61 protein-coding genes and 2 pseudogenes (1 of these 63 cut by a window edge) are annotated in these 56,473 nt (G+C 46.6%); 47 read left to right on the plus strand and 16 right to left on the minus strand.

Annotated features, from left to right (window positions below):
- The 35 genes from KIV40_RS15330 to KIV40_RS15500 form a co-directional block, all read left to right on the plus strand.
- Positions 1-514 (plus strand): hypothetical protein (locus KIV40_RS15330; protein ID WP_285350050.1); only part of this gene is annotated, 514 nt, incomplete at its 5' end.
- 270 nt (positions 515-784) lie between these two features.
- Positions 785-1,486, plus strand: coding sequence for a YafY family protein (locus KIV40_RS15335; protein ID WP_285350052.1), 702 nt, complete (start codon positions 785-787; stop codon positions 1,484-1,486).
- 63 nt (positions 1,487-1,549) lie between these two features.
- Positions 1,550-1,909, plus strand: coding sequence for a VOC family protein (locus KIV40_RS15340; RefSeq protein ID WP_285350054.1), 360 nt, complete (start codon positions 1,550-1,552; stop codon positions 1,907-1,909).
- A 287-nt stretch (positions 1,910-2,196) separates the two neighbouring features.
- Positions 2,197-3,450 carry a hypothetical protein gene (locus KIV40_RS15345; protein ID WP_285350056.1) on the plus strand — a complete coding sequence of 418 codons (1,254 nt, stop codon included), beginning with the start codon at positions 2,197-2,199 and terminating at the stop codon, positions 3,448-3,450.
- The gene (locus KIV40_RS15350) at positions 3,451-3,843 is read left to right on the plus strand and encodes a hypothetical protein (protein WP_285350057.1); all 393 of its coding nucleotides are present in this window, start codon (positions 3,451-3,453) and stop codon (positions 3,841-3,843) included.
- A 245-nt stretch (positions 3,844-4,088) separates the two neighbouring features.
- Positions 4,089-4,301, plus strand: a complete 213-nt coding sequence (locus KIV40_RS15355) for an HP1 family phage holin (RefSeq protein ID WP_009841297.1) — start codon at positions 4,089-4,091, stop codon at positions 4,299-4,301.
- Entirely contained in the window at positions 4,282-4,809 is a 528-nt protein-coding gene (locus KIV40_RS15360; protein WP_285350060.1) for a lysozyme, read from the plus strand. The genes KIV40_RS15355 and KIV40_RS15360 overlap by 20 nt, the downstream gene beginning before the upstream one ends.
- Before the next feature lie 9 nt (positions 4,810-4,818).
- Positions 4,819-5,175 (plus strand): hypothetical protein, encoded by a 357-nt coding sequence (locus KIV40_RS15365; protein WP_285350061.1) that lies wholly within the window; start codon positions 4,819-4,821, stop codon positions 5,173-5,175.
- Positions 5,117-5,389, plus strand: a complete 273-nt coding sequence (locus KIV40_RS15370; protein WP_285350062.1) for a hypothetical protein — start codon at positions 5,117-5,119, stop codon at positions 5,387-5,389. The genes KIV40_RS15365 and KIV40_RS15370 overlap by 59 nt, the downstream gene beginning before the upstream one ends.
- Before the next feature lie 269 nt (positions 5,390-5,658).
- Entirely contained in the window at positions 5,659-6,129 is a 471-nt protein-coding gene (locus KIV40_RS15375; RefSeq protein WP_009841301.1) for a hypothetical protein, read from the plus strand.
- Positions 6,110-8,206 (plus strand): terminase gpA endonuclease subunit, encoded by a 2,097-nt coding sequence (locus tag KIV40_RS15380; RefSeq protein ID WP_285350064.1) that lies wholly within the window; start codon positions 6,110-6,112, stop codon positions 8,204-8,206. The genes KIV40_RS15375 and KIV40_RS15380 overlap by 20 nt, the downstream gene beginning before the upstream one ends.
- The gene (locus KIV40_RS15385; RefSeq protein WP_285350065.1) at positions 8,203-8,424 is read left to right on the plus strand and encodes a hypothetical protein; all 222 of its coding nucleotides are present in this window, start codon (positions 8,203-8,205) and stop codon (positions 8,422-8,424) included. Before KIV40_RS15380 ends, KIV40_RS15385 begins: the two co-directional genes overlap by 4 nt.
- Positions 8,417-9,907 carry a phage portal protein gene (locus tag KIV40_RS15390; RefSeq protein WP_285350067.1) on the plus strand — a complete coding sequence of 497 codons (1,491 nt, stop codon included), beginning with the start codon at positions 8,417-8,419 and terminating at the stop codon, positions 9,905-9,907. The genes KIV40_RS15385 and KIV40_RS15390 overlap by 8 nt, the downstream gene beginning before the upstream one ends.
- Positions 9,891-11,864 (plus strand): ClpP-like prohead protease/major capsid protein fusion protein, encoded by a 1,974-nt coding sequence (locus tag KIV40_RS15395; RefSeq protein WP_285350069.1) that lies wholly within the window; start codon positions 9,891-9,893, stop codon positions 11,862-11,864. Before KIV40_RS15390 ends, KIV40_RS15395 begins: the two co-directional genes overlap by 17 nt.
- A 57-nt stretch (positions 11,865-11,921) precedes the next feature.
- Entirely contained in the window at positions 11,922-12,257 is a 336-nt protein-coding gene (locus KIV40_RS15400; protein WP_285350071.1) for a hypothetical protein, read from the plus strand.
- Positions 12,250-12,585 carry a hypothetical protein gene (locus KIV40_RS15405; protein WP_285350073.1) on the plus strand — a complete coding sequence of 112 codons (336 nt, stop codon included), beginning with the start codon at positions 12,250-12,252 and terminating at the stop codon, positions 12,583-12,585. The genes KIV40_RS15400 and KIV40_RS15405 overlap by 8 nt, the downstream gene beginning before the upstream one ends.
- The gene (locus KIV40_RS15410; protein ID WP_285350075.1) at positions 12,557-13,081 is read left to right on the plus strand and encodes a phage tail protein; all 525 of its coding nucleotides are present in this window, start codon (positions 12,557-12,559) and stop codon (positions 13,079-13,081) included. Before KIV40_RS15405 ends, KIV40_RS15410 begins: the two co-directional genes overlap by 29 nt.
- A 10-nt stretch (positions 13,082-13,091) precedes the next feature.
- A complete protein-coding gene (locus tag KIV40_RS15415; protein ID WP_285350134.1) occupies positions 13,092-13,544 on the plus strand; it encodes a hypothetical protein in 453 nt (150 codons plus the stop codon).
- Entirely contained in the window at positions 13,516-14,109 is a 594-nt protein-coding gene (locus KIV40_RS15420) for a baseplate assembly protein (RefSeq protein WP_285350076.1), read from the plus strand. The genes KIV40_RS15415 and KIV40_RS15420 overlap by 29 nt, the downstream gene beginning before the upstream one ends.
- Entirely contained in the window at positions 14,106-14,438 is a 333-nt protein-coding gene (locus KIV40_RS15425) for a phage baseplate protein (RefSeq protein WP_285350077.1), read from the plus strand. Before KIV40_RS15420 ends, KIV40_RS15425 begins: the two co-directional genes overlap by 4 nt.
- A gap of 10 nt (positions 14,439-14,448) precedes the next feature.
- The gene (locus tag KIV40_RS15430; RefSeq protein WP_285350079.1) at positions 14,449-15,429 is read left to right on the plus strand and encodes a baseplate J/gp47 family protein; all 981 of its coding nucleotides are present in this window, start codon (positions 14,449-14,451) and stop codon (positions 15,427-15,429) included.
- Entirely contained in the window at positions 15,413-16,063 is a 651-nt protein-coding gene (locus KIV40_RS15435; protein WP_285350080.1) for a phage tail protein I, read from the plus strand. The genes KIV40_RS15430 and KIV40_RS15435 overlap by 17 nt, the downstream gene beginning before the upstream one ends.
- Positions 16,060-16,596, plus strand: coding sequence for a phage tail protein (locus KIV40_RS15440; RefSeq protein ID WP_285350082.1), 537 nt, complete (start codon positions 16,060-16,062; stop codon positions 16,594-16,596). Before KIV40_RS15435 ends, KIV40_RS15440 begins: the two co-directional genes overlap by 4 nt.
- Entirely contained in the window at positions 16,596-17,393 is a 798-nt protein-coding gene (locus tag KIV40_RS15445) for a hypothetical protein (protein WP_285350083.1), read from the plus strand. Before KIV40_RS15440 ends, KIV40_RS15445 begins: the two co-directional genes overlap by 1 nt.
- A gap of 7 nt (positions 17,394-17,400) precedes the next feature.
- Entirely contained in the window at positions 17,401-17,727 is a 327-nt protein-coding gene (locus KIV40_RS15450; protein WP_285350084.1) for a phage tail assembly chaperone, read from the plus strand.
- A 55-nt stretch (positions 17,728-17,782) separates the two neighbouring features.
- On the plus strand, positions 17,783-17,974 hold the full coding sequence (locus KIV40_RS15455; protein ID WP_285350085.1) for a hypothetical protein: 192 nt from the start codon (positions 17,783-17,785) through the stop codon (positions 17,972-17,974).
- A complete protein-coding gene (locus KIV40_RS15460) occupies positions 17,974-19,143 on the plus strand; it encodes a phage tail protein (RefSeq protein ID WP_285350087.1) in 1,170 nt (389 codons plus the stop codon). The genes KIV40_RS15455 and KIV40_RS15460 overlap by 1 nt, the downstream gene beginning before the upstream one ends.
- Entirely contained in the window at positions 19,136-19,624 is a 489-nt protein-coding gene (locus KIV40_RS15465; RefSeq protein WP_285350088.1) for a phage major tail tube protein, read from the plus strand. The genes KIV40_RS15460 and KIV40_RS15465 overlap by 8 nt, the downstream gene beginning before the upstream one ends.
- A 58-nt stretch (positions 19,625-19,682) precedes the next feature.
- Positions 19,683-20,246: a phage tail assembly protein gene (locus KIV40_RS15470; protein ID WP_285350089.1), complete on the plus strand. Its 564-nt coding sequence runs from the start codon at positions 19,683-19,685 to the stop codon at positions 20,244-20,246.
- 111 nt (positions 20,247-20,357) lie between these two features.
- Complete coding sequence (locus tag KIV40_RS15475) at positions 20,358-23,084, plus strand: phage tail tape measure protein (protein ID WP_285350091.1); 2,727 nt, start codon at positions 20,358-20,360, stop codon at positions 23,082-23,084.
- Between the two features lie 2 nt (positions 23,085-23,086).
- Positions 23,087-23,455 (plus strand): phage tail protein, encoded by a 369-nt coding sequence (locus tag KIV40_RS15480; protein ID WP_285350092.1) that lies wholly within the window; start codon positions 23,087-23,089, stop codon positions 23,453-23,455.
- Complete coding sequence (locus KIV40_RS15485; RefSeq protein ID WP_009841323.1) at positions 23,452-23,655, plus strand: hypothetical protein; 204 nt, start codon at positions 23,452-23,454, stop codon at positions 23,653-23,655. The genes KIV40_RS15480 and KIV40_RS15485 overlap by 4 nt, the downstream gene beginning before the upstream one ends.
- Entirely contained in the window at positions 23,655-24,629 is a 975-nt protein-coding gene (locus KIV40_RS15490; protein ID WP_285350094.1) for a hypothetical protein, read from the plus strand. Before KIV40_RS15485 ends, KIV40_RS15490 begins: the two co-directional genes overlap by 1 nt.
- Position 24,630: 1 nt before the next feature.
- Positions 24,631-25,863, plus strand: a complete 1,233-nt coding sequence (locus tag KIV40_RS15495; protein WP_285350096.1) for a tyrosine-type recombinase/integrase — start codon at positions 24,631-24,633, stop codon at positions 25,861-25,863.
- A gap of 80 nt (positions 25,864-25,943) precedes the next feature.
- Positions 25,944-26,267 (plus strand): MarR family transcriptional regulator, encoded by a 324-nt coding sequence (locus KIV40_RS15500; protein ID WP_285350098.1) that lies wholly within the window; start codon positions 25,944-25,946, stop codon positions 26,265-26,267.
- A 283-nt stretch (positions 26,268-26,550) separates the two neighbouring features.
- On the opposite strand, the gene KIV40_RS15505 is transcribed toward KIV40_RS15500, so the two are convergent.
- From KIV40_RS15505 to KIV40_RS15535, 7 genes and pseudogenes are all read right to left on the minus strand, one after another.
- Positions 26,551-26,892 carry a hypothetical protein gene (locus KIV40_RS15505; protein WP_285350099.1) on the minus strand — a complete coding sequence of 114 codons (342 nt, stop codon included), beginning with the start codon at positions 26,890-26,892 and terminating at the stop codon, positions 26,551-26,553.
- A gap of 158 nt (positions 26,893-27,050) precedes the next feature.
- On the minus strand, positions 27,051-27,338 hold the full coding sequence (locus tag KIV40_RS15510) for a hypothetical protein (protein WP_285350100.1): 288 nt from the start codon (positions 27,336-27,338) through the stop codon (positions 27,051-27,053).
- A gap of 138 nt (positions 27,339-27,476) precedes the next feature.
- Positions 27,477-28,016 (minus strand): hypothetical protein, encoded by a 540-nt coding sequence (locus KIV40_RS15515; RefSeq protein ID WP_285350102.1) that lies wholly within the window; start codon positions 28,014-28,016, stop codon positions 27,477-27,479.
- Positions 28,017-28,532: 516 nt separating this feature from the next.
- Positions 28,533-29,090, minus strand: coding sequence for an alkylphosphonate utilization protein (locus tag KIV40_RS15520; protein ID WP_285350103.1), 558 nt, complete (start codon positions 29,088-29,090; stop codon positions 28,533-28,535).
- Positions 29,091-29,370: 280 nt separating this feature from the next.
- Positions 29,371-29,580: pseudogene (locus KIV40_RS15525) on the minus strand (YgdI/YgdR family lipoprotein).
- Between the two features lie 134 nt (positions 29,581-29,714).
- Positions 29,715-32,195: a VolA/Pla-1 family phospholipase gene (locus KIV40_RS15530; RefSeq protein ID WP_285350106.1), complete on the minus strand. Its 2,481-nt coding sequence runs from the start codon at positions 32,193-32,195 to the stop codon at positions 29,715-29,717.
- A 22-nt stretch (positions 32,196-32,217) separates the two neighbouring features.
- Positions 32,218-33,462: an outer membrane protein transport protein gene (locus KIV40_RS15535; RefSeq protein WP_012129400.1), complete on the minus strand. Its 1,245-nt coding sequence runs from the start codon at positions 33,460-33,462 to the stop codon at positions 32,218-32,220.
- A gap of 411 nt (positions 33,463-33,873) precedes the next feature.
- On the opposite strand from KIV40_RS15535, the gene KIV40_RS15540 reads away from it, so the two are divergent.
- Positions 33,874-34,902: a site-2 protease family protein gene (locus tag KIV40_RS15540; protein ID WP_285350136.1), complete on the plus strand. Its 1,029-nt coding sequence runs from the start codon at positions 33,874-33,876 to the stop codon at positions 34,900-34,902.
- Between the two features lie 77 nt (positions 34,903-34,979).
- Here the strand turns inward: KIV40_RS15540 and KIV40_RS15545 are convergent.
- Positions 34,980-35,765 (minus strand): annotated as a pseudogene (locus KIV40_RS15545) (M48 family metallopeptidase).
- A 192-nt stretch (positions 35,766-35,957) separates the two neighbouring features.
- Here KIV40_RS15545 and KIV40_RS15550 point away from each other — a divergent pair.
- From KIV40_RS15550 to cutA, 5 genes are all read left to right on the plus strand, one after another.
- On the plus strand, positions 35,958-36,395 hold the full coding sequence (locus KIV40_RS15550; RefSeq protein WP_012129397.1) for a hotdog fold thioesterase: 438 nt from the start codon (positions 35,958-35,960) through the stop codon (positions 36,393-36,395).
- Between the two features lie 12 nt (positions 36,396-36,407).
- Positions 36,408-36,641: a DUF3389 domain-containing protein gene (locus KIV40_RS15555; RefSeq protein WP_005531297.1), complete on the plus strand. Its 234-nt coding sequence runs from the start codon at positions 36,408-36,410 to the stop codon at positions 36,639-36,641.
- 79 nt (positions 36,642-36,720) lie between these two features.
- On the plus strand, positions 36,721-38,427 hold the full coding sequence (locus tag KIV40_RS15560) for an SgrR family transcriptional regulator (RefSeq protein ID WP_285350109.1): 1,707 nt from the start codon (positions 36,721-36,723) through the stop codon (positions 38,425-38,427).
- Positions 38,411-38,662: a hypothetical protein gene (locus tag KIV40_RS15565; protein WP_005531301.1), complete on the plus strand. Its 252-nt coding sequence runs from the start codon at positions 38,411-38,413 to the stop codon at positions 38,660-38,662. Before KIV40_RS15560 ends, KIV40_RS15565 begins: the two co-directional genes overlap by 17 nt.
- A 9-nt stretch (positions 38,663-38,671) precedes the next feature.
- On the plus strand, positions 38,672-39,004 hold the full coding sequence (gene cutA / locus KIV40_RS15570) for a divalent-cation tolerance protein CutA (protein WP_021018225.1): 333 nt from the start codon (positions 38,672-38,674) through the stop codon (positions 39,002-39,004).
- Here cutA and KIV40_RS15575 read toward each other — a convergent pair.
- Positions 38,966-39,562 (minus strand): DUF2238 domain-containing protein, encoded by a 597-nt coding sequence (locus KIV40_RS15575; RefSeq protein ID WP_012129393.1) that lies wholly within the window; start codon positions 39,560-39,562, stop codon positions 38,966-38,968. The two genes, cutA and KIV40_RS15575, sit on opposite strands and share 39 nt — an antisense overlap.
- A gap of 222 nt (positions 39,563-39,784) precedes the next feature.
- Here KIV40_RS15575 and KIV40_RS15580 point away from each other — a divergent pair, with 222 nt between their 5' ends.
- Positions 39,785-40,624, plus strand: coding sequence for an isopenicillin N synthase family oxygenase (locus KIV40_RS15580; protein ID WP_012129391.1), 840 nt, complete (start codon positions 39,785-39,787; stop codon positions 40,622-40,624).
- A 113-nt stretch (positions 40,625-40,737) separates the two neighbouring features.
- Positions 40,738-41,358 carry a DNA-J related domain-containing protein gene (locus tag KIV40_RS15585; RefSeq protein ID WP_285350111.1) on the plus strand — a complete coding sequence of 207 codons (621 nt, stop codon included), beginning with the start codon at positions 40,738-40,740 and terminating at the stop codon, positions 41,356-41,358.
- Between the two features lie 115 nt (positions 41,359-41,473).
- On the opposite strand, the gene KIV40_RS15590 is transcribed toward KIV40_RS15585, so the two are convergent.
- From KIV40_RS15590 to tesA, 4 genes are all read right to left on the minus strand, one after another.
- A complete protein-coding gene (locus KIV40_RS15590; RefSeq protein WP_285350113.1) occupies positions 41,474-43,129 on the minus strand; it encodes an ABC-ATPase domain-containing protein in 1,656 nt (551 codons plus the stop codon).
- 72 nt (positions 43,130-43,201) lie between these two features.
- Positions 43,202-45,112 (minus strand): sensor domain-containing phosphodiesterase, encoded by a 1,911-nt coding sequence (locus KIV40_RS15595; protein ID WP_228175368.1) that lies wholly within the window; start codon positions 45,110-45,112, stop codon positions 43,202-43,204.
- 206 nt (positions 45,113-45,318) lie between these two features.
- Positions 45,319-46,518: an enoyl-ACP reductase FabV gene (gene fabV / locus KIV40_RS15600; protein WP_285350116.1), complete on the minus strand. Its 1,200-nt coding sequence runs from the start codon at positions 46,516-46,518 to the stop codon at positions 45,319-45,321.
- An 83-nt stretch (positions 46,519-46,601) separates the two neighbouring features.
- Positions 46,602-47,204, minus strand: a complete 603-nt coding sequence (gene tesA, locus KIV40_RS15605; RefSeq protein ID WP_051117790.1) for a multifunctional acyl-CoA thioesterase I/protease I/lysophospholipase L1 — start codon at positions 47,202-47,204, stop codon at positions 46,602-46,604.
- Here tesA and KIV40_RS15610 point away from each other — a divergent pair.
- The 3 genes from KIV40_RS15610 to KIV40_RS15620 all read left to right on the plus strand — a co-directional run bounded on the left by KIV40_RS15610 (position 47,203) and on the right by KIV40_RS15620 (position 52,138).
- Positions 47,203-47,904 (plus strand): ABC transporter ATP-binding protein, encoded by a 702-nt coding sequence (locus KIV40_RS15610; RefSeq protein WP_103414204.1) that lies wholly within the window; start codon positions 47,203-47,205, stop codon positions 47,902-47,904. The genes tesA and KIV40_RS15610 overlap by 2 nt on opposite strands.
- Positions 47,895-50,351 carry an FtsX-like permease family protein gene (locus tag KIV40_RS15615; protein ID WP_285350120.1) on the plus strand — a complete coding sequence of 819 codons (2,457 nt, stop codon included), beginning with the start codon at positions 47,895-47,897 and terminating at the stop codon, positions 50,349-50,351. The genes KIV40_RS15610 and KIV40_RS15615 overlap by 10 nt, the downstream gene beginning before the upstream one ends.
- Before the next feature lie 353 nt (positions 50,352-50,704).
- On the plus strand, positions 50,705-52,138 hold the full coding sequence (locus tag KIV40_RS15620) for an FAD-dependent oxidoreductase (RefSeq protein WP_285350122.1): 1,434 nt from the start codon (positions 50,705-50,707) through the stop codon (positions 52,136-52,138).
- A gap of 37 nt (positions 52,139-52,175) precedes the next feature.
- Here KIV40_RS15620 and KIV40_RS15625 read toward each other — a convergent pair whose 3' ends face one another.
- Genes KIV40_RS15625 through KIV40_RS15635 form a run of 3 tightly spaced genes read right to left on the minus strand, consistent with a single transcriptional unit; the run spans position 52,176 to position 54,549 of the window.
- Complete coding sequence (locus KIV40_RS15625) at positions 52,176-53,114, minus strand: biotin-dependent carboxyltransferase family protein (RefSeq protein ID WP_134977118.1); 939 nt, start codon at positions 53,112-53,114, stop codon at positions 52,176-52,178.
- Entirely contained in the window at positions 53,102-53,794 is a 693-nt protein-coding gene (locus tag KIV40_RS15630) for a carboxyltransferase domain-containing protein (protein WP_285350123.1), read from the minus strand. Before KIV40_RS15630 ends, KIV40_RS15625 begins: the two co-directional genes overlap by 13 nt.
- Positions 53,794-54,549, minus strand: a complete 756-nt coding sequence (locus KIV40_RS15635) for a 5-oxoprolinase subunit PxpA (protein ID WP_012129379.1) — start codon at positions 54,547-54,549, stop codon at positions 53,794-53,796. Before KIV40_RS15635 ends, KIV40_RS15630 begins: the two co-directional genes overlap by 1 nt.
- A 286-nt stretch (positions 54,550-54,835) precedes the next feature.
- Here KIV40_RS15635 and KIV40_RS15640 point away from each other — a divergent pair, with 286 nt between their 5' ends.
- Positions 54,836-56,473: the 5' portion of a diguanylate cyclase domain-containing protein gene (locus tag KIV40_RS15640; protein ID WP_285350125.1), read on the plus strand. 321 nt of this gene lie beyond the right edge of the window; only the first 1,638 of its 1,959 coding nucleotides appear in the window; it begins with the start codon at positions 54,836-54,838; its stop codon lies off the right edge, out of view.

Consider the following 56,473-nt stretch of genomic DNA (forward strand, 5'->3'; position numbering starts at 1 on the left):
GAATCCATGTCATTCGTTAGGCTTTCGGAGTCACATGAAGAAAATACTGTTTATTTTGTGTACGTTGATGTCAGGGGTAGTAATGTCTGAGGGTTTGTTTTTAAGCTCATACAACGAAGTGTCCGAACGTTATGCAATTCTCGATGAGTTTGAGGAGTCTGGGATGCTTTACTTAACTAAGCCTCAAACTCAAAAGCCAGAGAGAGATGCTGTGGCGTACATACAATACGCACCTGTTGCCAAGGAAACTTGGAAGCAGAAAATGAGAGCAGGGGAACCGCCACAATTACACGAAGGGCTGGTTTCCAAAACATCAGTTATTGAGAAGACAGTAGAGCAAGATTTTAGCTTTCAATGGTCGGCCGATGGTAATTCAGTAGCCTTACTATATAGAACCGCTCCAATAGCTTTCGTTACTAAAAGCGAAAAGTATGGTTTTAGTAAAGCGGTTGTATCAGATTCGCCAGTTGTTTCAGTCTGGAGTTCAGAGAAGTTTAGTGAACTATTTGAGTAAAAACCTAACAAGCGTTTAGGACTCAAGATACTTTTTCTAATGTTCAAGGAACAAGTTAGAGCTTCAACCGTAACTTACTTTTGTCCAAGAACTTCTCAGGTTGAATTTTTACACGTGGCACTTTCTAGCTCGAAAGTGCCCCATTATGAGTTTCGAGAGTCAAGACGGCAGACAATTTTATTGCTAAGTCTCGCACGCATATTTTTATAACATGAACTGTTGATCCTCTTTTAGTACATTATACCTATTGTATATTTTATGGGTTCTACAATGTCTCGAAGTCAACGCCTTTTAGATCTTCTCCAGCTACTACGACGCTATAAATACCCAATATCCGCTGAGAAATTGGCTAGTCAGCTTAATGTAAGTGTGCGCACTATCTATCGTGATATTGCTACTTTACAAGCTCAAGGTGCCGATATCGAAGGAGAAGCTGGTCTTGGTTATATCTTAAAACCTAGCTTTGATTTACCACCAATGATGTTTAGCTTAGAAGAGCTTGAAGCCCTCAGGTTAGGAGCGGAATGGGTAGCAAAGCAAGCTAACGGAGAGTTTAGCGAGGCAGCCATTAACGCACTTGCTAAAATCTCAGCAGTGTTACCCACCGATCACGAAGCTAAACATATTGAGAGCGTCATTAGAGTTGCTTCAACTCTCAACGCTCCGAAGTTTATGATCTCTCTAAATGAGTTGAAATCAACGATTCAGAAAGAACATAAAGTTGAAATTGTCTACGAAGATGCCAAAGGCTCTATCAGCAAAAGGATTGTGTGGCCAATTCTCATAGGTATGTTTGAGCAACACTCTATTTTGGTTGCATGGTGTGAAGCACGAGACGACTTCCGTAATTTCCGACTTGATAGAATCCACTCGACTTCTCAACTTGATTCGAAATACAAGCGCTCTCGTCACGCTCTACTCACTGAATGGGAAGCCTTGGAGGGCATCAAACATAAGCGTATTCTTTACTGACAAAAACTGTCAGCACTTTTGGATATACTTGATTCCGTAATTTATGAAACGAGGGTAATTACTATGTTAGCAATTGATTCTATTGTTCTTTATGTAGAAGACGTCCAACTTAGCATGGCTTTTTATGAGAGTGTATTCGAGTGCCAACCAAAGCTTTTGTCACCAACTTTCGCAGTTGTAGAGTTTGCTGAAAACGTGAAGATTACTCTTAAACAAGCTGATGCTTTAACACCAAGTAGCCAAGTTCGAGGCGGCGGCATAGAGCTTTCTATCCCAGCAACGAGTCGCGTCGAGCTAGACAACCTGTTCGAGCAATGGAAAAAGCAGAGTGTAGTATTTGCTCAAGAACGTGAAGAATCTGTATATGGCGTTAACTTTGTTGCATTAGACCCAGATGGTCACCGCTTACGAGTATTTGCTTAACATTGCTTTTTGGTTTAAAAGCTAGCATCTTTGCTAGCTCATTTCTGTCCAAAGCCGTGCTGGCGGTGCATGTAACACGAATTTGCCCAAAAAAATTTTAAACCAAATACCCTACAAAAAGTTATCGAACACAGTGAAAGCCAATATCATTTGGGCCTTCACTGTGTTTGTTTGACTTGTTAAATTGCCTATTTCATTAGTTAAATAGGTAATACACCTTTCTGAGGATGATAAATAACTGAAAATGTTGTTATTATCCCTCTTATTTATCTGTAAAGCCGACATACATGAGATATGAATCCGCTCCTGTAGCTCCAGAAGAAAGACAAGAAACAACAACAGAACGCGCAGCGCGTCAACGTCGAGAACGCTCGGAAGAATTGAAATACACTGCAAACGATGAAGAGCGATGGGCAGAAAACCGAGAAAGAGTCATTGCTGAACGTGAAAAAGCAGCACAGGTTTTTGAACTTGGTTGGATGCAATCGCCTGTGACGCAGTCACAAGAGGCGCTGTGGGCGAGTTTGTTTACGGATGAAACCGAAGAAGACCAAAAGCAATATATTAAGCAGTGCAATATTCATCTTAATGAGCCTGTTCGTCAGGGTGAAATTATTCTGTTACCAACAACCAAACCAGAAACCCCTGAAGATCAAAGTTTGCTCGATGAGTGGACAGAAGAAGCCAAGATAGCAAGTGTAGAGCTGGGCAAACTTCTAGATGAAGAGGTCTCAACGCTTAACCGTCATTTTGAACTCTTTGCTCATCAACTGGATGAAAGGATCCGTAATGATGGTTTACCAACGGATTATTATGCTCAAGTGGCTACTGGCGTCGGTGCGACTTCTGCACTTGTCGAACAGAACTTGAAGAATATTCAAAATGTTCTGTTAGAGATTAATCATCTCTATGTTTCTCAAGTCGCTATGGCTAGTAGAACAGGTGGTATTAATTACGGTTCATTCGTTGCTGACCGTTCTGAGTTATTTAAAAAACTCGATGGATCATTTGCAATACTGTCCAAGCGTAGCGTTCAACTTCCTGTCTACACTCAAATTAAGCGCAATCTAAAGCTTTCTACTAAGTCCGTCGTACACAATGCTGATGAAATTTTAAAAACTGGTTTTGTTAAAAATATTGGCAAACGCATCGGTAATATTGCGATAGGTATCTCTGCTTCGAGAGGCTTAGGATATGTCAGCTTAATGGTCGGCGCTGCTAGCGGTATGAGTAATATTTATGAGGCATGTAAAGTAGATAGTACCGGAGATTGTGGTAAGACGACGACTCGAGAGATAGGTGGATTTATTGGTGGAGTGTACGGAGGAGTTAAAGGAGGAGGAGCTGGAGTTGGAATTGCTACGGCAGCCGTATCTGGTTTTGCTTTAATTATTGGTGTGACTGTGTCAGCTCCTGTACTAGCGATTGCAGCAATAGGGGGGGCTGTTGTTGGAGGTGCTATTGGTGGTGTTAGCGGGTCAACGGTCGGTAAAGCTGGCGGTGATCTTGTTTATGATATCTATGAATGGGTGGTTGAATAAATGTCAAATGCTGCTTGGTGGGAACTTTTTATTATGATTCCTGCGTCTATTTGTGGCGGGTATGCCGTTGTTTGGTCTGTGCCTGGTGTAATAATGGTTTCAGTGGTCTCTCTAGGTAGTTTTAAGCATATTATTTCTATGGATCGACATTTAGCAAAAGATCTTAGTAAGTACTATGACGATAAAGGGCATATGCGGCCTAAGTATCAACTATCTTGGGAGATAGGTAGTCGTTGTTTTGATTATTGGGTCAAATTTCCATTCATTCGTAAAAGAGTAACGACTGAATCAAAGAAATTTACAGTATTCATGTGGGTTAATGCGCTGGGTATGTGGAGCTGGATCGGTGTTTTTTGTTTTGGTTTGCTCGGTAAACTTTTCAATGTGATTTAACTTGAATTCTTTAGTGCTTACCAAGATAAACCAATCTTTTTGCTAATTTTCGATTTTCCGAAGCTAATAATTGTGCGAAATTACGACAGAAAAACCTCATCTTTATTGAACTCTCCGCCCAAGTGTGCATAATTACCACATTAGAAAACCTCGCCAACTCGGCGGGGTTTTTTCGTTTCTAGCGTTTATAACTGACGAGCACCCATTTTCATTGTGAAAGTCGGGTGCTTTTTTGTGGGCCTCATATGCAAGATAAACTCAGTTCATTCTTATCATATCTCACTAGCGCCTTACTGGCCCTGACTGGGGCATTCAGTATCCAAGATTGGGCAGCGGTGATTGGTGTGGTGATGGTGTTCGTCACTTACTTCACCAATCGCAGCATTAAACTCAAATTGCTTGAAGAAGTTCGCAAGCAACGAATTTCGGAAGAGCTCTGTGAAAAAATTAATCAATAAAGCCGTCTGCTCTGTTGCGGTTGTCCTGTCCGTCGTCTTTAGCCTGTCACCCAACATGCAAACCAGCCAACAAGGCCTTGCGCATATCGCCAACCTAGAAGGGTGCCGAACGCAGGCCTATCAATGCAGCGCCAATGTTTGGACCAATGGCCTTGGCCATACAAAAGGCGTAAAGCAGGGCGATGTGGTTGATGAAGCGCAGATTGCCCACAACTTTATCGCCGATGTCCAAAGCGCAGAAAAGGCGGTAAACCGTTACCTAACCACGGATGTGACGCAAGCTCAGTTCGATGTCCTGGTGAGCTTTGTGTTTAACCTTGGCGCTGGCAACTTAAAACGCTCCACCATGCTTAAGCTGTTCAACCAAAACCAACCGTTGAAAGCCTGCCGCGAGCTTTCACGTTGGGTCTATGTTAACGGTAAAAACTGCAATGACCCTGATAGCCAATGTTCAGGGGTAGTGAAACGCCGTGAAATAGAACGGCAAGTTTGCTTGAACGGCTGGTAGGGGGAGCTTATGAACGTCTCTTTCAAAACGGTTTTTTTGGTGGGGTTGGTTGTCTTGCTGCTTGGCAGCTTAGCGGCCTCGGCTTACTTGTTTGAGCTCACCAAGCTTCAAGCCAAGCGATATGGCGAACTGCAAGGCCAGTTCAAAGACTCACTGAGCAAAAATAAATCCCTGTCTATTGCGGTTAAAAGCCTAACGGATGAAGTTAGGCAGGCGCAGCGAGCCGCTGATGAGCTGTTGCAAGCCAAGGCAGAGCGAAAAAGGGTAACGATTCGCACCGTGACCCAAATCAAAGAGGTACTGAACCATGAAAAATGCGCAGATGTGCCTATCCCTGATTCTGCTCGGTGGCTGTACTACCACTGAGGTGGTGACTGAGTACCACGATCGCTTGGTGCTGCCACCTGCCGTTTATCTCACTTCTTGCCAACCACCTTTTACAGCGCCGCCGTACACCTATGGTGAGGCCGTCGAGCGTGACCCAATATGGCTAGAGGCTTGGCGTAATTGCGCCGATCAAATTGAGCACTTGCGTGACTTTTACGGTTACGACAGTGCGCTCCCCAATACGGGCAAATAACTCTTACTTCTTGGGTGGTCGTCCACCGTTATCCGTTGTTGCCCGTAACCCTTTCCTTAGTAGGGGTGCAAGCGTGGGTTCCTCGCTGTCTGACTTGTTAGCCATGATCATATTCAGCTCGCTGCTGATACTCCTTCTATGCTAGCGCAAGTTCAGAGCCAAAAAGGAACAAGCAGAGTTTGAGAGAACTCCATTAACCAGCAACGTCAGCTTGATGCGAAAAAGGGCGTGACACTCGGAGAGACGAGACTTATTGATGAGGGCTTTCAATGAACAATGAAAAACGACTTTGGAATTTAACCGAGTTGGAAGCGTTCGACTATCACCGTTCCACGATCCGCAAAAAGCTTAAATCCGCCGGCATTGAGCCTGTCGCGTTTAAAGGGCAAACCCCACTTTATGACGTGGTTCAGGTCACGCCGTACTTATGCAAAGCGCCATTAAAAGAGAGCGATGCCCCTGATTTGATGGGGTTTAAAACCGCTGCAGAGCTCAGAGCTTACGTGCAATCAGAACGGGAAAAGCTCGCGCTGCAAAAAGACTCAAGCGAGTGCATCTCTAAAGAGGACTATGAGAATGAAATTGCCATTTGTATTTCTGGTGTGAAGGGGTTTAAAGACAAGGTGATCACGCGGATTGAATCAGCAATCCCGACGGCGACAACGCAGCAACTCGAAGCACTAGAAAGTTTACTTAATTATGATTTAAAGGCGGTGTCGGATGGGCTTGAACAACTTTGATTCACGCCTTGGGGTTCAGTACGCGGATGCGGCCAAGATACGGCGAGAGCTGGCTTACCTGTGCGCGCCAACCGATAAGACGCCCATTGAAGCTGCGGATGAGGATTTGTGGATATCAGACGGGACCGATGTCACCAAGTTTTTATCTTCGTTAGTGCCTTACATGAAAGAGCCAATGAACTGTTTGGCGAGGCGCATTTATGAAGCCGTGATTGTGGTTGGCCCTGCACGTTCGGGAAAGACCAAGGCATTAGTCGAAGGATGGATTAATTACACTGTCACGCAAGCCCCAGGCGATATGCTGCTGATTTACAGCACCAAGACCAAAGCAACCGATATGTCTAAGGCGGATCTCGACCGCTGCTTTTCATCAACGCCAGGCATTGCGCGTTTAAGAACGGGGCGAAAGTCCGACGATAACATCACCTCTAAGAAGTTTAAGAATGGCATGAATCTTAAGTTAGATTCAGCCACAGAGACCAGTTTATCAGCCTCGACGTATCGTTATGCTGGCGCAACGGATTACGACAGGGCCGATGATGGCGTGGGGCAAGAGGGCTCCAAGTTTGAGCTGATGTTGATGCGGGTTCAAAACGCCAAGTCTTCGGGCATGGTGATGGCTGAGAGTTCGCCTGGTCGTATTGTTCGCCACCCTAAGCCGGTAGAAGAGTTGCTCCCTCATGAGGCGCAACCTTGTGGGGGCATTGCCTCGCTGTATAACCAAGGTGATAGACGCCGTTTTTATTGGTCGTGCGACGATTGCCATGCCTACTTTAGGCCAGAATTCGAAACGCTAAAGTGGGAGGAGAAAGACGATCCTTTGCTTGCTTCTCAAACGGCGTATGTAGCTTGCCCAAGGTGTGGCCACCGCATTGAAGAGGTGGATAAACACGCCAAAAACTCAAGCGGACAATGGTTTCGTGAAGGGGCGGTGGACCAATATGGCGAGTTAGTCGAAGACGAGGCCGAGATACGCACCACCAAATGGGCCACATTTTGGTTTGAGGGGGTGATAGCGGCTTACAGCAGTTGGCAAAACTTGGTGTATCGCTACCTCAATGCCGAGGCCATTTATCAAGACAGTGGTGATGAAGACGCGTTGATCTCCTTCATCAACACTCGAATGGGGCGCTCTTATATCCTGCAATCTCAAGGGCAAGATATTGGCGCTCATGAGCTGATGGAAAAAGCCAAAGGCAACCCGTATTTGCGCAGTGTCGTGCCTGTTGGTGGCCGCTTCTTGATCATGAACATCGATGTTCAAGGCGGTAAATCTAACGCTCGCTTTGTGGTGCAAGCACAGGTATTTGGTGAAGGGCTGCAACGTTGGGTCATTGACCGCTTTGAAATTCTCACCACGCCACACCGCAATGGCGACCGTATTAACCCCGCCATTTACGCCGAAGATTGGGATCTGCTTATCGAGCAGGTGATCAAAAAAACGTACCCCGTTGCCGATGGCAGTGGGCGTGTGATGAAGCCGGTATTAACGCTGTGTGACTCGGGCGGCTCGGCAGGGGAAAAAGATGGTAAGAAAACCTCAGTCACCGATTTCGCTTACCAGTTTTATAACCGACTTAAATCGAAAGGCCTGTCCCATCTGTTTCGCCTGGTGAAAGGGGCCAGCAACAAAGACATGGATTCCCTAATCAAAGAATCGTACCCCGATAAGCGCAGTAAACTGGCGCACGGTGAAATTCCCTTACTGCTGCTGCACACCAACCGACTTAAAAACCGTGTGGTGGCCAGCTATTCCCGTGAAGAGTTTGGTTCTCGGTATTTTCATTTGCCTTCGTGGGCGCAAAGAGAGTGGTTCGATGAACTGACGGCGGAATTCATTGATGAAAAAGGCCAGTGGATTTGCCCTGAGAAGACGCGCAACGAGAGCTTTGATTTGTGCGCCTATGCCGAAGCGGGCATGCACTTTCTTGGTGGTGACGATATCCATTGGGAAAGCCCGCCACCTTGGGCGTCGGAATGGCAAATCAACCCGAATGTGGTTGATGCCGATTTGCAGCCGGTCTTCGAGCGTAAGCCTAAAAAACGTTACAACCACTCAAGAGGTATTTTCGGATGAGTTTAGTCATAACCACCAATCAAGACCGTTTGCAGTGGTACCTAGCAGCCGAGCAGAAGATCTTACAGCAACAGACGGTGAGAACGGCGCAAGGGGAAGAGTTGACCTTGGCCAGCTTAGCGACAGTGCGCAGAGAGATAGAGCGCTTGCAGCGACTTATCGTGTCAGAGGCACAAGGTGGGCGGCGTTCCATGATACGGAGAAATTATCTTGAGTAGCCCAAACTTGTTAGACAAGCTCATCGCCGTATTTAATCCCCGCAAAGGGCTGGAACGCGCCTATGACCGACGGCTTTTGAACAAATACAACGCCGCACTGCCACGAAACCCACACACCAAAAAGACCAACAAGCAATCCAAAGGCGATGCCAATGCGTTGAACAAGGGCGCGAAAGCCGTGTATCAGCGAGCTAGACACATGGATGAGAACAACCCGTTTGTCACCGCCATTTTGGATGAACTCTGCGCCAATGTGATTGGCCCGAACGGCATCATGGTCGAGCCTCAACCTTTGAATCATAAAGGCGAGGTCCATGTTGAATGTGCTCAGGCGATCATGACGTGGTGGGAGAACTTCTCGTTAAAGCAGAACATCGATGCGGAGCACTCTCGAGCAGAAACCGAGTGGCTTGCGGGTCGAACCTGGTTTCGTGATGGCGAGGTGTTTTGCCGCATGTTCATGGGTAGGCACAAGGATTTGAGTTACCCAACCGACACGCCCTTTGCGGTGCAGCCGTTTGAACCTGATTTTATTCCTGCGCATATTACCGAAGCCGACGGGGGATTGTTCGAGGGCATTAAACGCAATCAATTGGGGCAGGCCATCAGCTATTTGATTCAAAGAGACGCGCGAGGCTTTGAGTTTGTCGATGTCGATGCGCAGTTTGTTTGCCATTTGAAGTTTACCCGCCGATTTCACCAAAACCGTGGCATTTCCCTGTTGCATTCGGTGTTGGATTTGGTCGATGACATTGAAGATTACGATCAATCTGAACGCATCAGCGCCCAGATAGCGAGCCGCTTTGCTTATTACATCAAACGCGACCCAACATTAAATTCCAACGCAACAGATGCGTTCGATCGCGGCGGTGACTTGTTCTTAGGCATGGGAAATTCGTTTGAGCTGGCACCTGGTGAAGATGCCGGTGTAGTGGAGAACAACCGAAAAGACACCATGAGCAGTCCTTTTCGTAATGCTCAGCTTCGATTGGCCAGCGGGGGCGCAGGGGTGAATAACTCCAGTGTGACGCGAGACTACAGCAACGGCAGCTACTCTGCGCAGCGGCAAGAACTAATCGATTCATTCAGTCGATATCGAGTACTGCAGCGCAAGTTCGTTTTGGGTTGGACCCGTCCACAGTATCGGCATGCGTTGCAAATGGCGATGCTTGCCGGCGAGGTCAAGATCCCGAAAGACGTTGACCGAGCGACCATCTTAAATGCGATTTATCAAGCGCCCGTAATGCCATGGATTGATCCAGGCAAAGAGATGGTAGGCGTGGAAAAAGGCACCCGCTTGGGGCTGTATTCACTCAGCCATGCGCAGCGTGAACGCAACATAAATCCTTTATCCACTCGGCGTGAAATTCAATCGGAGCGAGAACAAATGAACGATATGCACATCGTGAGCACGTCCGATCCTGCTCATGCGACAAAGCTCAACAATCAAAGAGAAGAGGCCAACCATGCCAAAGCCAAATAAGAGCTGGTACACACTCAAAAATGAAGCCGATGCGATCAAGATCTGGGTGCATGGCGACATCAGCGCTTACGACATTGATGCAACGGAAATCATCGCCGCGCTGCAAGTCGCCGATGGTAAAGAGGTCGAATTACGCATGTTAAGTGGCGGTGGTAGTGTCTACCAAGGCTTAGCCATGTACAACGCCTTAAAGGCCCACAAAGGAAAGGTGGTAGGCATCGTTGATGGCATGGCCGCGAGCATTGCGACTTATGTCTTGCTGGCCTGTGATTCCATCCGAATGCCTGAAAACGCCATGTTGATGATCCACAATCCATCGATTGGGGCATGGGGCGGCGAGAAGGAAATCAACTCCGCGCTGCAGCAGTTACAAGCGGCCACCAAAACCATCTCTGAAGCCTACGTGGAGAAGTCTGGCCAACCGCTTGAAGACGTGCTCACCGCAATGGAAAGCGAAACCTGGTTTACCGCGCAAGCTGCCAAAGATTGGGGGCTAGTCGATGAAGTGGTGGAGGCGGTCGACCTGAGTAACTCATTACAAAGCTTCGATGAGTCCGATTTTAAGAACTTTAAACACGCGCCAAGTGAGCTTATCAACTCGCTCAAGCGCCAACCAAATGAACCTAAAAATAACACCAAGCAGGTAAGCGACATGCCGAATCCAAATGAAGAAATACAAAATGCCGTGAAAGCAGAGAACCAACGCCAAGCGGATATTCGTGCGCTGTGCGCCCAGCATAAAATCAGTGAGACGCTCACCAATGAAATGCTTGCCGACTTATCGTGCTCGGTGGGGCAAGCGTCCACCAAGATTTTAGAAAGTATTGGTCGCCAAGCGGCGGCAGGCCAGCAAGAGCCTGAAGCAAACTTAACCGCCACGCACATGCGCGTTGGCAACGGCAACCATGTCAAAGATGAGCTGCAAAATGCCCTAAACGCACGCTGCGGCGTAGCAGATTTAGAAAAGGATAATTCGTTTGGCCATGAGTCATTGCTCAACATGGCGCGGGCTTGTCTCGATGTGAACGCCCGAAGCGCCGTCACCAAAAATGAGCTGGTAAACCGAGCGTTTAACTCGGGGGATTTTGGCGACATCATCACCGAGGGCATTCGCACTGTAATGCGTGATGAGGCGCAAGCGCGAGCACCAATGTGGCGAGAGCTGGCGAACGTGGAGAATCTAACGGACTTTCGTGAGACTGAGCTGGTGATGGTGAACGATGCGCCGGACTTAATGAAAGTCGCGGAAGATGGCGAATACAAAGCGGCGGTCTTAAAAGGCAGCGGTGAGCGTATTCAGCTTGCAACCTTTGGGCGAGAGATCCAGTTCACTCGTCACGCCATCATTAATGATGAAATTGGCTTAGTGGCCAAGGTGCCGCGTAAGTTCATGCAGTCGGGTTATCGTCTATCCGACAAGTTGATGTTCAACGCTATCCTCGCCGGAAAGATGGCCGATGGGGACGATGTGTTTAAAGCAGGCAAAGACAAAGGCTGGGGCAATCTCATCAGAAGCATTCCAAAAGGCGATTACGCGGCGATGATCATGGCGCTGCATAAGGTGTTTGCAACGGCCACCACCATTCCACTCGATGGCCAAGCGGGCAAGGGCGATGCATTAGACTTGCGCGGTGAGATTTTGATTGCCAGCCCAGACCACGCCTCGATGTTTGAAGCGGTGTTGAACACAGCAAGTAAACCGGACGTCTTTAACCCAGCTTACAAGAAGTTTGGCAAGGTGATTGAAACCGCGCGTGTTGGCGATATCGATGGCGCGTTGGCGTTAACCGGTAAAGACTTCGATACCGTCGTGATGGGCTTTTTAGATGGCCAGCAAGATCCGTGGCTAGAAACGGGCGACGGCTGGAGCAGTGATGGTGCTAAGTTCCGCATTACTTATGACTTGATGTCTAAGGTACTCGATCGCCGTGGTATTGCTCTGGCGAGTTTTGCCTAAGAGCTGTGATTTTACTAACAGGGTGAGCATAGCTTGCCCTTTTTTAATGGTGACAATATGCGTTTAAGCGATGGAAAAAAGATTGTAGCGCCTGTGCCAGCGGGTGGTTTTATTAAAGATGTGCCGTGTTTGCTTGGGTCTTTATTAGTGGTACCCAACTTTACCGCCAAAGCTGGCGACACGGCGGTGTGTTACACCCAAGGTCATTTCGATGGCCCAATCAAAGCGGGCGATAGCGTGAGCTTTGTTTCTGAGGCAGCGTATTTCAAAGACGGCGAATTTACCAAGACACAACCCACCGAACCTGGGGATGTGGCTCAACCCGTTGGGGTGTTCATCGAAGATGGTGTGCTGCTGACGGGCGGCCTCATCACCGAGTTCGTTAATGAGTAATTTTGAATCGGCTCGAGATCTTATTCGACAATCTATCCAACGCTGCTTTGGCCGTGCCATGGTGGTGTTGACGCCACAAGGGCAGCAGATTGAAGTGATCGGTTACATTCGAAGTCATGAGAAGGGCGTCAATCAAGTGCATTTGCTGGCAACGGATTCGGAGCTGCCTGAGTGCTGCACGCTGCTGTATTGCGACAAGCGCTATCGGTTGGTCTTTGATGCGGCCGTGAAAAGCCGCAGCTCGACAAGCCAGCTCATGAGAGAGTATGTGATGGTGTTAGATACTCAAGGGGCGCAACATGGGTGGTCCGAGTTTCAGTCGATCTAATACGCTGTTAGATACCAAGTTTATTCGTCGCTACGAAGCGTTTGAAAAAGAGCTCCCCAAAGTGATGCTGAGAGCCGCTGCGCTGACTTCTCGTTGGTTACGCGGCGTATCGATGACCGAGCTTGGCTACGAGTTAAGTATTGATAATAAAGCGCTGCGCTCACGGTTTCGCGTCTACAAAAATGGAAAGTCGTCGAAGCTGTGGATTGGTGTGCGCGACATCGGGGTTCACCGAATGGGTAAGCCAGTACAAAACCGCTTGGGTGTCCAAGTCGGTGAGCATTTCTTTGCCGGCGCGTTTATCTCTCCGATGAACAGCGATGAGCTTTTGGTATGGCGACGGCGCGGTAAATCGAGATCGTCGATTGAAAAAGTGGAACTCAATATTGCCGATGACGTTGATGCGATCATTGAGAACTACTTGCCAGACATTAATCGTAAATTTGAGGCGTTTTTTCATCGTGAATTCAAACAAGTTCTTTCACTCGCCGCGTGAGTGGGTGTTACTGGTACTCGATCACTTAGAGACACGGCTTTCACTCAAGATAGAGACCGTGTATCGCCGACAAGCGATTGAGTTGGCCAACACCACCATCAGTTACCACATCGGAGAAGCAGAGCCGGTGAACGAGTATGCCAACGATGGGCGTCACCTTCATGAGATTGAATTGCGCTTCTTAGTAGAGGTGCCTTTATCCATGGATGGTTTTGACTTAGAAGCACTGGACGCTTCAACCCGTCTAGAGCGTGAATTACAGAGCGAGCGCTTTGGCGTGTCGAGTGATTTGGAAGGGGCGGTGGTGGTGTCGAATTTGCCCAGTAAGTTTGATCCACAAAACGGCGTGTTTGCTCGCACCGTCACCATGAAACAGCGAATTCGATTAGGCCCAGTCGAGCAGAGCTGGCATTGCATAGAGGGGAGTCGTCACCATGCTAGTCAAAATGATGAAACACGTTAGTGCGTTGGAAAAGAAGGTTCTTGAGCTGCACGAAGAGCTCGAAGAGAACAATCGCGCTTCTGCAAACCTCATTCGTTTGGGGGTTGTGGCCAACGCAGAGCAAACCACCGTGGACATTCAAACAGGGGATAACTTGGTAAAGGGTATCCCTTTCTTTGTGCTGGCTTCAGGGCGAGTCAGCCAATATCGGCGACCTTCCATCAATGAGCAGTGTTTACTTATTAACCTCGGCAGCGGTGACAGCTTAAACAATGCCGTCGCGTTAATGGGATTGCCGTCGACTCAATTCCCTTGCCCAACCACCGAAGAGAACGAGGTGATGACGGATTATGGCAACGGTATGTCGGAGCTTTATAACCTCGATGACGGCTCGATGATTTGTCGTTATCCAGGCGGCGTAAAGATTTACGGTGACACATGGCAAGACGGCAGTTACCAAGCAACGGGTGACATCACCGACCATACCCGCTCGATGCAAGCGGATCGGGAAATATACAACAAGCACGAACACCCTGGCGTGGTACCTGGTCCGGCGACAACCAAACCAACGGAGGAGCAGCAATGATAGGCATTGATCCCCAAACAGGCAAAGCCGTCTCGGGTGCGAGCGCGATAAACTGCCGCTTTGCAAAGGTGCTGACAACGGCGATCCACTCCCGAGTAAAGCGTCGAGGTGTCGGCAATCGAGCGGTCTCACGTCTTGGCAAGCAGCAAACCCCAACCGAGGCCATGATCGTTCAAAACCTGACGCTCGAGGCCTTATCTAATCCATTAAATGGCTTAACGGGTTATCAGGGCATTCAATGCCGAGCTATCCCGCACTTGAATGGCTTTAGAGTCAAAGTCTCGGGAACCTGGCGCGGCGAACCTTTGCAGTTGAGCGGCGTGTTATGAGCGGAGTGCTATGAGCGATAGACCACAGGCTTTCAGTGAGCCTAACTTTGAAACTCTTCTCAGTGAGTACATTGAATACGCGGTGGAGTACTGCGCCCAGCGCGATGAAGACAAAGCAAAACAGTTACGCGAGGCGTTTAATAATCAGGGCGAGCTTCTTGCCCAAGTAACACAGGCGTTTGTTTTAAAGCGCACCGCTGAAATTCGAGAGCAGAATCACCAAGCGATGCAGATGTTTCGTAAGTACGTGACCGATACCGAGATGGTGGATTTACTCGCGCTGCAATACAGCCTAAAGCGCCAAGTTATCGAAGCGGGGGATGATTCGGTATTTCCCGCCAAGCAGCCTGTGATGGAGTCGAATGAAAGCTTGCTGCAGCGGTTTGATTTAGCGCCTTTTCAATTTCATACCACCGGCACTCGGCTTGGGTACCGCTTTCATGCCATGACCTTAGAAGAGCGGCCAACCATTACGGTCAGCTCCGAAAAAGACGGCTTAGTGATGCGTTATGAGTTTCCTGAAACGGCTTTACCCAATCCCATTAAAGATGCGCAGGCGCGAATGCTCGAGCCACATTCAGGCAAGGTGTGTGTCGCGCTGCTTAGCCGCGTATCGGCAGACGGCGTGCCTAGCTCGGCTTTGCTGGAAAGAGCGGAGCAGTATTTAAACCGTGATGATATTGCGCAGGAGTCAGACGAGGTCACGGTTAAAGCGGTCACGCCTCGGCCTTACCGCATTGAAGTGACGCTGTTTACAGGGGCAGACCCAAACAATGAAGTCGATAACGAGTCGGCAGTGGCGGTGGCTTGGCAGTTTGCCGAGAAAGCGCAAAGACTTGGCAGTATCGTAGACCGAGAAGAGGTGGCCCATATCTTTTATGAGCTCGGCGCGAAACGGGCCAAGGTTCAAGCGCCGGTGGCTGATGTGGTATGCGCTTGGGATGAGGCACCTTATTGCACGGAGGTGGTGGTAAATGTCCGATCCGAGTGAGGCGTTTATCTCGGTCCAACCTAATAATGCGTCTTTGATTGAAGAGGCGTTGGAGTATGGCTGGACTGAATTGATTCAATCGACCTCTTGTCCGTATCCTAATCTCAAACAACCCTTACTCACCGACCGCGCTTTTGTGGCTTTGCTTGCTGGTGAGCGCGGCGTGAGAGATTGGCAACCCAAAGACACGTTAGACAGCCAGCGTAAAACCGTCGACAGAGCATTTGAAATTCACCGAAAAGCGGGCACGCGGTTTGGTTTATCGGTTGCCCTGGACGCGATTGATTGCGATGTCGAGGTCACGCCCTGGCATCAAATGCAACCGCGCCAAGCGCCGTACCATATTGAGTGCATCGCATGGCAGCGACAGACCCCAATAGATAAATCAGCCGCGCATCGAGTCTTAAGCCGGATTGAAAATACCAAATCTGAGCGCGATACCATTGATTTGGTCATGGCGATTGGCACTGATTCTGGGTTGGCGTTTTCTGGTGCTGGCTATCAAGTGCTGTGTGTAGATGAATCGATGACAGGCACGATACGCGATGTTTCACCTGGCTTGGCTCCCTTGTATTGGGGCGCGGCTACCCGCTTAATTTTTTCTACTGATGTTGAATTTGGAGCAATCGCATGAGTTATGTCGTGCAATACACAGACGCGGGCCTTGCCGAGCTTATCAGCGCTCGTAATCAAGGGCTCAAAGGGGCAATCAAATACATTGCCGTGGGCGATCACAGCTACACGCCAACCGCAAACCAAACCGCGCTTGAAAATGAACTGCAGCGAGAGGTTATCGCTGATTGGGAAGATCTCAGCCCCACGCAATTGCGAATGGGAGCAGTATTTAGAGGCGACAAAGAGTACGAGGTTCGTGAAGTGGGGTTCTTTTTAGAGTCCGGCACTTTACTGGCGGTGTATTCCGCCCCAAACACCTTGCTGACCTACAAATCAGCGAACTCGAGCTGGTTACAAAAGTTCACGTTGGACGTGTCGCCATTGCCAAGTGGCAGCGTGACCATTGAGGTTGGTACCGAGAACGTGAATTTATTGATGTCTGAAGAGATGCTGAATGCGGCCATCGCAACGATTTCTTTAGGCACGACACAAATCAAAATTGCACATCAGCAACTGTTGCTCAGTGAGCGATTAAGAACGGAGTTGGGTTAATGAGTATTGAACAAAAAATCACGGAGTTACAAAAAACGTCGGCAGAGCAGACCGCCGCCTCACAAGCCTTGTCGCAAGAGGTGGCAGGGAAGATGGGGGAGATTGACCAAAAAGTGATTGAAGCCAAAGATGACTTTGAACGCTGGCGTGGTGAGGTTCAGGCAAAAGATATTAACGGACAAGGCATCTATAAATCAGTGATTGATTTAACGGGTTTGAGTACAGACTATTTCTTTCCGGTTTGGTGGGGCATGCCAGGTAATCAAGAGGGAGACTCTCAAATCACCATTTCCAGATGGTATTCGGAAGACCGAAGTAAAGCGCCGTTCGGAAACGGGATTGCTCACATAGCAGGACTAAATCTACAAATGGAGGGCGCTGGATACCCATGGAATGGGGATGCGAATTACCTAGAAATCAAACGGGTTTCTCAAACCTATCGAAAAACGGTGCGAGCCGTCCAGTTCGCGATGAAATCTATTGCGAGGCCAATCACTGGTGCTAAGCCACTGTACCTAGGGTATACAGACGGACAGGTTGTGAATCACTCTCGTAAAAGTGGCTGTTACCTAAGAGGCGGACTGACTTACCATGTCACAAAAAGCTTTGAAGGTAGCTTATGGTATAGCCGAGAGAAGGATGAAGTTTCATCAGAAAAATCGTCGCAGGCAACCTTTGAAATTGACTGGCACGTGAAGGCGTATCATATTGACGATCCAATCCTTGGTTCTGACTACGAAGAGAGTCGTCACGCTTACACGCTCTATAACGATACACGTTATACAAAAAAAGACTGAGGGCAACATGAAATACATCAGAGAGTTACCTTATTTTAATGGCGAGACGCTTTTCAATGTTCCTGCAGAGCTTGGGACTTTGATTGAGATGGGCTTTAGTCAAGAACGCGCGGCTGAAATTTGCCTTGAGGCTGAACACGCGGCGCTTTGGGAGCAGATCCTATCCGCTCGTAACGCAAGACTCGCGGAAACAGACTTTACTCAAGTAGGCGATGCGCCAATCACACCAGAAAAGAAGGTGGCGTTCGCAACATACCGCCAAGCATTGCGGGACTTGCCCCAAAACTTTTCTAACCCCAATGATGTCGTCTGGCCAGAAAAGCCAACCTCCTAAACCGCCACTTAATCAGGCGGTTTTTTTACATTCAAATTTATTGGAGCTAAGTACGGTGAACAAACCCAAAACACTGGAATACCCGATCATCGAGGCGTTTCGACTCAATGGTCGTTGGGTGTACCCAAGTGAAAAAACCATTCACCTTTTACCGGTGCAAACCGCTTTCCTGATCCAAAACGGGAAACTAGGGCCAGCCATTGAAGTCAAGGTGTCGTCTAAATCCACGCAGCGAGAGGGTAAATAATGCTCACGCCAATCCAAGATTTTGAGCTCAACGGGGTAGAAGTAAACACCATTGAGCCACAACCAAGCATGGGACCACTTGCGCTGCAGGTGGTGCATTTAACCGGTACCGCGCCAAACAAGAACGCCAGCTTGACTTATAACGAGCCCACACGCTTATGGAATTACAGCCATGCGATGTTATCGCTTGATAGCAATGGGACCAGGCAAGGCACCTTACCCAATGTGGTTCGCTACTTACTCGAGTACGTAAAGTGCATCGTGTACGTCACGGTTGTGGAAACATCTGGCAACGCCGCTCAAACAGAAGCCAACATTATTGGCTCAGTGAACAGCGCAACGGGGGCCATCACTGGCCTTGAAACCGTGAAAGCGTGCGCAGAGACGCCAACCATCATTGCAGCGCCTGGCTTTAACTCGAAAGCCGTCGGTCAAAAACTGGCGCTTATCGGGCGCGACGTTCGTTGTCGTCCGGTGCTCGATGGACCGAATACCAATGATATGGCGGCGGCAGAGTTTGCGGCCGAATTTGGCTCAGAGGGAACCGGGCAAGACAAGCTTGCGATCATTGACCCTTGGTTTTTGAAAACCTACGACGGCGTGCAATCGCTTATGCCTGCTTCCATTGCTTTAGTGGCGGCCATGGCCTCGGTCGAAGGGTGGGAAAGCCCGCAAAATCGCGGCGTACTTTGCGATGAAACCGCTCGCAATGTGTCGTACAAAATCAATGATAAAACAACACAAGCCAATTTTCTCAATAAGCATGGCGTGGTCACGATAGCTCGCACCCGAATGGGGGGCGTATCTATCATAGGTAACCGCTCAAACACGGGCCGCTTTCTCTCTCATGTTGGTTTGGAAGATTTGATGGCGCGTAAGCTAGAGGAAACCAGTCAACCACTGATGGGCAAACAGCTTACCGAAGAGTTTATGGGCCAAGTGGTCGATCGCCTTACAAACTGGGGCCAAAACCTCGTCGCCCAAGGCGTGATACCCGTCTTTAAAGCATTCCTGCACCCAAGTAAAAACAACTTAGAGAACTATACCTCTGGGCGTTGGTACTTGTGTGTCAATTATGGCCGCTATGCACCGAACGAGCACATGGTGTATGAAATGAGCGTGGATAACGGCCTTATCGAAACATGGTTAGAGGAGGTGATTAATGGCTGATCGTATTCGCATGCGGATCGCGGCGCAGGTTGAATCCGTGCCAATGATGAACGAGATCGTCGAGTTCACTCCGGTAGATATTAAGACCAAGACGGTGTCGAACGAGGGGGCTTTTGTTCAGTCTGAGGATGTCGTGGGGCTCGAGCCGCTTAAGTGGACGCTGAAAGTGCGTGGCGACCATAAAAAGATCCAAAACTCGCTGGGCCGTTTCTTTATGGATAACGCTCAGGTGAATGTCACGGAGAAGGGAAAAGACACGGATCAAGTTCAGTACGTGGAAGTGTATTCCATGTATGGGCCGATCACCAATATCAAGAAAGACGCGGTCAAGATGGGCGAGAAACCCACCGTTACTATCGAAGGTACCTGCAAGGCGTACAAGCTGACCGATACTGGCGCGGTCGTGCACGACATCAATGTCGATACAGGTAAAACCGTTATTGGTGGCACCGACCTTATGGGATTAGCGGGCATACGTTAACCCTTAACTCAATCCGCATTTTGCCTCCGATCTTGGGGGCATTTTTTGGAAAAAATTCATGAAAAACCTAAGTAAACTGACGTTCTTCGCCCGTGAAAGCGCGGCCCTTAATACCATCACCGTCACCGAGTTTCGCAAGCTCCCGCACATTGAAGCCGAGCAAGAACTGACGCCTAAACAGCTCTTTGTACAACGTAAAGCGGTGATCATGGCCTGCAGTGATTTGACGCCAGAAGAATTTGAGACCCTAGCGGTACCGGACTTTAATCAATTGTATGAAGACATTTGTGATTTGATCTTAAAGCCATCCGACGAGCTCCAAGGCGATGTCCTGGATGGCAAGTCAGCCGGCTTTGATTTACTGCATCCTTTTGAAAATGAAGTCGGTGAAAAAATCACGCGCATCACGTTCACTATTCCAAAGGTGGCGCACTCTGAAGCCTTAGCCGAACTGACAGAAGACAAAGAGCGCGAAAACTTTATGTTTGAGGTCATCACGGGTCTACAAACGTCCGATCTCAACTTCCTTTCCATTAACGACTACCTGGCATTAAAGCCGCAGGTGGGCGCTTTTTTTCAGCAATCGGCGGCGTACTTTCGCCCAATGACGTCGAAAACCTAATAGACCTTATTCCCATGCACCGAAATACCTCTGAATCTGAATTAAGGCGATGGCCACAAGATGTTGCGGTGCGTCGATATGAGCTCATTTTGTCCAAACTTGGGGTAAATAATGTCTGAGAAAATCAACCTCGTTCTTAATACGGCGGTGCACGGTTTAGAGCAGATTGTTTCAACCACAACCGCCACTGAGCGTCTTACCTCGGCATTAGAGCAGCAGCGCGGTGAGGTGATATCGCTCAACACCAAGCTCAAACAGATAAACGGGTTTGAGGCGGCGAAAAGAAGCGCAGGGAAACTGGCTGGGCAACTTAATACGGCGAAAGCCAATGTTGAGAAACTCGGGCGCGAACTCGAGGAAAATAAGCAGCGCACATCGGGTCTTAGGGTCGAATACAGTAAAACCCAATCTGAGATCAGGAAACTCAATTCTCAGATGAAAAAAGCCTCGGGTGAGGGCGCGGTTGAATTAAAAAACCGCCTTAATGAAGCGCAAAAGCGACTGGATTCTTTCAATGATGAGATTCATCAAGGCAAGGTTAGGACCAATGAGCTTAACGTGGCTTATAAGTCCGCGAGTAAGCGCGTTACTCAACTGACGGAAAAGCAATCTAAACAGAGCGACAAGCTCAAACGTTTAGGCTCGGCATTAAAGGCATCGGGGATACAGACCTCGCGGTTAAGTGATGAGCAACGAAAACTGGAAGCGCAGGCCGATAAAGCCACCACGGCAATAGCGAGACAGAATCTTCATTTGAAAGAGATGAAATCAATTCAGTCACGAATTGATAGCCGCGATGCCAAGTTGGGTGAGATTGGTGGGCAAGCGGCGTCGCTGACGATGGCGGCAGCGCCTATTGCGGCGACGGTATGGTCAGCGGTGAAGAACGAAAGCTCCTTCGCTGATGTAAAGAAAGTCGTGGATATGACGCCAGAAGAAGCCAGCTCGATGCGCAGCTGGGCTTTGAAAACATCAACGCAAACCCCGATGAATGCGAATGACATCAATGCGATGTTGGCCGCGGGTGGCCAAAGCGGCATAAAGGACCAAACCGAGCTTAAGCAGTTTGTGTTGGACTCGGCGAAAATGGGCGTGGCTTTTGATATGGAAGCTGACCAAGCCGGTGAGACGCTTGCGGTGTTTAAAGCAGCGTTAGGGCTAGATCAAAACGGGGCGATGGGCCTTGCTGGCCTTGCCAACCACCTATCGAACAACTCGAATGCAAAAGGCAAAGATATTGCGGGCGTAATGGCTCGCCAAGGCGCGTCAGCCAAAATGGCGGGGTTCTCCGTCCAAGAGGCCGCTGCGCTTTCGGCATCGATGCTTTCAGCAGGCATGGGCGAAGAGCGCTCGGCAACCGCACTTAAGAATATCTCCGGTCGCTTAACACTTGGCGGCGCAGCAACCAGAGCGCAGAAAACCGCGTTATCCACCATCGGCTTTGACTCCGTCAGTCTCGCTTCATCCATGCAAGACGATGCTTCGGGTACCTTACTGCAAGTGCTTGAAGCGATAAAAGATGCGCCATTGGAAGAGCAAAGCGCACTCATCACTCAAATTTTTGGTGAGGAAGCGAAAGGGGCGGTGGCGTCACTGGCAGGTAACACTGATCTATTTCGCAAAACACTCACGTTGGCCAAGCAAGGGCAAGATATCCATATTCAGTCATTACAAGACGAATATGAGGCAAGGATAAACACCAGCCAGAATGGCATCTCTCAATTCATCAATAAAGTGAACCGCTTAAGCGTGGTCATTGGCAGCGCGCTTTTACCTGCGCTCAATTGGGTGCTCGAGCCACTGGGTGATGGCATCACTCTGTTAGCGGACTTTGCTGAAGCGAACCAAGGCGTGACTGCTGCAGTGGGCATTGGTATTGCTGGCTTGATCGCATTAAAAGGCGCGATGTTAGCCGGCAAAGCCGCTTCGCTTATCTTTGGTAACACGCTGGATAAAGGGCGCTTGTTTCGAAAGGGATTAAACCGCGAAACACAACAAAGCGGTCGAGCAGCGGCGTTCGCAACCAAGCAACTGAGTCGATTGAATCAAACCATGATGAACATGGGATCAGGTAACGGGCGAGGTCGCGGTACAAGTGGCCGCAGTCGTGGTCGACGGTCAAGAATGCCTCCGGCCAGATTGCGATCACGAAATCCATTAGCACGAGCCTACAACGCAGCCGGCACCATGATGACTGCCAATAACGGGGCATTGCCCTTGGCACTAGGAGGAGGCGCGTTGGCCATGACACCTGCAATCGCCATGGCGCAAGACGGCATCGGATTGGCTGGCGATATCGCCCAAGGCGCGGGCAAGTTAGGGGTCGGTAAGTTGCTCCGGCCATTAGATATGGCAATCAGTGCCGGCAACATCGCAACTGCCGTGACTGAAGGTGACACCAAAACGGCGATGACCGAAGGCGGCGGTTTGCTCGGCAGCATGGGCGGCGCGGCACTTGGCGCAAGCATTGGCACCATGATCTTCCCTGGTGTGGGCACGGTGATTGGCGGTCTTGCGGGTTCGCTGATTGGCGATCTCGGCGGCGAAATGCTTGGGGGATGGTTTGGCGACAAGTTAGACGCGCCCGATGACAAGCTTATGGCATCAGAGACCGTCTCTGAAAAGCTGGTCGAGAAAGAGAAAAGCGACGCCCGCGTAACACCCAACGTCACGTTCAAAACGGATGTGGCTATTCAAGCCGCACCAGGCATGGACGAACAACAAATTGCCGCCCAGGTCAGTGCTCAAATTGAACAACAAATGAAGGCCCAATACGAGGTTTTCACTGGGCTTACCATCGATGATTCCATCAGTGTATCAGCCATTGATAGGGGGTAACTATGCATCATTTAGTGATCGGCGAGTTCGTATTTTCGGTTGGAGATAAAACGCCCATAACCAAGTTCGATAGGACCACGGCGGGCGCTTATTCCGAGATTGGCCTGATTGATAATGCGCGCTCTGAGCGAACCGGCAGACCACTTGAAACCATCGACATCACCGCAAAGTGGCTGCAATACCATTCGGCTAAGTCAGTGGCTGCCATTCGAGCTTTGATTGATGAGCCGCAACAGGTCAGTGATGGTCAGGGTTTTAACCTTGGCCGTTGGACCATTAAGCAGCTCAAAGAAGGGCGAAGCGAACTTATCCATGATGGCCGCGCCATGGTGACAGACGTGTCCTTACAATTATTGGAGTATCGAGGATGAAGCGATTAGCCAACAAAGGCGAGTTGATCACCGACTTACTTTTCAAACAAACAGGCCAAGACAGTGATCAATTAGAAGTCGAGTTTTATCGCCTCAATCCGCACGTTCGAGGCGAAATCTTCACTGCTGACACCTACGTTTCTATTCCAGAAATATCGACAGTAAAACCCACTCAATCCGTTACGAGGTCTTGGGACTGATGTTCAAACTTATCGGTAAAAATAGCGAGCTGTTATTGGCTCGCCTGAAATCTTGGCGCTTGTCAGATGGCAACGGCATTGAGGGGGACAGCCTCTCATTGACGATCAATTCTGATGATGTTGATGGCATTCCACCAAAGGGTGAGCAGTACTCGGTCTATTTGGGTGACGTGCTGCGTGATGAGTTTCAAATATCAAAACGCTCTATTAGCTTGCACCCGCGTGAGGTGGTGTTAGTGCTATCTGTTGCTCCGTTCAGCATCAAAGACGAAACCGGATATCGAGAGCGTAAATCGATGAGTTGGGATAACACAACCCTGGCTCAGGTCGTGGCAGACAATGTTGCCCCTCATGGCTTTCAAGCTTTTGTGCATCCGAGATTACAAAAAATTGAAATCGCGCATCTCGACCGAACCGATGAAAGCACGCCGTCATTTTTGTACCGGCTTGCTAAACAATACGATGCGGTGGCCAAGCCCATCGATGGCCGCTTTGTCTTTGCGCCCAAAGGCGAGGCGAGAAGTGCCAGTGGCAAAGATATCGAGACAGTGACGTTGTCACAGCCAAGCGGAAACAATCCTCAGCTACCGAACTTTATTAATGTCAGCATCGACCTTGATGGTCGTACCGACGTCACCGGTGTTAAGGCGTTTTATCTTTCAACGGGGGACGGTACACGCCAAGAAGTGAGAAAAGGGAAAGCGCCGTTTCGAACCATTGGCAAAGACAGAAATAGTAAGCAAGAGGCAGAACAAGCATGTTCGAGCGAACTAAGAAAACTGCAGCGAGAGGGACGAAAACTCAGCATAGAAGCGCCGCCCAATCCCGCGGTATTTGCCGAGGGCTTGCTGATCCTCGATGCCTCTTTCCCAGGTGTATTTCAAGGAACCTGCTCAATCGACAGTGTTTCGTTTTCTGGCCAAGGTCTGCAGCCAAGGCGAATGAGCATCAAAGCTACGTTAACGGGGGAATAGAATGATCACGTTGAATTCCGGCGTTCATTACACATCGACGGTCCGCTGTAAGATCTCTGATGCGCAGATCAAAAGACATTCAAAACGCCGTCATGTGAGGCAACTAAAAGACGAACGATACTCGGTGTACTTGCGTTACAAGAAAAACAGAGAGCACGGCTCTTGGGTCTTTTATGAGTACAACGGTGGTAAGCAAACCGCCCATGTTTTTGGCAAGTACCCAAACTTAAGCGCCAAGTACATTCCAGAAGTGGTCGAACACATCGTAAAAGAACTCTCCACCGGTGTTCGGGCTCGCTCTAACGAGTTTATTACCGTCGATGAGCTGTTGGTCTGGTATTTAGATATGGAAGCGAGAAGCGGGCACATATCAAAAGGCCGGCTGACTTCGCTTAAGGCCATGATTGAAAATCACCTTATCTCTTGTCTTCACGGTGTGGAGATAGCCGGGCTTTCTCACCGTGAAGTTGAAAAGCAGCTGATGAAGCCGTTGCGTGAGGGGATGTACTCAATCAGTTATATTCGCTCCATCTTCCAGGCATTAAAAGTGGCCTTTAATCGGGCAAAAAAGATGAACAAGATTGGACACAATCCACTTAACGACATGGTGTTTACCGACTTTCTAAAGGCCAAAATCCAGCCGAAAGGATGCAAATTACTCGTTGGCCACACTCCAGACTTACTGCAGCAATTTGGTGATGCCGAGCCTTTAACCCGAATGTTGTGTTTGATGATGCTTAGCCACGGAACGCGGATAGGTGAGACGCGCAAGGCGAAGTGGTGCAACGTTTGTTTCATCACCAAGCGGTGGCGAATACCGGTGCGTGACACCAAGACAAGAAAAGAGATCTTATACCCACTGACCGATGAGTGGGTCACTCTGCTGCAAGCCTACAAAGCATGGCAACTGGCCAACGGTTATAAAGGGAACAATCTCTTTCCTTCCTGCAAGCGGGATCAAAGCCCACTATCCAGTGCCACGGCAACTCAGATGGTAAAGACGGTAGCGAAGGGGAATTGGACCGCTCACGACTTAAGAAAGCTCGCACGGACTGTATGGGCCGACATTGGTATTGATTACCTGGTTGCAGAGACACTATTGAATCACGCCAAGGGAAAACTCGAGCAAGCGTACATTCACACTCACATCGAACTGCAGAAGTCAGAAGCCCTTAAAACCTATCATTTGTGGCTAAAAAATTGCTGGCGAAGCTGTTATATACCTGATTTTTAAAAAATCTTCATCTTTAAATTCATCATTAAAATCAACAACTAAACACCATTTAAAATTTAATTGCAAAGGACAGTATTAGCATGGGTAATTTTGAGCAAAAAGGTGAGCTAAATCACACTTTAGTAGCCGCTGCGCAACTTGCTCCGCACCAGGTGAAATGGGTGAAATTAAGCAAGACACAATTAAAGGTATTGGATTCGATAAAATACGGTGAAGAAGTGACAGCGCAACAAATTTCTGAACGATGTAATTTGTCACCGAGTTGGGCAAGTTCGAATTTGAGAAATTTATATCAGAGATGTTATCTGGCAAGAACAAACATTGGATTGGATTTTGGAGGAATAGAATTTAGGTATCGTCGTTTGATTTCTTGCCGCTCCACATTCAAAGAGACGAGCGTTTAAGCGTGCTGACGCCGTGATAAGAGCGAAACGGGGTGGGGGATTTATATCTACAAATCAATTACATAGGTTCTTCTGAGCGCTGCAGGAATTCAAACGCAGGTACAGCTCGCGAAATGAAAATTTTTCGGGTCACATGGCCACCACCACTGGCAAGCCGCTTAGTGGTGAAAATTGAGCTTAAGTACTGAGAGTGATGCGTAACGCTCAGGTGTAACCAACCTGTTAGTCCCAAAAAAACGCGTGGCAAAAATGCCACGCGTTGCGAATTCCTCTTGAACTGCTGTTATGTTTTTTTACCTAGTAATCCCCCCAAAAATGCAGCTGGAAGCATTAAAACTATTGACAAAATTGAGTACCAAACGGGGACAAGATTTATACCAAAAAGACAGATTAGAATACCAATTAAACCAAACAACACCAAATTAATGACTTCATACTCTTGTGAGGTCTTAGTGGTAACATACCCACCGAGTACGACACAGATCATTCCCAAGACAAACGAAATCCATAAAGGTAATGGTGTAGAGCCCGCAAGAATTTGTGCAGAGAAACTAAGAATAACTGTCATTACAAGATCTACTAGTGTGCCAAGCCCGATGGCCCGGAAATCTATTTTTCTTATCATCAAAACTTTCCAAAAACATAACGATTTTCATACGGCAACACACCGTACCTTAGGAGCGGATAATGCAGCACTTCTTAATTAATTTCAATTAATAAATCAATAAATTATAGATAAAAAGGAATATTAGATTGCATTTTTATAAGGCCCTTGCAGCATAACTAATTTTTAGCATTCATTTCTTTTGCGCGGTCGTAGCAAGCACCGCAAAGTAGTGTTACGCCAGCAAAGGCTTCAGATTCATCATTCCACTCACCACCATCGCTATTTACTTTGTCTTCGCAAGAGCTGCACCATGAATCTGGTCGTTCATTCCCAGGCTCCGGTTCTGCCGACCAGAATCCCCTCGGCTTTCCATCGCGAAGGCTTTCTATGACATGCTGACATACATACGTAGCCTGCTGCTTTCCGTGAGTACAACACTCGACATATTGTTCTTCTTCATTCATACCTTTGAAACCTTATTACGCACTGTTAAGGTGATGCAATGCAATACCGAAGCCTCCCCAGAACACCTTAAACACAAAACGCAACGCATAGTAAAAATGCTAAACGTTGCGAAACGTTCTTAAACAATTGTTATAAGCCTATTTACCTAGCCAATCGGGTTTAGAATTTTGTGAAACCCACCCCAAATCGTTCAAAGTTTCAATAAATCGACTACGGTCATATGTGTCGTAGTAAGTAGGGCTTAGTGCGCAAATGTAATATCCAACCAATTTATCTACCTCAAATGCTGACTCGTCATCATCTTTTCGAGACACTATTAGTGTACCCTTTGGGCTCCCAAACTGAGGTAGTAAACCCGTTACTTTGTGCTCTTTACCATCAGCCCCTACAAACTTAAAAGGTGATATAAACTCGATCCCGAGATCTCTAGATGCATCTAACCATGCTCGTTGAGGACGGTTAAACAGTGATTTTAGTAACTCAGCATTTTCATTGTCGGGTGCATCGATGTCTTTAAGTATCCTGAAGTCAACAAACCCATCCTCGTCAAATGATACGACCCAACGCTCTGAGAATGCATTAACCTCTACATCTATACAGCAAGACCACTCAATGTAATTGAGTTGAAATGGAAACATTTCTTCCGTCATACGTTCAAGAAATTCAAATAATTTCATTATCGTCCCCGAAGCTTTTAACGCTTCTTATACAGTAATTCTCCCCATTTCTAGGCCGAATAATGCCGCCTTTCTTCACCTTATTCAACATAATGATATGCAAGAGTTACAAAATTGTTTATGGCACATAACCTTGATGGGGCCGCATGATAGGTCGAAGGATTGTGAGAGGGTATGACAGGGTGGATCTCTGGGGCTCATGGGACAATTTGAGTTAATTTCACTAGCTGTACTGGTTCACAGGACAAGCAATCAAAACAAAGGCATGCGCGTTCAAGTTGCATCTTATAGTAATTTTTTGTCTTGATTAGTTCATACTATCAATTAGTTAGTAATGAATTTTCACGACAAAAAAGGTATCACGATTCTTTGGGACAATCGGCAAGACCAACTTTGGCCTTTGGGACAATTTTGGGACAATTTAGGGGGTAGAATGGGGCAATATATTCCACCGATACAAAAAAGGCGCTCTAAAAATGCGAGCGCCTCTCTTAAATTTTCACTGGGAAGCAGTCACTACTTTTTGCGGCAGTATTCGGCGATCACGTACATTGACTGACCACCATTTGCCTTACCAGAAACAAGCTTCGGATCGTCGCCAAGGCTTATGCCACGTATCACCGTGCCTTGTTTAATCACTTGGTTTGTACCTCTAACGGGTAGGTCTTTAATCACCGTTACGTCGTCACCTTTCTTCAATTCAGTGCCGTTACAGTCAACCGTTTTATCGTCAGCAGACATGCCTTTCATCGCCCAAGTCATTGTCTCTTCTTCCATGTACATCATGTCAAGAGCGTCTTGAGCCCAGCTTTCTGTGTTTAGGCGAGTAAGTTGGCGCCATGCAGTTACTTGTACCGCAGGAACCTGACTCCACATGCTGTCGTTCAAGCAGCGCCAGTGGTTAATGTCTTTAGGCTCTTCGATCTCACCATGACACTTATCACAAACCATGATAGCAGTATCAACCGTTACGTTACCGTGTGGTGGCACAGCGTAAGCAGTTAGTTGAGATTCAGAAGAACACAGTTCACATTTTGACTCGCAGCGAGCAAGCAGAGTAGCTTCGATAGACATAAGGACTCACCTTAGTAATGTTTTTTTGGTGGCAGTATTATCCACTTTATCCTGAGAAATAAAAGGGTGTTAGAGAATTAAAGGCGAGATTTTACAATATTCCAACCTGAAAGGAGTGAAGATGTAAAATATTGGCTAAACAAATGACATCTAGAATATAAATAAAGATGTTGATTGCTTCGAATGATGAATTAGTTGCATTGATTACTATTATTGATTGAGGCGAGAGTTATACCAGATGAATGAGAAAGGCCCACTGATTTTCAGAGGGCACAGTGTTTTATCGTTCAAAAATCTGTACGACTTTGTCTTTAGAAATGCTCATTTCTTTGCCATCTACATCTTCATATTCGTACATGCCAGTATCTTCATTTAAGTCTGGTTTACCGTAAGAAGTGATGATTTTCCCTTCGTCCGTAGACATAAGATATTAGCTGCTGCCGCAAGCAACAAGAAGTAGTGCAGTGGCAATCACGGTCAATACGCGCATAGAGTTTTCCTTTTCAAACAAGTGAGTTAGATAAAGACAACGATTTAACTATAGCAGAGAAAGTCACTGAGGGTTTGATAGCGTAGAAACGAAAAAGCCCAGTCGAAACTGGGCTTTGGTTAGTTTAGTTGTACTTATTTGCTTGCGTCCAATAAGCCAGATGTAACGGATAAACTACCATCACTATTGCCGTTCGTTAAGGTAAACTGAACAATTTGAGAGCTCATTTCTGCATGAGCAGGGCCTTCTTCAGCCGATCCAGGAGTGATGACTGTAGAGTGCTGTGCATTTGAAGACTCGTCAAAATACGAAGCTACTCGCGTACCTGATGCGTCCAGAGCGGTGTTTTCTAGTCCTAGCTTACTAAACAGCGGTTCTGTACCTGCAGTAGGTGTTGTAGATACATTATTTGGGATCGTGTTGTCCCCATTAGCTTGAATGCCTAAAACTGAGCCGGTAACTTGAGATGCCATGTTGAAAGGATCTACGTTATCAAGAACAGTTTGTGCAGCATATGTGAATGAGGTTAGCGTTGCATCAATGATATCTTTTGTAGAGGCGTCGGCGATTTCATCGTAAAACTTGTTGTAGCAAGTTCCAGGATCGATACCCTCTGCAACACACGTTGTAGCGTAGTAGCTCGTATATGCTTCTACTGAAGATGCGACGACGCTGTGTTTAATTACAGGAGCGAATGAGCCAGATTCAAGCAGAAATGGCGCAATGCCGCCACCTGGGTTTGCTAATGTTGCTGTTGTATAGCTAAACATTGGGTCAACCGGGCTGTTTAGTGAAGTATTTGCAACAGCGTATGAACTGATACCCGTAATAGCACCAATTGAATGACCAATAAGTGACACATTATCCTCATTTACAGTCGAGAACGCCGCTTCTGATGGCGCAACATAATTCATTGCATATCTTAATCCCATTCCATCTATTGCACCTTGACGAATGTTATCGCGCGCTACAGGCAGATATTCTAGGTTCATGAATACAGTAGGGTTGGATGGCGTAGTAACGATTTCTTCAGATAGACCTCGCTGACCATGCAGAGGTTGGTCAATAGCTATTAAAGCATACGGAATCTTGCCAGTTTGCACTGCAGTGCTGATATGACTTAGAGCTAAAGCATATGCGCTTTCTTTAAGGTTTGTAATCCCATGCTGGTACTGAAGTAATGGTACGTTGTCAGTACCCATGCCTTTTGGTACGAACATGATGAAAGGTACTTCTTTTACTGCTCTAATTTGAGGAACCGCACTATATTGTGTAAGGATTCGCTCTGCGTCTAGTTGATTACCATTAGCTAGCGTCAATTCCGAGCCAACCAGTAAGGCCTGATATTGAGGAATCAAAAGTTGATCCGGCAATGACGTAAAGCCTAACGCAATCAGTTGTTCAGAAATTGCAGCTTTATCAGCATCGGAGCCTGAACTTAGAGTGTTAAGGATCTTGAAAATGCTAGGCATACCACTTCGCCATGGCTGCATTTTCCACGCATCGCCATCAACTTGATCGCTTAGGAAATAAGGAAGTTTTACGGTACCACGATAGACTTCAATAGAGTCGAGAGTTGGAGCCATAGTCAGCGCGTCATATTTCGCTTTCAAAAGAGCCGCGCTATCTGTTCCAAACGCACTTGCAAATAGAGGATCGTTTGTTACGGCATCGCCGAAATTAACGCCAGTATCATCGGCATCAATGGTGTATAGGCTATTCAAGTCATCTGTTGAAATATTATTAGGGTTAGCAGTGCCTTTCCATACCCCGGCTGGTTTTATTTTCGGGTTAATCGAAGTGGCAATAGCTGCTTTAGTCCCTTGCATCACGTTACCAGCAGAAGCGGTTGTGAACCAAGATGAATAGATGATTTGGTCTTTACTTTCTACTTGTCCATTTTCTGCAAACGTGTTTTCTATGTTCCAAATTACTTGTTGAGGCGCAGCAAGCGTTCCCGTTTGAGCCGTGGCTGTTTTTAAACTCGCGTATGAAGTAGATGTACCAAGACCCGCATTGTTACTGTCTTTGATTGACTCAGTAAGCGCGTAAATGTAGTTAGAGGCAGGATCAAAACCTTTCAGAGGTATAACATTAATACTCTTTAAGTCTGTGCTAACAGCAAGGAAGTCAACGCCGGGAGTCAGAGGTTGGAAGTTGCTGATTGCCCCCGTTGACAGGTCTACATCAACTTTTGCAACACGTACCCCGCTGTTTAAGTTTTGACTAAAAGGTGAGCCGTTTACTAAGACGATGTCATTTAGTAGCGTAACACCTTCCTTTAAATTTAAATCAAACGAGAAGGGCATCATTGTGCTCCAACCGTCAGATTCACCCATTGCTACAACAGGGTTATCCAATCCAGTGGACTCGCCTCTTGGAACAGGAATATTAAGAGTATGATCTGTTGTGTCAAATAGTAGGAAAGAAGGTAAAGGTACTGCGGCATTCACACCTTGAAGTACAAAGTCTATCGAAGCGTCACGCCCGAGAAGCTCTTGAACACTATCTTCAAACACTGGGCTATCTGATGTTCCAGAGCTAGATGTATCGTCACCACAACCTGCTAGAAGAATAGCAGAACAAAGAAGTGATAGTTTAAATGTTTGTTTCATTGGTTTACTCCTTTAATTCTGATTATTTGAAGATGTAGTTCACTTGAACAGCACTGATGTAAGCAGTACCTTCTGAATCGAACGTTATCTCTTCTTTCAATGCGTTAGTTTCAGTAAATGAGCCAGACTTACTCTTAACAAAAGCAAAACCTGCATCGAAGGTTAGGTTTTCTTTCATTGCATAAGTAACGCCTGCGCTGTACCAGAAACGATCGCTATCAGGAATACTCAATGTTGCTTCGCCTGCTTGCTCGTCATAAGCAATGCCAGCTCGCAGTGTCCATTCGCTATTCAGCGTGTAAGTACCACCGAAGGAGTAACGGTTGTTGTCTTCGTATTTTTCTGGTTTGTAGAAACATTGACCAGCTGTCCCGTCATCACATTGAGGACTGGTCGCTTTTAGCTCTTTAAAGGTGCTCCAGTCTGTCTGTTGCCAACCATAGTGGATCGCCCACTTGTCGTTTAGTTGGTGGAATGCAGAAAGTTCGATGATAGACGGAAGCGAAATTTGTAGTCGACCATCGACTTTTGGAGCTGTTGCAATAGCAGACTTGTAACTACTGAACTCTCCATCATCAAAATCCAAATCGACTTTAGAGCGGTAGCCGAAACCAAAACGGTTGTTTTCGTTGAATTCGTAAAGAGCACCAATGTTCCAACCCCAGGCAAAAGTGTCGCCCTCCATACCTATCAGGTTATCGGATTTATTGCCACCGTATACTTTTACAAGGTCGCCCTTGTGACGAGTCAATTCAGCATGGGCATAAACAAGGTTAATACCACCACCAACACTAAACTGTTCATTGATACGGTAAGCAATGTTTGGGTTGATATTTACAGACAGCAAAGCAGTATCGCCTGCCATATCTCCGGCAGTAATGTCGTCTGGGTAATCAGTAGCGACACCGTAGGTCGTGAACATGCCAATACCCCAAGCCCATTGATCATTAATAGGGCTAATGTAGTAGCCAGCAGGGACGATTTGCAGCGGAGCTACGTCTTTTGCGTGTTCATTGTTAACGGTGTCGTAGACGTTAACTTCAGGGTCGACGATTGACAGTGCGCCTGAAAATTGAGCTTCTTTAAAAAGTGTCATCGCAGCTGGGTTTCGTGCTAAAACGCTGGCGTTATCCGCAACCGCGCCTTCACCTGAAAATGCTCTACCAAGACCAGATGCCGAATGTTCAGCTACCTGAAAGCCCGCAGCTTGGGCATTACACGCAAACAATATTGAAATTGTCAGCAGAGAGCAGTGCTTCTTGTTCATCCTTGACCCTCCTAGGGTGTCATTATAATAGACCGAAGTCTTTGTATTTGTTGTGTGCCTTTTACACCAGTTGCTGTCGGTTCGCGCTACAACTGCAATGTAAATATAATGTTAATTGTATGTTGATTAAATTGTCAAAGATCACGCCTATATTACGTTTTAAATTTGATGCATAGGTCAAACCGCGATCAATAAGGCCATGTATTATCATGATATTTTTTGAAGAATGGTATGACCAGAGTTGTTTTGTAAATCTTATGGTTAAAAGCTAATCAAATACGTGTTGTTAACATGGTTTGCGTTCTATTCCATTACAGGCATAATTCGCACTTTGTGTTTGTCGCATTGGAAATCGCGTTGGAATTACTACACATTGAATTTTTAGGAAAGCCATTGAGGCTCGAAGGCTCTATGGCAGGTTGGCAACAGCTGTTTTGGGATAACACTCTGGTTTCACAAATCGCAGCCAGTGATGATGAGGCTGGGAAGTCGCTGCATGAATTTAAACTTTCATCTGGTGAGGAAGTTCTGCATTGCCAATTGAGCTGTGAATTAAACTGGCAACCGTTTGATTTTAAATACCAAGCGAGCGTCAATGAAACGCTTGTAACTGAAGGGCATCGTGACGAGAAAGACATCGAACGCCAAGTACCAGTTGAAGCGCCACCAGCAGAAAAACGTTTTAGCTTGATAGGCCTCGTCTCGCTTGGAATGAAAGCGCTAAAAAGCGCTAAAGTGATCAAGGTTGCGTTAGCATCCGCAAGTTTGGCTGCCTATTCTTGGTTGTTTTCAATTGAGTTTGCGCTGGCTTTGGTTGCGTGTCTGGTATTCCACGAATATGGTCATATCCGTGCGATGAAGTACTTTGGCATGAAGACGAAAGGCATTTACTTAATTCCATTCTTGGGCGGCTTGGCGCTGAGCGATGAAAAGATAAACACGCGTTGGCAAGATGTGGTTATCTCCATCATGGGGCCGTTCTTTGGTTTGGTGCTCAGCATTGTGTTCACTGTCTTGTATTGGATAACCGGTGAGATGATCTTTGCAGGGTTGGCCGTATTTAACGCCTTGTTAAACCTATTCAACCTATTGCCAATCTTGCCGTTAGATGGCGGGCATGTACTTAAAAGCATAACCTTTTCAATGAACACATGGATAGGTTTGGCCGGTAGTATTGTCACGGCGTTGCTCGGTATCTACATCAGCTATACCTTCGGCTTAACACTGCTTGGTTTCTTGTTGATGATGGGAATGCTCGAAGTGGTAATGGAATGGCGAACTCGCCATCATAGCCACTTATTGCCGTTAACACGTTATGGTCAGCTGTTTTCGTTTGCGTGGTACTTGGTATCGGTTGGCGGTTTTATCGTCATCATTTGGTACTTCGCAGGGTTAGGCGATAGCTTGTTAAGTTTGCCTCTGCAGATCCTCGGCACTTAAAGCATAAGTCTATCTATAAAAATAAAGCTCCATTACGGAGCTTTATTTTTTAGAACTGCATTCACTACTCATTTAAACTAACCACATCTCGGCGCTTTCGCATTCGACGCAGGTAACGTTTCTATGGTTGCCTGTAAGTCTTTGATGCGAGTGCTGTGTGATGGGTGAGTAGAGAAGAACTCTGGCGGTTGTCCACCACCCGTAGCAGCCATGTTTTTCCAAAGATCAACGCTTTCATTTGGATCGAAGCCCGCTTTCGCCATGTAGCCTAAACCCACAATATCAGCTTCTGATTCTTGAGTGCGGCCATAAGGAAGTATCACACCTTACTGAACACCGACACCAAGTGCTGCCATGGTCATCTGTTGATACTCTTTATATTCAGAGGCACCAATCGCCACGTTAGCTAGCGACAACCCCGCGTTTGCTAGTTGGCTTTGAGACAAACGCTCATTGCTGTGGTCTGCTAAAACGTGTGCTACTTCGTGGCCAATAACCGTCGCAAGTTGGTCTTGGTTTTTCGCTACTTTCAGCAATCCAGTGTAAACGCCGATTTTACCGCCGGGTAGGGCAAATGCGTTGACTTGGTCACTATCAAACACCACAACCTCCCAATTTTTAAACCCTGCTTGAGGCGGGATCGTATCGGTAATTTGCTTGGCAACACATTGAACATATGCGTTGACCTTTTTATCTTTGCTTATCGGAATTTCTTGCTTCATCTGATCAAACGATTTAGCACCGAGCGAAGACATCTCTTGATCGGAAAACATAAGAATTTGATTTCGACCAGTCGGTGAGGAACCGCATGCCGTTAAGCCAGCTATTGTCAAAAGCACTGAGGCTTTGATCCATGTTCTCATAATAGGGTCCATATAAATATTTTCTGTTTTGTACCAATAGTATAACGCTTCGTAAAGAAACGTTAAGTCATTATGTTGATCACGTTGAGACTTGCGTTTGACCTTGAAGTCACAATGCGATCAGGACTATGCTAGGCGCACTTTTCATAGATAAATCGCCCAGTGCAATACGGGGCGAGATAAGAGCGAAAAATGAGTATTTGGAAAAAGCCAATCGATCTAGACATTCTTAACGCGACGTCGAAAAACACCATGATGGAGCACCTGCAAATCGTCTATACCGATTTTACGGATGACTCACTCACTGCGACCATGCCAGTTTGCAGCTTTACACATCAGCCTCTAGGGATGCTTCATGGTGGCGCTTCTGTTGTACTCGCAGAGACGCTGGGGTCACTGGCTGCCAATTTCTGTGTTGGTGAGGGGAGTTACTGTGTGGGATTAGACATCAATGCGAACCATATTCGAGCCATGCGCAGCGGGCACGTTATTGGCACGGCGAAGCCGGTTCACTTGGGTGTATCGACTCAAGTATGGCAAATCGAAATAACGGATGAACGCGGACGTTTGGTTTGCACGAGCCGTTTGACGATTGCCGTAAAACATCCGAAAGAAAAAACGGTTCAATAAGAGAATACTCATATGGTTATTGAATTCTCTTTAGGAAAAATTATCGCAACGCAGCGTGAAGTCGTGATTAAGCTATCCGGAAGTGCGATGGTCACATTGCAAGCTCAAACCGATGCAATTCAGCTGCTTGGTCGCGGTGCTAACGTGGTTTTGGCACATGGTGCGGAAACCAAATGGTCGATCAAACTCGACGATGAAGATCAATTACGCCACCTAGCGCAAGAAATTGGTATCGACATTCAATAATTTGCACGTCGGAGTTTGCACTTTCCGTAAAAAATGAGGAAACTTAGTTTATCGTTATGAAAACTAAAATTTCCTCTTTATGAGTAGCCCTCGTTTACGCGTTCAGTTCGAAACGCTGTTTGAAAAGTTCTCTGGTAATGACACGGAAGTGCAACTCGAAGACATTACCGAAGCACTCTTTTGTACCCGCCGCAACGCTCGAATCGTTCTTAATAAGTTAGAAGAAGAAGGCTGGATCGAATGGCATCCTGCCGCAGGTCGCGGAAAACTCTCTAAACTGGTTTTTAAGCGCAATCGTAGTGATGTCAGTGAAAACCTTGCACGTCGTTACTTGGACGAAGGCAAAATCGGGCAGGCGTTAGAGGCGTTGGATAATGACGCAGCTAAACTCACTCAAGTGATTCAAGGCTACCTCGGCTTACAACACCGTCAAGGCGAGCAGGTCGTCCGTTTGCCTTACTATCGTCCACTTGCGATGTTGAACCCGCAAAAGCCGATGCGCCGTTCAGAGCAGCATATTGCGCGCCAAGTGTTTAGTGGCTTAACTAAGCTGGATGACAATGAGCAACTTCAACCAGACCTTGCCCATTATTGGGAAGCGCTCTCAGATACCCATTGGCGTTTTTACTTACGCCGTGGTGTTCGTTTCCATAATGGGGAACTGCTCACGACAGATTGCGTGATTGAAAGCATCAGCGTATTAAGCGAATTGAATCTATTCTCACACATCGAAAAAGTCGTTTCGCCTGAACCTTGGACAGTGGATATTCATCTTGTTCGTCCTGATAAGTACCTGCCGCTTGCTCTGAGTGAGTCTCAAGCCAAAGTCCTGTTGCCAAACAATATGCGCGCGGAAGAGTTTGATAGAAAGCCAGTAGGAACTGGGCCGTTTCAAGTGAAAGTCAACGATGACAAACGTTTAATTTTGACGGCATTCGATGGCTACTTCGGGCTACGTCCGCTCTTGGATCAAGTCGAGGTATGGGTGATCGACGAAGCATACTCCTCGATGGTGTATCCAAGCCTGACCAAACCACAAATGGACAAACAAGCGTCGACGGACGAAGTTGAGCTCGATCCGGGCTGTACATTCTTATTACTGAATAAAAATACAGGTATTGCGAGAGACCCGCGTTGGGCGGAGTTTTTAAGCCAAACACTGAACAGTTACCAAGTGTATGCCCATGTGCCTCAAGACAAGGTAATCGAGCTCGGCGTTCTGCAAGCGTTTGGTCTAAAGCCGGGCTGGATAGACCTTAGGCCGACCATTGCCGGTGAAGCCCCTCAGAAAGACAAAGCCATTTGTGTTGCTTATCAAAAGAAGCATCCGATGTTTCCGGTCATCGCAAAGGCGATTAGAACCTTATTAAAACCTCATGGTATTGATGTTGAATTTATTCGCTATGACACGCAACCTCCATCACCAGAAGAGGTCGATATCTGGATTAAAGCAATGGGGATTGCCACTAACCGTAACGATGCGTTAGCTGGATGGCTGCTGGATTACAGCGACATCGACAAGTTTAGTGCAGGTTATGATTTCTCTGGTTGGGCTGGGCTGGTGGACCAATGGCGAGCAGGGCAACATGCTGATTTCCCCGCTCGAGAATTGGGAAGGCAACTTGTGAAAAGCTGCCAGGTGATCCCAATGTTCCACTGTTGGTTAGGCGTAAACAAAGACCACAGCGGTGCACTACAGAATGCCAAGTGCAATGCCCTTGGTTGGTTTGATTTCAGCAACGTGTGGGTAAAACCAAAAATAGAGCAAGATGGCGAAACCGAATAAGAAACAACCGACCAAAACGGTCGAGATATATTGTGCGAAATGTAAGACGCAGCTGTTTAAATATCGAAAAGGCGGCAAAGGCGCGCTGGTGAAGTGTTTCAAAGAACGCATTGTAGAAGACTTCACTCAGACACCTTGCATTTGCCCTGGTTGTGAACAAGAGTTTGCAAGAGATACGTTAGTCAGAGGAACACCTGCCTACAAGATGATCGGCGGCAAGGTGACGATGAAATAAGAGTCAGTTATGAGCGAACAACACGAATACTGCATGGTATTGAGTACCGCTGGTACAGAAAAAAACCGTGACGAAATCATCAAAGGTTTGTTGGAAGGAGAGCTAGCGGCTTGCATTCAAACCATGGCCATTGAAAGCCACTATGTTTGGAAAGGCGAAGTGTGCAGTGATAGTGAATGGCTATTTATCATTAAAACGCGCAAAGATCTTTACGCTTTGGTTGAAGACAAAATAAAAGACCTGCACGAGTATGAAGTTGCTCAAATCGTGCAAGTCCCAATTGTAGAAGGGTTTAACCCTTATCTAGAGTGGCTTCGCCAGTCGACGCTGAGTTGTCAGTAAAACCAAAGATAATATGGCACCCATCGTGTCACATAACATGTCTTTCTGGGCGTCCCAGATATCTCCTTGGGAGCCTAGGAAGGCAATACCCTCATCACCGCCAGCGATTGCGGCATACCACCATTCAATGATTTCATAGCCTGCTGCCAGTGACATAATGGCAAAGAGCGCGAACCAACAAGCCAATTTAGCGCTGACTTTTTTCTTGTTAATTAGGTATTCAGCAATAGGGTACGCATAGAGACCGATAGAAAAGTGAGCAACGCGGTCAAAGTTATTGCGCTCCGAACCTATCAAGTTGTTGAACCAATCAAAAGGCACCTCTGCAAAGGTATATTTGGCGCCAATCGTATGAAGACACAGCCAGATAAACATCAGCACATAAGCGGTGTTACTGAATTGGTAGCGAATGGACAATGCCCAAATGGCCACAAGAATACCGATGGCAGGAACGATCTCTGCAAACCACACCGCGCGGGAATTTGGTTCTAACGCAGAAAACAAAAAAACGATCGCGTAGAAAATCGTTAAACCTAATAAAGTAGAAGTACTTTTCATAGAGAAATTGATCCTTCAATTGAAAACTGTGTTTATGATTACACTTAATTGTACGGTGTGCAATTGTTTCTTTTGCAGGGGTAATGCTTACTTTTTATGTTGATATATTGCGAAACTGCTCAACAATAAAACGTTTGCGCACAAACATTTCATTAAAATTTGATTTACAACATGGCCATCCATAGAATTCAACGCTCAGTCTAATATAAAAGAAGTAATGTCATGAAACTGGAAACTGTCGATTATCTTGCTGACGACGCTGCTCAACAGTTCGTCACCTCACTGCGCGAAACAGGCTTTGGTGTCCTTAAAAACCACCCAATCCCTCAAGAGCTGGTGGAGTCTATTTACAAAAACTGGTACGAGTTTTTCTGCTCTGAGCAAAAGAACGACTTCCACTTCAATGTTGAAACACAAGACGGTTATTTTCCACCATCAGTTTCTGAAGTCGCGAAAGGCCACTCAGTAAAAGATATTAAAGAGTACTTTCATGTATACCCTTGGGGACAAATGCCTGAGCAGCTAAAAGCGGAAATCATGGAATACTATGACCGTGCTAACGCGTTTGCTCAAGAACTGCTTGGCTGGGTAGAAGAATACGCACCAAAAGAGGTACAAGAGAAGTTCTCTATCGCGTTGTCTGAAATGATCAACAACAGCGATAAAACACTTCTACGCGTTCTGCATTACCCACCGATGACTGGCGAAGAAGAGCCAGGCGCAATTCGTGCGGCTGCCCATGAAGATATCAACCTTCTGACGGTACTACCAGCAGCGAACGAGCCGGGTCTTCAGGTTAAGAGCAAAGAAGGTGATTGGCTAGATGTGCCATGTGATTTCGGCAACCTAATCATCAACATTGGTGACATGCTGCAAGAAGCATCGGGTGGTTACTTCCCATCGACGACTCACCGCGTTATCAACCCAACAGGCGGTCGCCAAGAAAAATCTCGTATTTCTTTGCCACTGTTCCTGCACCCAAAACCGGATACTGTGCTTTCTGAGCGTTACACCGCACACAGTTACTTGATGGAGCGTCTGAGAGAGCTGGGCGTTATTTAAGTTAAAGAGATCCTCTTTCAAAAGGCTGACGGTTTATGACTGTCAGCCTTTTTGTGTTTATGGTACAAATTGACTAGCTTTAATAACAGGTACTTAAAACGGTTAGGGGATACATGGACGAACAATTTGATGTTTGCCACAACGGACAGCAATATATGGAAAACCCATTGTTGTGGCCGATTCTAGACATTCTCCGAAAACAACCTACAAACTGGAAGGTGCACACACTCGCGCAGGAGCTTGGTGAGCACGGTTACATTCCTCAATTAGATTCATCCCCAAATAAAGACTTGTTTAAACGTAACTTCTTACTGATGAACGCTCTTTATCAGCTACAAGAAACGTTATACCCAGACGGCTGGCTGCAAGTTGAAGCGATGAATATTGTCCTGATGCCGGCCATTGAAGCCTCTCGTCGCAGTATCGATACCAATGATCCTCTGAGAGAGTATTACCTTGATTGGAAGAACTACGAAGCGGATGAAGGTGAGGTACGTAGGCTGCTTAATGAATTCTGGAGCCGATACCAACGTCATATAGGTGGAAGCTCATCTTCAGATTTAGATCGCGCCAAGGCGCTAAGTTTATTTGAGTTAAGTGCAGATGCGACTAAAGCAGAAATCCGAAAGCAGTGGCGCAAACTCGCGCTACGTTGGCATCCAGACCGAGACAATGGGGATTCAGAGCGCTTTAGGGTTTTGTGCGATGCATGGAATGTTTTACGTAACGGATGATAGGTTTTGCGTGACAATGTAACAAAATGAGCTTGTTGGCGATACTCCCCAATCTAATTCAAACAAAAAAGGCAGCGTTCTATCGCTGCCTTTTTGCTATTCGTGTTGTTCAGTATTAACGAGAAGGTTTAAACTGAGACTTACGCATGCGGTTCAGTGCCGCCATGACATCTAATGTACGTGGTTTCGCTAGGTCACCTTGTTTTGGCAGTGTTGCGTACCATTCGCCAGATAGCATGTCTTCAATTTCTTTCGCTGGGTGGTTACACCAACCAGGAAGTTGCGCGATCTGGAACCATAGCCAACCGATGGTGTTGACTTCATCTGCGGACTCCAGCTGCTCAAGTGCACTTAGGTCTGTAAACTCTTTACCGAAGCGAAGAGAGTCTTTGCCTTTTGCATTCACGCGGAACTTACCGTCTGTCAGAATGTTCATCAGTGCTACACGGTTCAGCGCGCGAGGATGGAACGTTTGTAGGCTCTCTTCTGATTCGTTATGACGCTGAGTAGGGTGCTGAGCGATAACCTCTTTGGCCTTTTCGGTTACATCAACCGCTTGGTAGTCGTGCATTTGGATAACCGTATCTGCAACGTCTAGGTAGTCACCAGAGCCACCCATAACGATGATGGTAGAGATTTCTAACTCGTCACGCAGTTGACCGATACGATCAACCAATGGAGTGATGGGTTCGTCGCCTTTTGCTACTAACGCCTGCATACGTTCGTCGCGAATCATGAAGTTAGTTGCTGACGTATCTTCATCGATAAGCAGTGAACTTGCGCCAGCTTCGATAGACTCTTGTAGCCAAGCCGCTTGAGAAGTTGAACCCGACGCGTCTTGCGTAGAGAAATCCGCCGTGTCTTTGCCCATTGGCAAGTGGTTGATGTAGTTCGATAGGTTCAAGTGATGAACACAGCGACCATCTTCCGCACGGATCTTCATCGCATTCGCATCTGTTACGATGTATTCACGACCATCGCCAGGAATGTGATCGTAGATAGAACGCTCTACTGCATTCAGTAGCGTTGATTTACCGTGGAAACCACCACCAACAATCAAGGTGATGCCTTTTGGAATGCCCAAACCGGTTACATAGCCTTTATTTGGTGCGTGAAGAGTAACCTGAAGTGATTCTGGCGCTTTAAATTCGACCGCATCTTTCATCGGTAGATCGCAGTTACCGGCAATACGTGGAAGAACGCTACCATTCGCAACGAAAGCGACAAGATTATTTGCTTCTAATTGTTCACGCAGTGACGCTTGATCTTCCACCACTTTACAGTGCTCAATCAACGCGTCTTTGTTCAGCTCACGCTCCAGCGTTGCGCGACGAATAAACTTTGGCAAGTAGAACGTCAAAATGTTGTTCGCTTTCTTACCAAGAACAGAGCGACCTTCAGCTGGCAAATTCACGCGGAAGCGAAGCTCAATGCCTTCTTCAGTGAAAAGCACCGCAGTGTTATCTAGAACGGTTTGACCGCTTAGAGAGATAGAAACAGCGTTCTCTTGTTTTGCAAACTCATCAAAACTGCGAGCAATAAAGTCACGAGCCGCGCGTTGGAATGCAGGGGATTCGTCTTTAAGCCATTCAAGACCGGTCAAAGACCACGCGCGAGTAGCACGTAGGCGAGAAGCAGATGCGTACGGGTCACCTTGTACGTAATCAATGTACAAGTCGAAATCACCAAAGTCGTACTGACCTTTGATTTGTTGGTATGCGCGATAGTTCTGCTTTTCGATTTTCTTAAGCGTGGCAGTCAACTGATCCATGAAGATAATGGCCTTTTTATTGGAAGCGGGCGGCGATTATAGAAACCACCGCCAGCAGAGTAAAGGAAATGCTTAGGAAGAATAGGTGTATTGTCCACCTAATAGGTTTTGATTAAACAAACTTTGTTCAAATTCATTGCAAGGCATTGGCTTACCGTACAAAAAGCCTTGTCCAATATCGCAGCCTTCACCAATCAAAAATTGCTCTTGTTGAGTGGATTCAATCCCTTCAATGACCACTTGAAGTTCCAGTTTTTTGGCGATGTGGATGATAGAGCAGATGATGGCTTTGTCGTCGTCAGATTTTTCCATTTGTTGAACAAAGCTTTTATCAATTTTAATCGCATCAAACGGGTATTTTTTCAAATAACTGAAAGAGGCATAACCCGTCCCGAAGTCATCAAGTGACAATGTCACTCCAAGTTTGTGCAGTTTATTCAATGTATTACGTGCAACAACTTCATCGGCAATGAGCGCGCTCTCGGTGACTTCCAGTTCGAGGAAGTGTGCGGGTAGGTGAAAGGTATCTAACAGGTGTTCAATTTGCTCTGCGAAGTTAACGTTTTGCAATTGGATAGGTGAGACATTCACGGCAATCTTAAAGTTATCCACCAGCTCAGACCATTGCTTAGCTTTATCTATTGCAGTGCGAAGGACAAACGAACCGACCTCAAAGATCAGACCATTTTGCTCGGCCATGTGAATTAGGGCTTCATTAGAGACATCGCCCAGCACCGGATGGCGCCAACGAAGTAATGCCTCAGCACCAATCCATTTATGGTTATGTGGAAGAACCTTCGGTTGGTAGTACAGCATTAAGTCATCGTTACGAACCGCTTGCAGCAAGTAGCTCTCGAGTTTGTTATGGTCACTAATATCTTGAGACTGACTTTCACAGAGGTAGCGATAAGATTCGCCCGACTCTTTACACAGCAACATTGCATAACACGCATTTTGCAGTAGTTGCTTCCCATAACTGTTTTTGTGGGCTTGAACTACACCCACATAAGAATTGAGGTGGACTTCGTTGTCCTCAATAAAAAAATTACCCAAACTGACATGATTAATGTCGTCGAGGAGGTGCTGTACTTTCGTTTCTATGTTTTCGCCGGTAACGATGATAACGACGTCGTTAGAGCTTGGTCTTCCTGTGACAAAATAGCTGGATTCGGTGTGGCCAAGGCGAAAGCGAAACTCTTTCAATACCTCATCAAAGGCTTCGAAGCCGTATTTCGTTTGTATGCTTCGAGCGTTGCTAAAGCCGACATTAATCACCACCAAAGAGTGTTGTTCAGTATCAATGCCATCTAAGGTTTGGTCTAACACTTGTTCGAGTGCTGCTCGATTCAAAAAGCCTGTCCCTTGATCATGAGTCTGCTGATAGTTGACTTGCTTCTCGGCGGCTTTACGGCGGTCTATCTCTCTTGTCAACGAGTAACTAAGCTGAGCAAGGTCAGTAGTGCGGGTTTCAACCCGACTTTTGAGTTCGTTATTCAAGCGGACAAGCTTATGTTGTTGAAAAACGACGGCAAGCTGCGCTTCTATAGACTCTTTAAAAGAGGCGAGAAGCTCTCGGTAGGTGTCGTTATATTGGTTTTCTTTCGCATCCAACATGCAGATGGTGCCGAAGGTTTCTCCGTTCGGCCAATACAGCGGCAGCCCGCAATAAGAGAGCATTCCTAGCTCGATGTCTGGATTATCTTTCCAATTCTCGTCAACCAGTGCATTTGGGACCAACAGCCCACATTTGTTTTCGATAACGTGTTCACAGTAAAGACCATGTCCTAGTTTTTCTTTGTCGCCAACTTGGTAAGGGTTATTTTCGGTTTCGCTAGTGGTGTTTACTTCTATGTAATCGGGATGTATACGCATGATCAGTGTAGTGGGTACATCGGCAATGCGTGCTAAGAGGTTGACGATATTTTGCCAACTTCTCCGCATCGATTCGGGTATCTCGTAATCTAGTGTTTGTAATGTACCCATAAAAGCAGTCCTTTGCCGTCGGCCCACACCCTGTGAACAAGTATCATTTTTCTATTTGTAGCCAGATGTACACATCATTTAAATCCTCGACTAGATCAAGTATAGGGGGACGATTACTTCAGATAAAAAAAAGTCCTGAAAACCTTTCAGGACTCTTAAATACTTGGCACAGTCTTATAAGTGAGACGTCAGGGTTGGGAGGCAGTTTACGGTTTCAATGCTTTAAGCGTTTTCATTGAGATGTCCTGAGTGTAATCGACACCTTCAAAGTTGAAGCCATTTAGCTTCATAAATTCGTCTTTAAAGCCTTCATAATCGCCGATTTCGGCAAAGTTGTCCGCGTTCATTTGTTCTAACAAAGCCAACACTTCTTTTTGGACTTCAGGATCCAATTCAAGATCATCGATACGAATCAAACGTTCGCCATCGACAGGCACTTTTGGTTGGTCATAAAGCTTGGTCGTAAACAGGCGTTGCATTTGCTCAATACAACGTTCGTGCGTGCCTTTTTCTTTCATCACACGATACAGCGCCAGAAGATAAGGGCTGAGAGCTGGGATGAAAACACTGGCTTTAGTTACCAAGGCCTTACATACAGTGGCGTACGCTCCGCCACCAAAGTTTGCCATTTTGATATTTAATGCATGACTGGTTTGGTGTAAATCTACTTTTGCGCGACCTAACGTGCCATCTAAGTAAATAGGGTGTGTTACGTCCGGCCCCATGTAGGAGAAGGCGATGGTTTTACAACCTTTGCCTACCGACTCTGAGTTGATCAGTGTGTCGATCCAACTTTCCCAGTCTTCACCGCCCATCACTTTAATCGTTGCTTCGGCTTCTTCTTGTGTCGCTGGAGCGAGCGTTGATTCAACCCATTGGTCGTTTTCAAGCATGATAGAAGCACCCGTCACCGATTCACCAATAGGTTTGATGACGCTGCGCCAGAACTCGTCGGATTCTGGTTTTGGACGAACACCTGTCGCCAGGCTGTAAATCACTAGATCTACTTCACCTTCGAAGTAGGTTTCAATCGCTTCAATCACTTGGTTACGAACAGTATCAGAAAAGGCGTCGCCTACGATGTTAACCGCATTACGGCCATGATGAGTGGCTTCATCTTTAAAATAGATGTTGTTGTACCAACCTGCGCTGCCAACGCCCTTGTCTGATGGGCCGCGTTCAAAAGAGACGCCGATCGTGTCTGCTTCTGCACCGCCGAATGTAAGGGCGATGCGAGCGGCTAAGCCGAAACCTGAAGAAGCACCAATAATCAAAACGCGCTTGGGGCCATTTTCGATCTGTGGTGCCTGTTTTACGTACTCAATTTGCTCTTTGATGGAAGCGCGGCACCCATACGGGTGTGCTGAGCGAGCTACAACACCCTGAATTAACGGTTCTATTTGCATTGTTATTATCTAACCTTGGTGAATAAGATACCGGTTAGGGTAACGTAAAGTTAGGTAAAACTTATTGAGCTAGACCAGTAAAATTAGAGATGTTTAACCAATTCTTGAGCGACAAAGTCAGCAATGTAGGGTTGAGCTTCCGGTTTTGGGTGCAAGCCATCGTCCATCATCCATTCTGGTTTAATGATGACATGCTCTAAGAAGAACGGCATTAGCGCTACTTTCTGATGTTCTGCCAGTTTAGGGTAGATGTCGTAGAACATATCGCTGTAACGCTTACCATAATTTGGTGGAACGCGGATTTGCATCATGACGACATCCGCACCAGAATCTTTGATCATGGTAATCATTTTCGATAGGTTTGACGTAATAAGTTTAGGTGGGAAGCCACGCAGGCCATCGTTAGCGCCAAGCTCAATCAGAACCAAATCGGGCGTGTGTTGCTCAAGGAGAGAAGGTAACCGTGCAAGGCCATTGCCTGTGGTGTCACCAGAGATGCTACCGTTTACAACTTTTACATCTTGGCCATGTTCTAATAACGCGTCTGGGAGTAAGCTAGGCCAACTCTCCTCTATAGGCATTTGATAACCAGCGCTCAGGCTGTCGCCCAAAACAAGTAGCTTTTCGCTCGCATGTGCTGTAGCGGAAAGGCAGAAAAAGAGAACTAAGGAAAGTATACGAATCATGCAAACACCTGTACTTAACGCACCTATTGTTCAAGCGAATTTGGTTTCTAAGCAAGTCTCTACTAATCAAGAACAATTAACAATCCTTAAAAATGTAAATGTTGACATTAGAAAGGGTGAAAGAATTGCCATCGTCGGTACATCTGGCGCGGGCAAATCTACGCTAATGACACTCCTTGCCGGGTTGGACACACCAACGTCGGGAGAGATTACGTTGCTCGGTCATGCGCTTTCCAAAATGGACGACGAAGCACGTGCAAAAATTCGCGCTGACTCGCTGGGCTTTGTGTTTCAGAGCTTCCTTCTTATCCCGAGCCTAACTGCTCTGCGCAACGTAACGCTGCCTTGTCTTTTACGTGGTGAGGCTGAAGATGATTCAAGGGCAAAGGATTTGCTGACTGCGGTAGGCCTAGAAAAGCGCTTAGACCATTTACCAAGTCAGCTATCTGGGGGTGAACAACAAAGGGTTGCGCTTGCTCGTGCTTTCATGACTCAGCCAGAGCTACTGTTTGCAGACGAGCCAACAGGGAATTTGGACCACCAAACCGCCGAGAAAGTTATTGAGCTGCTTTTTGACTTGAATGAACAACACGGTACGACCTTAATCTTAGTTACGCATGACAGCCTTTTAGCCAGTCGTTGTGATCGAGTGTATCGAATGGAAGCCGGAGAATTGAAAGAGGAGGTAACATGTCCGTGATCTCTTCTAGTGAACAAGACTCGGCACCAAGCAACCAAAAGGCGAAGCATTCCCCGAACAAGAGCCTAGTGCGTTGGAGCTTAGGTGAAATACGTCAAGGGAACTTGTGGCCGATCAGCGTCGCATTGATTTTGGTGATTGCCAGCATCTTCGCGCTCTCTGCTTTGGCCGAGCGAATGGAGCAGGTCATTGTAAAACAGGGCAAAGATGCATTAACCGCCGATGCTGTATTTGTTTCCGCTAACCCCATTCCTGATGCACTTATTGCTGCGACAGATAAACTAGAACGCTCAACCATGACGCGCTTTGCGACGATGGCATTCAGCGAGACAGTGATGCAGCTTATTTCCGTTCGAGCCGTTGATGAGCAATACCCATTGATGGGCGATCTGGTTCTCGACAGCAATTCGTCAGGCCATGTGAAGGCAAACCAACTTTGGCTAGACGAGCGCATTATGGCGCAGTTGGATGTGAATAAAGGTGACATTGTCACCATTGGCGATGCTGATTTCACGGTCTCTGGTGCTGTGTTGATGGAACCAGGACTGAGTTTCAACCCTTTCCAACAAATGCCCTCGGCGTATATTCACCAAAGTGACGTTGAGAAAACGGGCGCCATTCAGGTCGGGAGCCGTGTTCAATATCGCCTGTTCCTCAAAGGTGATGATACAACGCTGACTCAACTTCAAGACAGCACTGAACTCTCTCCGAGTGATCGCTGGCGCACGCAAGATACGGCAAGTCGCAGTAATGAAGTGTTCGAGCGCACAACTCAATATCTTTCGTTAACAGTTGCGATCGTCATCATCATGGCGGCAACGACGTTGGTTTTGACTTGCCAAAGTTACGTAAACAGCCGAACTCAAACCATCGCGATGCTGAAGAGCTTGGGAGCAAGTCGTCGTTGGATTGAAAAATGGCTACTGATTCAAGTCACTATCTTGCTGGTGAGTGCGAGCATCGTTGGTCTTTTATTAGGTAGCGGCTTGGAATATTTGTTGCGAATTCCACTCAAAGATCTTCTCCCAAACCCACTTCCTAGTTACGGCGTCACTCCGGTTTTAATCTCTGTTGTTTCAGCTGTTCTTATTACGGTACCAGCGCTTGGTATTCCTCTGCTCGGTCTAATAAAAACGCCTGCGTTAGAAGTGCTACAGCAAGGTTCTCGTAAGCGTTCTTGGAAGCGCATGTGGCTAGTTCTGGTCCCTGTAGTGCCATTGCTGATCCTATACGCGAATAACACGTTAGTGTGGATTGTGCTTGCAGGCATTGCAGCCTTGTTTGTTGTGCTTGCCGTCGTGAGTGTCATGCTTACCAAGTTGTTCGCTCATATATCGACAAAGCCCGCGATGAAGCTCGCCTTAAGTCGAATTAACCGAACCCCAGTGACGAGTGGCTTGCAGTTTGGCGCTTTATCTCTGTCATTAATGTTGCTCTCTATTATTTGGCTTGTACGCAGCGATATCCTTGCTGATTGGGCGAGGACGCTGCCAGCGGATGCCCCCAACGTTTTCGCATTGAATATTGCAGACTATGAGCTCGATAGCTACCTTGAGACATTGGATAAAAATGGCGTGACAAGGTCACAGGCCTTCCCAATTATTCGTGGTCGACTTGCGGAAATTAACGATGTGAGTGTCAAAGAGATAAAATCTCAAGGTCAAGGTTCTGATGCAGTAAGCCGAGAGTTAAACCTAACATGGGGGGATGCGTTGCCAGAATACAATGAAATCCTGTCCGGCTCTTGGACGAACAAAGCAAGCGTTTCTGTCGAAGCACAAGTTGCGGACGAACTTGGTATTGATCTGGGTGACAAACTGCGTTTTGTGATTAACAGTCAGAACTTCGATGCTACCGTCGACAGCATTCGTCATGTCGAGTGGCGAGATATGAAGCCAAACTTTTACTTCATCTTCTCTTCAGATGTTATGGCCAGCTTGCCGGGTTCTTATTTGATCAGCTATCGAATCGACGATGGTAACGACGCTCTGCTGACTTCAATGTCTCGGGCTCATCCTACGGTATCAGTACTCGATATTCGAACCATGGGCGACAAAATCCAACAACTTATCCAACAGATAGTATCAGCGATTACCATTCTGGCGCTTCTCGGTGTCGTCGCGGGTTTGTTGTTAATATTTACACTATTACGTTTGAGCTTATCTCAGCGTCAGGAAGAGATTCGACTCTATCGAACCCTCGGTTCCAGTAAGAAACGTATCAACACAACGCTGTGGGCTGAATATGGGATTATGGCGCTTGTCGCGAGTGGTGTTGCAGTCTTTGCCGCAGAAGCGTGTGTGGCAGCAGTAATGAAGTATGGTTTCCAACTTAGTCCACAGATTCACCCTGAATTGTGGATAGCTTTACCAGTAGCCACGTTCTCCGTGTTAGCACTCGTAGTAATGAGTCTAATAAAAAGATTGTTAACACCGGTAAACACTTAGTTTGCCTTGTTTCGCAGCAAGTGGAAGCACTCCATGACACTTTTATTTTAGTTATCCACAAAAACGGTGGATAACTTTTGGGATAACTGAAGTGTTAGTAAAGTGGGGTGTTTCCGCAGGCTTTATGCGATGGGTGTTAGCGTTAAAATATTATTCACACAGGTAGAAAAAACGGCTTTCCCAACAACCTCGTCAAGCACTTTTTTAGGAAATTTTTTGCTCTCAAAAGTAACTTTTTTCGTACACCGTTAACAAATGCAAACCCATGAACTTTTTGTGATTTTAATCATGCTCAAACCCGAGTAGAATCATACTAAGTAAATATTTCTCCTTATAAAATTTTCAGTGAAGCAATGAAGTCTGAGTTTCCAAATCGTAAAGATAAACACATCGCTATTATCGGTGGTGGAGTTGCGGGTTCAACTGCAGCCATTCACTTTGCCGAGTTAGGTTTCAAAGTGTCCGTAATCGAAAAAGGCGTCTCTTTGGTCAATGGTCCTCCAATTTGTCATTTACATTCTGGTGGTAACCTTTATCGAGAGATTTCCGAGCAACAGTGCTTGGATCTTCTGGCTCAGTCTATCGATACGATCCGTTTGTATCCGCATTCACTGAATGTCCGTCCTACCTTAATCGCGGTTCCACATTCTGATGGAGGAGATCCGGAAGCGTTGTTACCGCGTTTAGAAGTCATCAAATCGGCGTATCAGAAGCTCGTTCAACAAGCGCCTGATAACAAAGTGCTTGGTGAGCCCGATGAGTACTACAAGCTGTACTCGAAAGCTGAACTTCTTGCGCTGGCGCAGCAAACACAACCGCAAAGTCCAAAGAGCATTGATGAATGGTGTATTCCGTTTGCTCAACACGCTGATTTGGAAGCCCTTAAATATCCGGTCGTCGCAGTTCAGGAATACGGATGGAGCGTATTCAGATTAGCTGCGGTTGCGAATATGACGCTAGATCAACTGCCTAATGTTGAGGTATTGACTCAAGCGGAACTTAAGCAAACCCATTGGGATGGTTCACATTGGGCGCTCACATATCTTAAAGACGAAAAGCATCAGCTTTTAAGCTGCGACTACCTAATCAATGCTTGCGGTTTTGAAACTGGTGCAGTGGATGACGCTATTGGCGTGAAACGCGAACGATTGGTTGAGTTTAAGGCGGCTTACGTTACGCGTTGGAATGAATGTACGCAGCAGTGGCCAGAAGTGATCTTCCATGGCCCTCGCGGTACCGACAAAGGCATGGCTCAATTAACGCCTTATGGTGACGGTTACTTCCAATTGCACGGTATGACAAAAGGCATCACATTATTTGATGACGGCTTGGTGGAGAGCTCTAACACTTCTGCACAGCCAGAGCTGCCGACACAATTGTTGTCTAAGATTCGAAATGGTTGGCGACAAGAAATCCTAGATGAGCGTACAGGCAATGCGATTAAGCACATGGCTCAGTTTATTCCGGATTACAAAAATGCCGTTAAGGGTGGCAAAGCGCTATTTGGAGCACAACAAATCCCGGGAACCGATCCTGTATTGCGTGCCGCTGACGTGACATTTGAAGAGAATAATTACGCTCGAATCGAAGTCGTTAAGGCTTCTTCTACCTTACTTGCCGCACAAAAGATGGCAAAACATTGGTTTGGGGTTGAGCCTGAATCTAATGTTGAAACGCAACACCCAGTCACTGTGCATTGGAGTGAAAAAGAAGTAGAACAGTTTGCGATTAAACTGACGCAAGAACGCGGCTACCCTCAAGCACTAGCAGAGCGTTACGGCATGTAACGCTCACATTTTTTTAAATCTGGGCTCGGCTATCTTACTAGTAACCAAAGAATTGAGCCCATTGGCACCACACATCTTGCAGACCTTGTCTGTCTCCGCGAACAAAACGCACTTCTTGTCCCGGTTTGGCTTGCGCTAATCGTGGTAAGTCAATTCTCGCCACACAGCCAAATTTAGGGTAACCACCGATGGTCTGGTGATCGTTCAATAATATGATGGGATTCCCGTCGTTAGGAACCTGAATAGAGCCAAGCGCAATCCCTTCAGAAAGCACCCCTTCATAAGGCGGTTGTATCGCTTCGCCTTCAAGACGATAGCCCATGCGGTTTGAATTGGGGGAGATGGTAAAGCCGCCAGTTGAATAAAAGTCATCAATCGATTGTTGAGCAAAATCTTCGTATTGATAGCCTTCGATAACCCTAAGCGTTAAGGGTAAGTTGTAATCAGGTTTGAATCGGAACGTCATCTGCCTCGATTTTGATGAAGGAAGTGTATGCGGTTCAAATCCAATCATATCTCCGGCTTTCAGCGGTTCGCCGTTTTGCGCTAGACCGCCCAAAGACTCTCGTACGGTAGTGGATGTACTTCCTAAGTGTGTTTGCACATCAAAGCCACCTTTAACTGCTAAGTAAGCACGAAGACCATTCTTCGCGATACCAAACTTAAGTGTTTGGCCTTTACGTAGACAAAAGTCAGACCAATTGGCAATGGGCTCCCCATTAACCGTTGCATTAAGGTCACCACCACAAATCGCCATATGACAATCGGTTAGGGCTTTAAAGCTCGCATTGCCCAATGTAATTTCGATCACAGAGCAGTTAACGGGATTGCCTAGAAGATGGTTAGACCAACTGTAAGCGTAATCATCGACTGGTCCACTTTGAGTGATACCGATGTGTGCTAACCCGAAGCGACCGAAATCTTGAATCAAAGAGAGCGGGCCTGGCTTTTCTACCAATAAACCTACGAAGCGCATAAAACGCCTCCTAAATTCACAAATTCCTGCTTGGATATCGAACCAAACGTGACCTTGTCACCCACCTCAAATGTAATGAAGGGAGGGGTATCAGTGAATAGCGAAATTGGCGTGCGGCCTATGATATTCCACCCACCAGGGCTGTCTGCTGGATAGACTGCGGTTTTACTGTCAGCAATGGCAACACTGCCCGCAGGAACATGGGTTCGAGGTGTTTGATGCCTTGGCATTTGCAGCTTTTGGGTAACGTCAGAGAGAAAAGCAAACCCAGGGGCAAACCCAATCGCCGAAACGGTATAAACCGGTTTAGTATGTAACTCAATGAGTTGATTCATCGATAATCCGTTTTGTTCGAAGCGCGCAAAATCCAGAGCGGTTTCTTGCGAATAATAAACGGGGATAGAAATATAGTTCGGTTGCTTGTTGGCCATTGACTGGACATCAAACCGGCTGACGATTTGATTGAGATCCTGCAGAATCGTGGATTCTTGAATTCTAAAGGGCAAGTAATCGATCAATATGGTTTGATAAGAAGGAACCACGTTCATAACAATAAGTTTGAGCTTATCGACAATCTGATGCGCTAATTCACCAATATGTTCGACAGTAATGGTGTCGTCGAATCGAATTAAGATGCTGCATTCAGAAATGGGAGAGATAGAAAACTGCCCTTGATTCATTAATTTCCTCCGGTGTAGAGACTTTGACGAATCTTTTGAACGAGAGCGATGGATTCGTTGTTATCCCCATGGACACAAATTGTGTCGGCTTCTAGAAGAATGTATTGACCAGAAGCGGTTTTTACCCGACCAGACTCTGCCAGCATTCTTACTTGTTCTAAAATGGCATGTTCGCTGTTTAATACTGCATTAGGCTGCGTTCTTGGTGTGAGCATTCCATCATCTTGATAGAGACGATCGGCAAAGGCTTCAAACAGCAATGGCACATCGAAATCGTCAGCAATTTCGAGATACTTTTCGTTTTCTTTGGAGGCTAAAATCATCAACGGCACTTTAAACAGCGCCACAGCTTTGACGACAGCAAGAAAAACGCCATCACTTTGCATCATATCGTTGTACAGCGCACCATGAGGTTTGATGTAGCCAATGTCTGTGTATTGCGCTTTGCACAAAGCTTGCAGAGCTCCGACTTGGTAAATCACCATATTAGTGATTTCGTCGTTGGTCATTTTTATGCTGCGACGCCCAAAACCTTGTAGGTCCGGGTAGCCTGGGTGAGCGCCGATTTCTACATCGTGTTGGTTGGCTAGGGTAATCGTATCGTGCATGACATTTGGGTCAGAAGCATGAAAACCACAAGCGATGTTTGCCATATCGACAAAAGGCATCACGCACTCATCTGCGCCCATTTTCCATGCGCCAAAGCTTTCACCCATGTCGCAATTTAGTGTCAGTTGCTGATTATTCAATGTCATACGTTTATAAAGTCCAAAGTATGCTTAAAAATGCAGGAAAATGCGTTTAAGTTCAGTGACTAACTTCATTTTTCGAGCAGAAGGTTATTGATAGAACGATGAAAAGATCATCAAGTTCTTTGAAATGATCCGAAGTTTCAAGAAATTCATGACTGATCAGTCTAATATCTGAGAATTTCAGGTTTATTTCATTGCATGTCGTGTTAATCTTATTTCTTCTTTTTGTGTGATAGTTTGCATAGCAATCCTTTTGGTCTTTTGATTGCTTTCTGCGACAGGAATATATATGTCATTACGAGCAAAGCTAATATGGCCGATTCTCGCTTTCATCACGGTCATCTTTGTTACATCTCAAAGTTACACGTCATACATTACTTATCAATCCGCGAAACATGAACTGGTTGATCAAACCAAGGTTCTCATCAACGATGTCTCTCATTCAATTAAAGATGCGCTCGCAACAAAGAACAAGCAACAAGCACAATTGATTTTGGCTGATTTCCTGAAGGAGCCAAACGTATCACGCGTCAAGCTTTACGACAAAGAGAATCAGTTATTTGCGATCTTTACTTTGGATGGTGCGACGCTCCCTTCGCCGACAGTGACAGAGCGTAGTCGTCTGCATGAGGTGGGTTACGCTCTTTCGGCGCACTTTCTTTATGTATTAGAACCTATCATTCATGAAGGCAAGGTTGTCGGTACAATACGGGTCACTATTTCCCAGTTGCCTCTGATGGAAGTGAGAGATGCGCTTCTCCAAGATGGGCTACTGTTCTTGGCTATTCTTTTGGTCAGTAGTATTGTGTTTTACATTGGTGTAGAGCGTCGCGTGCTGCGACCAATCATTGAAGTGAATCGTGCGCTTCAGGACGTAGCAAATGGTCATCATCTTAGTGGCCGTATTGAGCATCGCGCAAAAGATGAAGTCGGTGAGTTGGTGTCTTCTTTTAACTTCATGCTCGATCGCCAACAAAGATTGGAGAAACAACGTAAGCACAGCTTGGAAGTATTAAAGCGCCGTAAAGCCTTCGCTGAAGAAGTCGTGGACTCTATTCAAGATGCACTGATCGTGACTGACAATTTAGGGCGTGTAATACATTGCAATAGGGCGACACATCGAATTTTTGAAAAGACCTACCATGGTATAGAAACCGCTAACATTTGTGATTTGATTCAGACTAAAACACCAAATGAGCTCAGACAAATTTTGAGTCGTGGCTTAGAGTGCGATGACATCCACCTTGAAAATAGGGAAGGCGAACAGCAACTGAGCCTAACGAGCCGACTTCTTAGCAAGCACGGCTACCTTTTATTCGTGATTCAAGATATTACTGAAATTGAAGAAGCAATGAATCGTCAGCGTGTCGCGGGGCGTGTGTTTGAGAGCAGTCAAGATGGACTTGTTGTACTGAATCATCAAGGCATCATTACCATGGTGAACCCCGCAGTGACCAAACTTGTTGGCTTAGATTCGGACCAATTAGTTGGTAAGCCATTCATAAAATCTATTCGCTGGCGCAAACTGCAAGCCATGATGCCAAGCATCCTCGAGTCGATCGATAACTATGGCATGTGGCAAGGGGAAGTCATTGAAAAGAATCATCTAGGTCAGCTCATACCCATGTTCGCAAGAGTAAATCGTATCATTAAGAGCGAAGATCAAAATGCGTATGACATGGTGATTATTTTAACCGACCTCTCAAGTGCAAAAGAGATGGAGCGTCTAGAATACTTAGCTCATCACGATGCGTTGACAGGGCTGGCGAATCGTTCCAAGTCCCACCTAGAGCTTGAAGAATTAGTACAAAGATCAGGCTATTTACGTGACGAGTTTGCGGTACTTTATCTCGACTTGGACGGCTTTAAAGGTATCAACGATACTTATGGTCATGATGTGGGCGATGAAGTGCTCAAGATCGTTGCT

It is taken from the genome of Vibrio sp. D173a, assembly GCF_030248475.1.

Bases quoted from the DNA above. Each gene is read 5' to 3' on its own strand.
- KIV40_RS15335 (WP_285350052.1), top strand. From the start codon at position 785: ATGTCTCGAAGTCAACGCCTTTTAGATCTTCTCCAGCTACTACGACGC.
- KIV40_RS15340 (WP_285350054.1), top strand. From the start codon at position 1,550: ATGTTAGCAATTGATTCTATTGTTCTTTATGTAGAAGACGTCCAACTT.
- KIV40_RS15345 (WP_285350056.1), top strand. From the start codon at position 2,197: ATGAGATATGAATCCGCTCCTGTAGCTCCAGAAGAAAGACAAGAAACA.
- KIV40_RS15350 (WP_285350057.1), top strand. From the start codon at position 3,451: ATGTCAAATGCTGCTTGGTGGGAACTTTTTATTATGATTCCTGCGTCT.
- KIV40_RS15355 (WP_009841297.1), top strand. From the start codon at position 4,089: ATGCAAGATAAACTCAGTTCATTCTTATCATATCTCACTAGCGCCTTA.
- KIV40_RS15365 (WP_285350061.1), top strand. From the start codon at position 4,819: ATGAACGTCTCTTTCAAAACGGTTTTTTTGGTGGGGTTGGTTGTCTTG.
- KIV40_RS15370 (WP_285350062.1), top strand. From the start codon at position 5,117: ATGAAAAATGCGCAGATGTGCCTATCCCTGATTCTGCTCGGTGGCTGT.
- KIV40_RS15375 (WP_009841301.1), top strand. From the start codon at position 5,659: ATGAACAATGAAAAACGACTTTGGAATTTAACCGAGTTGGAAGCGTTC.
- KIV40_RS15380 (WP_285350064.1), top strand. From the start codon at position 6,110: ATGGGCTTGAACAACTTTGATTCACGCCTTGGGGTTCAGTACGCGGAT.
- KIV40_RS15385 (WP_285350065.1), top strand. From the start codon at position 8,203: ATGAGTTTAGTCATAACCACCAATCAAGACCGTTTGCAGTGGTACCTA.
- KIV40_RS15395 (WP_285350069.1), top strand. From the start codon at position 9,891: ATGCCAAAGCCAAATAAGAGCTGGTACACACTCAAAAATGAAGCCGAT.
- KIV40_RS15400 (WP_285350071.1), top strand. From the start codon at position 11,922: ATGCGTTTAAGCGATGGAAAAAAGATTGTAGCGCCTGTGCCAGCGGGT.
- KIV40_RS15405 (WP_285350073.1), top strand. From the start codon at position 12,250: ATGAGTAATTTTGAATCGGCTCGAGATCTTATTCGACAATCTATCCAA.
- KIV40_RS15410 (WP_285350075.1), top strand. From the start codon at position 12,557: ATGGGTGGTCCGAGTTTCAGTCGATCTAATACGCTGTTAGATACCAAG.
- KIV40_RS15420 (WP_285350076.1), top strand. From the start codon at position 13,516: ATGCTAGTCAAAATGATGAAACACGTTAGTGCGTTGGAAAAGAAGGTT.
- KIV40_RS15425 (WP_285350077.1), top strand. From the start codon at position 14,106: ATGATAGGCATTGATCCCCAAACAGGCAAAGCCGTCTCGGGTGCGAGC.
- KIV40_RS15430 (WP_285350079.1), top strand. From the start codon at position 14,449: ATGAGCGATAGACCACAGGCTTTCAGTGAGCCTAACTTTGAAACTCTT.
- KIV40_RS15435 (WP_285350080.1), top strand. From the start codon at position 15,413: ATGTCCGATCCGAGTGAGGCGTTTATCTCGGTCCAACCTAATAATGCG.
- KIV40_RS15440 (WP_285350082.1), top strand. From the start codon at position 16,060: ATGAGTTATGTCGTGCAATACACAGACGCGGGCCTTGCCGAGCTTATC.
- KIV40_RS15445 (WP_285350083.1), top strand. From the start codon at position 16,596: ATGAGTATTGAACAAAAAATCACGGAGTTACAAAAAACGTCGGCAGAG.
- KIV40_RS15450 (WP_285350084.1), top strand. From the start codon at position 17,401: ATGAAATACATCAGAGAGTTACCTTATTTTAATGGCGAGACGCTTTTC.
- KIV40_RS15460 (WP_285350087.1), top strand. From the start codon at position 17,974: ATGCTCACGCCAATCCAAGATTTTGAGCTCAACGGGGTAGAAGTAAAC.
- KIV40_RS15465 (WP_285350088.1), top strand. From the start codon at position 19,136: ATGGCTGATCGTATTCGCATGCGGATCGCGGCGCAGGTTGAATCCGTG.
- KIV40_RS15470 (WP_285350089.1), top strand. From the start codon at position 19,683: ATGAAAAACCTAAGTAAACTGACGTTCTTCGCCCGTGAAAGCGCGGCC.
- KIV40_RS15475 (WP_285350091.1), top strand. From the start codon at position 20,358: ATGTCTGAGAAAATCAACCTCGTTCTTAATACGGCGGTGCACGGTTTA.
- KIV40_RS15480 (WP_285350092.1), top strand. From the start codon at position 23,087: ATGCATCATTTAGTGATCGGCGAGTTCGTATTTTCGGTTGGAGATAAA.
- KIV40_RS15485 (WP_009841323.1), top strand. From the start codon at position 23,452: ATGAAGCGATTAGCCAACAAAGGCGAGTTGATCACCGACTTACTTTTC.
- KIV40_RS15490 (WP_285350094.1), top strand. From the start codon at position 23,655: ATGTTCAAACTTATCGGTAAAAATAGCGAGCTGTTATTGGCTCGCCTG.
- KIV40_RS15495 (WP_285350096.1), top strand. From the start codon at position 24,631: ATGATCACGTTGAATTCCGGCGTTCATTACACATCGACGGTCCGCTGT.
- KIV40_RS15500 (WP_285350098.1), top strand. From the start codon at position 25,944: ATGGGTAATTTTGAGCAAAAAGGTGAGCTAAATCACACTTTAGTAGCC.
- KIV40_RS15505 (WP_285350099.1), bottom strand. From the start codon at position 26,892: ATGATAAGAAAAATAGATTTCCGGGCCATCGGGCTTGGCACACTAGTA.
- KIV40_RS15510 (WP_285350100.1), bottom strand. From the start codon at position 27,338: ATGAATGAAGAAGAACAATATGTCGAGTGTTGTACTCACGGAAAGCAG.
- KIV40_RS15515 (WP_285350102.1), bottom strand. From the start codon at position 28,016: ATGAAATTATTTGAATTTCTTGAACGTATGACGGAAGAAATGTTTCCA.
- KIV40_RS15520 (WP_285350103.1), bottom strand. From the start codon at position 29,090: ATGTCTATCGAAGCTACTCTGCTTGCTCGCTGCGAGTCAAAATGTGAA.
- KIV40_RS15530 (WP_285350106.1), bottom strand. From the start codon at position 32,195: ATGAAACAAACATTTAAACTATCACTTCTTTGTTCTGCTATTCTTCTA.
- KIV40_RS15535 (WP_012129400.1), bottom strand. From the start codon at position 33,462: ATGAACAAGAAGCACTGCTCTCTGCTGACAATTTCAATATTGTTTGCG.
- KIV40_RS15540 (WP_285350136.1), top strand. From the start codon at position 33,874: ATGGCAGGTTGGCAACAGCTGTTTTGGGATAACACTCTGGTTTCACAA.
- KIV40_RS15550 (WP_012129397.1), top strand. From the start codon at position 35,958: ATGAGTATTTGGAAAAAGCCAATCGATCTAGACATTCTTAACGCGACG.
- KIV40_RS15555 (WP_005531297.1), top strand. From the start codon at position 36,408: ATGGTTATTGAATTCTCTTTAGGAAAAATTATCGCAACGCAGCGTGAA.
- KIV40_RS15560 (WP_285350109.1), top strand. From the start codon at position 36,721: ATGAGTAGCCCTCGTTTACGCGTTCAGTTCGAAACGCTGTTTGAAAAG.
- KIV40_RS15565 (WP_005531301.1), top strand. From the start codon at position 38,411: ATGGCGAAACCGAATAAGAAACAACCGACCAAAACGGTCGAGATATAT.
- cutA (WP_021018225.1), top strand. From the start codon at position 38,672: ATGAGCGAACAACACGAATACTGCATGGTATTGAGTACCGCTGGTACA.
- KIV40_RS15575 (WP_012129393.1), bottom strand. From the start codon at position 39,562: ATGAAAAGTACTTCTACTTTATTAGGTTTAACGATTTTCTACGCGATC.
- KIV40_RS15580 (WP_012129391.1), top strand. From the start codon at position 39,785: ATGAAACTGGAAACTGTCGATTATCTTGCTGACGACGCTGCTCAACAG.
- KIV40_RS15585 (WP_285350111.1), top strand. From the start codon at position 40,738: ATGGACGAACAATTTGATGTTTGCCACAACGGACAGCAATATATGGAA.
- KIV40_RS15590 (WP_285350113.1), bottom strand. From the start codon at position 43,129: ATGGATCAGTTGACTGCCACGCTTAAGAAAATCGAAAAGCAGAACTAT.
- KIV40_RS15595 (WP_228175368.1), bottom strand. From the start codon at position 45,112: ATGGGTACATTACAAACACTAGATTACGAGATACCCGAATCGATGCGG.
- fabV (WP_285350116.1), bottom strand. From the start codon at position 46,518: ATGCAAATAGAACCGTTAATTCAGGGTGTTGTAGCTCGCTCAGCACAC.
- KIV40_RS15610 (WP_103414204.1), top strand. From the start codon at position 47,203: ATGCAAACACCTGTACTTAACGCACCTATTGTTCAAGCGAATTTGGTT.
- tesA (WP_051117790.1), bottom strand. From the start codon at position 47,204: ATGATTCGTATACTTTCCTTAGTTCTCTTTTTCTGCCTTTCCGCTACA.
- KIV40_RS15615 (WP_285350120.1), top strand. From the start codon at position 47,895: ATGTCCGTGATCTCTTCTAGTGAACAAGACTCGGCACCAAGCAACCAA.
- KIV40_RS15620 (WP_285350122.1), top strand. From the start codon at position 50,705: ATGAAGTCTGAGTTTCCAAATCGTAAAGATAAACACATCGCTATTATC.
- KIV40_RS15625 (WP_134977118.1), bottom strand. From the start codon at position 53,114: ATGCGCTTCGTAGGTTTATTGGTAGAAAAGCCAGGCCCGCTCTCTTTG.
- KIV40_RS15630 (WP_285350123.1), bottom strand. From the start codon at position 53,794: ATGAATCAAGGGCAGTTTTCTATCTCTCCCATTTCTGAATGCAGCATC.
- KIV40_RS15635 (WP_012129379.1), bottom strand. From the start codon at position 54,549: ATGACATTGAATAATCAGCAACTGACACTAAATTGCGACATGGGTGAA.